At 67.1% G+C, this 57,346-nt stretch carries 49 protein-coding genes (2 of these 49 running past the window's edge); 23 read left to right on the top strand and 26 right to left on the bottom strand.

From position 1 onward, the window contains the following. Nucleotides 1-912, bottom strand: the 5' portion of a protein-coding gene (locus AB6A69_RS10210) for a glycosyltransferase family 4 protein (RefSeq protein ID WP_371060672.1). The gene continues 357 nt to the left of window position 1, outside the view; only the first 912 of its 1,269 coding nucleotides appear in the window; its start codon is at nt 910-912; the stop codon falls past the left edge of the window. Nucleotides 913-1,479: 567 nt separating this feature from the next. Here AB6A69_RS10210 and xrtD point away from each other — a divergent pair. From xrtD to AB6A69_RS10185, 5 genes are all read left to right on the top strand, one after another. Beyond that, nucleotides 1,480-3,084 (top strand): VPLPA-CTERM-specific exosortase XrtD, encoded by a 1,605-nt coding sequence (xrtD, locus tag AB6A69_RS10205; RefSeq protein ID WP_371060671.1) that lies wholly within the window; start codon nt 1,480-1,482, stop codon nt 3,082-3,084. A gap of 87 nt (nt 3,085-3,171) precedes the next feature. After that, entirely contained in the window at nt 3,172-4,320 is a 1,149-nt protein-coding gene (gene rffA, locus AB6A69_RS10200; RefSeq protein WP_371060670.1) for a dTDP-4-amino-4,6-dideoxygalactose transaminase, read from the top strand. Further along, the gene (locus AB6A69_RS10195; protein WP_371060669.1) at nt 4,320-4,886 is read left to right on the top strand and encodes a hypothetical protein; all 567 of its coding nucleotides are present in this window, start codon (nt 4,320-4,322) and stop codon (nt 4,884-4,886) included. Before rffA ends, AB6A69_RS10195 begins: the two co-directional genes overlap by 1 nt. A gap of 9 nt (nt 4,887-4,895) precedes the next feature. Beyond that, nucleotides 4,896-5,795 carry a hypothetical protein gene (locus AB6A69_RS10190; protein ID WP_371060668.1) on the top strand — a complete coding sequence of 300 codons (900 nt, stop codon included), beginning with the start codon at nt 4,896-4,898 and terminating at the stop codon, nt 5,793-5,795. Between the two features lie 80 nt (nt 5,796-5,875). After that, nucleotides 5,876-7,249 carry an oligosaccharide flippase family protein gene (locus tag AB6A69_RS10185; RefSeq protein ID WP_371060667.1) on the top strand — a complete coding sequence of 458 codons (1,374 nt, stop codon included), beginning with the start codon at nt 5,876-5,878 and terminating at the stop codon, nt 7,247-7,249. A gap of 34 nt (nt 7,250-7,283) precedes the next feature. On the opposite strand, the gene AB6A69_RS10180 is transcribed toward AB6A69_RS10185, so the two are convergent. Continuing rightward, nucleotides 7,284-8,066 (bottom strand): WecB/TagA/CpsF family glycosyltransferase, encoded by a 783-nt coding sequence (locus AB6A69_RS10180; RefSeq protein WP_371060666.1) that lies wholly within the window; start codon nt 8,064-8,066, stop codon nt 7,284-7,286. Nucleotides 8,067-8,770: 704 nt separating this feature from the next. Between AB6A69_RS10180 and AB6A69_RS10175 the strand changes: the two genes are divergently transcribed. The 3 genes from AB6A69_RS10175 to AB6A69_RS10165 all read left to right on the top strand — a co-directional run bounded on the left by AB6A69_RS10175 (nt 8,771) and on the right by AB6A69_RS10165 (nt 16,480). Then, the gene (locus AB6A69_RS10175; protein WP_371060665.1) at nt 8,771-12,232 is read left to right on the top strand and encodes a hypothetical protein; all 3,462 of its coding nucleotides are present in this window, start codon (nt 8,771-8,773) and stop codon (nt 12,230-12,232) included. 980 nt (nt 12,233-13,212) lie between these two features. Continuing rightward, a complete protein-coding gene (locus AB6A69_RS10170) occupies nt 13,213-14,838 on the top strand; it encodes an Ig-like domain-containing protein (RefSeq protein ID WP_371060664.1) in 1,626 nt (541 codons plus the stop codon). 397 nt (nt 14,839-15,235) lie between these two features. Then, nucleotides 15,236-16,480, top strand: coding sequence for an MFS transporter (locus AB6A69_RS10165; RefSeq protein WP_371060663.1), 1,245 nt, complete (start codon nt 15,236-15,238; stop codon nt 16,478-16,480). 105 nt (nt 16,481-16,585) lie between these two features. On the opposite strand, the gene AB6A69_RS10160 is transcribed toward AB6A69_RS10165, so the two are convergent. Next, on the bottom strand, nt 16,586-17,875 hold the full coding sequence (locus tag AB6A69_RS10160) for an MFS transporter (protein ID WP_371056212.1): 1,290 nt from the start codon (nt 17,873-17,875) through the stop codon (nt 16,586-16,588). Nucleotides 17,876-18,153: 278 nt separating this feature from the next. Between AB6A69_RS10160 and AB6A69_RS10155 the strand changes: the two genes are divergently transcribed. From AB6A69_RS10155 to AB6A69_RS10140, 4 genes are all read left to right on the top strand, one after another. Next, the gene (locus AB6A69_RS10155) at nt 18,154-18,498 is read left to right on the top strand and encodes a hypothetical protein (RefSeq protein ID WP_371060662.1); all 345 of its coding nucleotides are present in this window, start codon (nt 18,154-18,156) and stop codon (nt 18,496-18,498) included. Further along, nucleotides 18,495-19,181 (top strand): class I SAM-dependent methyltransferase, encoded by a 687-nt coding sequence (locus AB6A69_RS10150; protein WP_371060661.1) that lies wholly within the window; start codon nt 18,495-18,497, stop codon nt 19,179-19,181. The genes AB6A69_RS10155 and AB6A69_RS10150 overlap by 4 nt, the downstream gene beginning before the upstream one ends. Further along, nucleotides 19,178-19,810: a methyltransferase domain-containing protein gene (locus AB6A69_RS10145; RefSeq protein WP_371060660.1), complete on the top strand. Its 633-nt coding sequence runs from the start codon at nt 19,178-19,180 to the stop codon at nt 19,808-19,810. Before AB6A69_RS10150 ends, AB6A69_RS10145 begins: the two co-directional genes overlap by 4 nt. 100 nt (nt 19,811-19,910) lie before the next feature. After that, nucleotides 19,911-21,173 (top strand): MgtC/SapB family protein, encoded by a 1,263-nt coding sequence (locus tag AB6A69_RS10140; protein WP_371060659.1) that lies wholly within the window; start codon nt 19,911-19,913, stop codon nt 21,171-21,173. A 108-nt stretch (nt 21,174-21,281) separates the two neighbouring features. Here AB6A69_RS10140 and AB6A69_RS10135 read toward each other — a convergent pair whose 3' ends face one another. From AB6A69_RS10135 to AB6A69_RS10120, 4 genes are all read right to left on the bottom strand, one after another. Then, nucleotides 21,282-21,737 carry a DUF411 domain-containing protein gene (locus tag AB6A69_RS10135; protein WP_371060658.1) on the bottom strand — a complete coding sequence of 152 codons (456 nt, stop codon included), beginning with the start codon at nt 21,735-21,737 and terminating at the stop codon, nt 21,282-21,284. Nucleotides 21,738-22,083: 346 nt separating this feature from the next. Next, nucleotides 22,084-22,980 (bottom strand): succinate--CoA ligase subunit alpha, encoded by an 897-nt coding sequence (gene sucD / locus AB6A69_RS10130; protein ID WP_371060657.1) that lies wholly within the window; start codon nt 22,978-22,980, stop codon nt 22,084-22,086. Nucleotides 22,981-22,991: 11 nt separating this feature from the next. Next, nucleotides 22,992-24,164: a malate--CoA ligase subunit beta gene (locus AB6A69_RS10125; RefSeq protein WP_371060656.1), complete on the bottom strand. Its 1,173-nt coding sequence runs from the start codon at nt 24,162-24,164 to the stop codon at nt 22,992-22,994. Nucleotides 24,165-24,269: 105 nt separating this feature from the next. Then, entirely contained in the window at nt 24,270-25,466 is a 1,197-nt protein-coding gene (locus AB6A69_RS10120; RefSeq protein ID WP_371060655.1) for an aminotransferase class V-fold PLP-dependent enzyme, read from the bottom strand. 158 nt (nt 25,467-25,624) lie between these two features. On the opposite strand from AB6A69_RS10120, the gene AB6A69_RS10115 reads away from it, so the two are divergent. Further along, nucleotides 25,625-27,034 carry a short-chain fatty acyl-CoA regulator family protein gene (locus tag AB6A69_RS10115; protein WP_371056205.1) on the top strand — a complete coding sequence of 470 codons (1,410 nt, stop codon included), beginning with the start codon at nt 25,625-25,627 and terminating at the stop codon, nt 27,032-27,034. Nucleotides 27,035-27,047: 13 nt separating this feature from the next. On the opposite strand, the gene AB6A69_RS10110 is transcribed toward AB6A69_RS10115, so the two are convergent. From AB6A69_RS10110 to AB6A69_RS10100, 3 genes are read right to left on the bottom strand one after another with little or no spacing between them, the layout of a single operon-like run. Further along, nucleotides 27,048-27,962, bottom strand: a complete 915-nt coding sequence (locus tag AB6A69_RS10110) for a fumarylacetoacetate hydrolase family protein (protein WP_371039114.1) — start codon at nt 27,960-27,962, stop codon at nt 27,048-27,050. A 14-nt stretch (nt 27,963-27,976) separates the two neighbouring features. After that, nucleotides 27,977-29,101, bottom strand: a complete 1,125-nt coding sequence (locus AB6A69_RS10105; RefSeq protein WP_371060654.1) for a cupin domain-containing protein — start codon at nt 29,099-29,101, stop codon at nt 27,977-27,979. Beyond that, a complete protein-coding gene (locus tag AB6A69_RS10100) occupies nt 29,098-30,138 on the bottom strand; it encodes a carbon-nitrogen hydrolase family protein (protein WP_371060653.1) in 1,041 nt (346 codons plus the stop codon). Before AB6A69_RS10100 ends, AB6A69_RS10105 begins: the two co-directional genes overlap by 4 nt. Nucleotides 30,139-30,258: 120 nt before the next feature. On the opposite strand from AB6A69_RS10100, the gene ade reads away from it, so the two are divergent. Next, nucleotides 30,259-31,965 carry an adenine deaminase gene (gene ade / locus AB6A69_RS10095; RefSeq protein WP_371060652.1) on the top strand — a complete coding sequence of 569 codons (1,707 nt, stop codon included), beginning with the start codon at nt 30,259-30,261 and terminating at the stop codon, nt 31,963-31,965. On the opposite strand, the gene AB6A69_RS10090 is transcribed toward ade, so the two are convergent. From AB6A69_RS10090 to gloB, 3 genes are all read right to left on the bottom strand, one after another. Continuing rightward, complete coding sequence (locus tag AB6A69_RS10090) at nt 31,952-32,920, bottom strand: M23 family metallopeptidase (RefSeq protein WP_371060651.1); 969 nt, start codon at nt 32,918-32,920, stop codon at nt 31,952-31,954. The genes ade and AB6A69_RS10090 overlap by 14 nt on opposite strands. Continuing rightward, a complete protein-coding gene (gene clpA / locus AB6A69_RS10085; RefSeq protein WP_371056198.1) occupies nt 32,917-35,241 on the bottom strand; it encodes an ATP-dependent Clp protease ATP-binding subunit ClpA in 2,325 nt (774 codons plus the stop codon). Before clpA ends, AB6A69_RS10090 begins: the two co-directional genes overlap by 4 nt. 154 nt (nt 35,242-35,395) lie before the next feature. After that, the gene (gene gloB, locus AB6A69_RS10080; RefSeq protein WP_371060650.1) at nt 35,396-36,163 is read right to left on the bottom strand and encodes a hydroxyacylglutathione hydrolase; all 768 of its coding nucleotides are present in this window, start codon (nt 36,161-36,163) and stop codon (nt 35,396-35,398) included. 62 nt (nt 36,164-36,225) lie between these two features. Here gloB and AB6A69_RS10075 point away from each other — a divergent pair, with 62 nt between their 5' ends. The 6 genes from AB6A69_RS10075 to atpC all read left to right on the top strand — a co-directional run bounded on the left by AB6A69_RS10075 (nt 36,226) and on the right by atpC (nt 42,154). After that, nucleotides 36,226-36,966 carry a class I SAM-dependent methyltransferase gene (locus AB6A69_RS10075; protein WP_371060649.1) on the top strand — a complete coding sequence of 247 codons (741 nt, stop codon included), beginning with the start codon at nt 36,226-36,228 and terminating at the stop codon, nt 36,964-36,966. 297 nt (nt 36,967-37,263) lie between these two features. After that, complete coding sequence (locus AB6A69_RS10070) at nt 37,264-37,830, top strand: F0F1 ATP synthase subunit delta (protein ID WP_371060648.1); 567 nt, start codon at nt 37,264-37,266, stop codon at nt 37,828-37,830. Next, on the top strand, nt 37,831-39,369 hold the full coding sequence (atpA, locus tag AB6A69_RS10065) for a F0F1 ATP synthase subunit alpha (RefSeq protein WP_371060647.1): 1,539 nt from the start codon (nt 37,831-37,833) through the stop codon (nt 39,367-39,369). A 29-nt stretch (nt 39,370-39,398) separates the two neighbouring features. Beyond that, entirely contained in the window at nt 39,399-40,277 is an 879-nt protein-coding gene (locus AB6A69_RS10060; protein ID WP_371039104.1) for a F0F1 ATP synthase subunit gamma, read from the top strand. A 19-nt stretch (nt 40,278-40,296) separates the two neighbouring features. Next, the gene (atpD, locus tag AB6A69_RS10055; RefSeq protein ID WP_371060646.1) at nt 40,297-41,721 is read left to right on the top strand and encodes a F0F1 ATP synthase subunit beta; all 1,425 of its coding nucleotides are present in this window, start codon (nt 40,297-40,299) and stop codon (nt 41,719-41,721) included. Between the two features lie 34 nt (nt 41,722-41,755). Beyond that, nucleotides 41,756-42,154 carry an ATP synthase F1 subunit epsilon gene (gene atpC / locus AB6A69_RS10050; RefSeq protein ID WP_371039102.1) on the top strand — a complete coding sequence of 133 codons (399 nt, stop codon included), beginning with the start codon at nt 41,756-41,758 and terminating at the stop codon, nt 42,152-42,154. Between the two features lie 81 nt (nt 42,155-42,235). On the opposite strand, the gene AB6A69_RS10045 is transcribed toward atpC, so the two are convergent. Beyond that, nucleotides 42,236-43,255: a ribose-phosphate pyrophosphokinase gene (locus AB6A69_RS10045; RefSeq protein ID WP_371039101.1), complete on the bottom strand. Its 1,020-nt coding sequence runs from the start codon at nt 43,253-43,255 to the stop codon at nt 42,236-42,238. A 99-nt stretch (nt 43,256-43,354) separates the two neighbouring features. Between AB6A69_RS10045 and AB6A69_RS10040 the strand changes: the two genes are divergently transcribed. After that, nucleotides 43,355-43,951, top strand: a complete 597-nt coding sequence (locus AB6A69_RS10040) for a 2-hydroxychromene-2-carboxylate isomerase (RefSeq protein WP_371060645.1) — start codon at nt 43,355-43,357, stop codon at nt 43,949-43,951. Then, a complete protein-coding gene (locus AB6A69_RS10035; protein WP_371060644.1) occupies nt 43,948-44,760 on the top strand; it encodes an alpha/beta fold hydrolase in 813 nt (270 codons plus the stop codon). The genes AB6A69_RS10040 and AB6A69_RS10035 overlap by 4 nt, the downstream gene beginning before the upstream one ends. On the opposite strand, the gene plsY is transcribed toward AB6A69_RS10035, so the two are convergent. From plsY to AB6A69_RS10005, 6 genes are all read right to left on the bottom strand, one after another. After that, nucleotides 44,757-45,365: a glycerol-3-phosphate 1-O-acyltransferase PlsY gene (gene plsY, locus AB6A69_RS10030; protein ID WP_371060643.1), complete on the bottom strand. Its 609-nt coding sequence runs from the start codon at nt 45,363-45,365 to the stop codon at nt 44,757-44,759. The genes AB6A69_RS10035 and plsY overlap by 4 nt on opposite strands. After that, on the bottom strand, nt 45,365-46,654 hold the full coding sequence (pyrC, locus tag AB6A69_RS10025) for a dihydroorotase (RefSeq protein ID WP_371060642.1): 1,290 nt from the start codon (nt 46,652-46,654) through the stop codon (nt 45,365-45,367). Before pyrC ends, plsY begins: the two co-directional genes overlap by 1 nt. Then, nucleotides 46,651-47,043, bottom strand: coding sequence for a hypothetical protein (locus AB6A69_RS10020; protein ID WP_371060641.1), 393 nt, complete (start codon nt 47,041-47,043; stop codon nt 46,651-46,653). The genes pyrC and AB6A69_RS10020 overlap by 4 nt, the downstream gene beginning before the upstream one ends. 148 nt (nt 47,044-47,191) lie before the next feature. Then, nucleotides 47,192-47,758, bottom strand: coding sequence for a hypothetical protein (locus AB6A69_RS10015; protein WP_371060640.1), 567 nt, complete (start codon nt 47,756-47,758; stop codon nt 47,192-47,194). After that, complete coding sequence (locus AB6A69_RS10010; protein ID WP_371056190.1) at nt 47,755-48,711, bottom strand: aspartate carbamoyltransferase catalytic subunit; 957 nt, start codon at nt 48,709-48,711, stop codon at nt 47,755-47,757. The genes AB6A69_RS10015 and AB6A69_RS10010 overlap by 4 nt, the downstream gene beginning before the upstream one ends. 62 nt (nt 48,712-48,773) lie before the next feature. Then, the gene (locus AB6A69_RS10005) at nt 48,774-49,340 is read right to left on the bottom strand and encodes a YqgE/AlgH family protein (protein WP_371060639.1); all 567 of its coding nucleotides are present in this window, start codon (nt 49,338-49,340) and stop codon (nt 48,774-48,776) included. A gap of 140 nt (nt 49,341-49,480) precedes the next feature. Here AB6A69_RS10005 and AB6A69_RS10000 point away from each other — a divergent pair, with 140 nt between their 5' ends. After that, nucleotides 49,481-50,302, top strand: coding sequence for a protein-disulfide reductase DsbD domain-containing protein (locus tag AB6A69_RS10000; RefSeq protein ID WP_371060638.1), 822 nt, complete (start codon nt 49,481-49,483; stop codon nt 50,300-50,302). Nucleotides 50,303-50,305: 3 nt separating this feature from the next. Here the strand turns inward: AB6A69_RS10000 and AB6A69_RS09995 are convergent, their stop codons facing one another. From AB6A69_RS09995 to AB6A69_RS09970, 6 genes are all read right to left on the bottom strand, one after another. Continuing rightward, entirely contained in the window at nt 50,306-53,701 is a 3,396-nt protein-coding gene (locus tag AB6A69_RS09995) for an efflux RND transporter permease subunit (protein WP_371060637.1), read from the bottom strand. A 6-nt stretch (nt 53,702-53,707) separates the two neighbouring features. Continuing rightward, a complete protein-coding gene (locus tag AB6A69_RS09990; protein ID WP_371060636.1) occupies nt 53,708-55,165 on the bottom strand; it encodes an efflux RND transporter periplasmic adaptor subunit in 1,458 nt (485 codons plus the stop codon). Between the two features lie 107 nt (nt 55,166-55,272). After that, nucleotides 55,273-55,722, bottom strand: a complete 450-nt coding sequence (locus tag AB6A69_RS09985) for an NUDIX domain-containing protein (protein WP_371060635.1) — start codon at nt 55,720-55,722, stop codon at nt 55,273-55,275. Next, entirely contained in the window at nt 55,719-56,261 is a 543-nt protein-coding gene (gene moaB / locus AB6A69_RS09980; RefSeq protein ID WP_371060634.1) for a molybdenum cofactor biosynthesis protein B, read from the bottom strand. The genes AB6A69_RS09985 and moaB overlap by 4 nt, the downstream gene beginning before the upstream one ends. Continuing rightward, nucleotides 56,258-56,878 carry a LysE family translocator gene (locus tag AB6A69_RS09975; RefSeq protein ID WP_371060633.1) on the bottom strand — a complete coding sequence of 207 codons (621 nt, stop codon included), beginning with the start codon at nt 56,876-56,878 and terminating at the stop codon, nt 56,258-56,260. The genes moaB and AB6A69_RS09975 overlap by 4 nt, the downstream gene beginning before the upstream one ends. Continuing rightward, nucleotides 56,878-57,346 carry the 3' portion of a uracil-DNA glycosylase gene (locus AB6A69_RS09970; protein WP_371060632.1) on the bottom strand. 311 nt of this gene lie beyond the right edge of the window, so 469 of the gene's 780 nt are visible here — the last part of the coding sequence; its start codon lies beyond the right edge, outside the window; its stop codon occupies nt 56,878-56,880. The genes AB6A69_RS09975 and AB6A69_RS09970 overlap by 1 nt, the downstream gene beginning before the upstream one ends.

Genomic DNA, 57,346 nt, shown 5'->3' with positions numbered 1-57,346 from the left:
GTGGTCGACCCAACCGTGGAAGGTCACCGCATGGTCGAGGCCGAGGGCCGATGCCTGGGCGCGCAGCTCTGGTATCATCGGCCCATCGCCCACGATGTCGAGCAGGAGCCGGCCATCGGATAGCAGCGGCGCCGCCGCCTCCAGCAGCATGTCCGGACCCTTGTAGGGCACCAGCCTGCCCACGAAACAGGCGCGCAGCGGCGGCGGCGTCGGACGCTCATGCGGCGTGCCGAACCTGTCGGGGTGGATCGCGTTCTCCGGCATCCAAGTCACCTTTGGCTGGAACTCATCCGGGATTTCGCTCGCCGTGTGGCGCGAACCGGCGAGAATCGCGGAACAGGCCTGCAGCATCCTTCGCCGTCCCGGCGCAACCTTGTAGGCGCCACGGACGTAGGAGAGCCATTCCTTCTCCTTCCGCCGAGCGTTGTCGAAAGCCCTTGGCCAGGGTACGCCGCCATTGAGCGGACCCAGCACGAAGGGCACGCCGGCAGCGGCGCAGGGCGCGGCGATGGGGCTCACCACGGTCGGCGAGAGCGGCGTGATCCGATGGACGGCGTCGAAGCCGCCCGCGCGTATCTCCGCCCCGAAGCGGCGCCAGACCAGCCGCTCGAAATAGGGATAGGACAGCGCGTTAAGCGCCATCTTAGCGGTCCAGCCGAGCCGGAGCGCTTTGCTCATACGCCAGAGCGGCCGTTCCACCGCCTCGCTGTCGATGGCGGTGAAGTCCTCTCCCTCAACGAGACCCGCCCGCAGGATCGCATCGCGGTTGCGAACCTGCGTGACGAGATGCACGTCCGCCACCTCTCGCAGAGCTTGCGCCAGCGACCAGCCCACGAGAGGCACACTTACCCATTCGGGGTTGGCCGCCTCAGCGAGTACCAGAACACGAGGCTTGGATTGCAATCGAGTCATTCCAAAATGCGGTATTTTCCCACGCGTAATCAAAACCCAGCATGTTGTCGACCCTTGGGTGATGGGGGCCAACGCGATCTCGCTTGCGTTTCCCAGACCCCAGAAAGAACACCGATCGAGCGAAACTGGCGCCCTCGCGCACTTTCCTTGCGTCTGAACGCTGATTTCGCGGGCGAGAGTGCCGTGGCAACCGGATCAAACCCCGACCGTCCTCGACGGTTGGCGCTGCTGCATTGCGGATCAAGCCCAATCCTGTCGCCGCGTGCGCTGCATCTCGGCCGAACCATCGGCTCACCTCAGCGAGGGCATCCGGCAACCTCCGGTCGAGGGCGGGGTGAGGAGACTCATCGGTTCAGTCGGCGGATCGCCCGCACAGGGACAGACCGCTCCAAACCCGGGCACTTGTGCCGCCCCGTGAACAGCTGCTTTCGCAGCGTCGCGCCACAGGTTCAATTTCTTGCCAACCGCGAATAAAGCTCTCACTTTCGCGGCGCGATGTTGCTAGGGTTCACGCGGTGCAGAGGTTCCCTCTCCGCTATGTCTGTTGGTGAACGCAGGGCCGGGTTGATGGTGTCCGAAAGCAGTTTCTCCTCTTCGATCCGGCCGCTTGGAGCGGTCAATGGCTGGGGGCTCTTCTGGCTCCTCGTCGCCACGGTTTCGGCCGGGTTCTACTTTTCGAACGGGCTTCGCGCCTTGCTCGAGGCCTGGCAGCTGCCGGAGTACAGCCACGGCCCCCTGATTCCGGTGCTCTCGGCGTTGCTTTTCCTGCGTCACATGAGGGAGGTGCCCGTCGATCCGGGCCCCAAGAACGACCGCTGGCCGGGTGTCGCACTCGTCGTCGTCTCGTTGCTCTTCGGCGGCCTGGGCATCCTCTCCGGCATCGACGACATCGTGGCCTATGCGCTGATCCTCTGGATCGGCGGCATGCTGCTGATCAGCTGGGGCTGGCGCATCGGTTGGCGCTTCTGGCCCGGCGTCGTCCACCTTGCGCTGATGCTGCCCTTGCCCGGCGTGATCTACTACAAGACCACGACCTATCTGCAGTTCGTGTCATCGGAACTTGGCGTGTGGTTCCTGCGGCTGCTCTCGGTGCCGGTGTTTCTGGATGGAAACATCATCGATCTCGGCGTGACCCGCTTGCATGTGGCCGAAGCCTGCTCGGGGCTGCGCTATATGTTCCCGATCCTCAGCTTTTCCTACATTTTCGCGGTGCTTTACCAGGGCCCGGCGTGGCACAAGATGGTGTTGCTGCTGTCGGCTGCACCGATCGCGATCGTGATGAATTCCATTCGCATCGCCGCGGCCGGCATCATCGTGCAGCAATTCGGCAACGAATGGCTCGACGGTTTCACCCATTTCTTCGAAGGCTGGGTGATCTTCGTCAGCTGCGTCGTTATCCTTTTCCTCCTGGCGTGGTTGCTGCTGTTCCTGCATCCTGAACGGCCCTCGCTGACAGAGGCCTTGGACCTCGACATTTCCGGCGTCATGCCGCAATTCGCACGGCTTCAATATGTGCGCGCCTCGGGCGCAATGGTCAGCGCAGCGGTCGCAGGCCTGATCGCCCTCGGTGCGCTTGCGTCGCTGCCCGACCGTGGCGGCGTTGCACCGGAACGCGATCCCTTCTCGCTGTTCCCGCGTGACTTCGGAGAGTGGCGACAGGCCGGGCCGAGGGAATTGTTGACCGAGGGCGTGGCCCAAAGTCTTGGCGCGGACGACTACCACCAGGTGACCCTCACCAGCCTTGCCGCAGCCGCCCCCGTGGGACTGTTCATGGCATGGTACGAAGACCAGAGCCAAGGCGGCGTCCATTCCCCGGAGATCTGCCTGCCGGGCGGCGGCTGGGAAATCGCCTGGCTGGAACGCACCGACGTGACCGCGCAACTGGGCAGTGACACACCCTTCCACCTGAACCGCGCGATCATCCAGCAAGGCGAGGCGAGGATGATGGTCTATTACTGGTTCCAGCAGAAGGACCGCCGGATCGCGTGGGATTTCGCGGCGAAATATTGGCTGATGGTGGATGGAATCATCACTGGGCGCACCGACGGTGCCCTTGTCCGCCTTATCACCGCCATCCGTCCGGGCGAGAGCGACGCCGAGGCCGAAGCCCGCCTTCAGGACGTGCTCGAGGAAATCAACCCAGCGCTGCCCCGCTTCATTCCGGAGGGGTAGGGTTTATCATCGGTCATGCCATGAACTGTTTCATGCGATGACTGAAAATATCATCGCGCGATGACCCAATAATCTAGCAGGAAGTATATGTCGCCCGTATCAATCCCTTTCAATAGGCCTTCCCTCATCGGGGATGAGCTCAAACACGTACAGGAGGCCATTGAACGCGGCCAGCTTTCAGGTGATGGATACTTTACCAAAGCTTGCAACGCACAGCTCGTCCAAATGACAGAAGCAAAGGCAGCACTTCTCACGCACTCCTGCACCGCAGCTCTCGAAATGGCGGCCATCCTGTGTGATCTGCAACCCGATGATGAAGTAATAATGCCGTCATTCACTTTTGTGTCGACGGCAAACGCTGTCGCATTGCGCGGTGCCGTTCCGGTTTTCGTGGACATCCGGCCAGAAACGCTCAACATCGACCCCGATCAGGTGAAACAAGCTGTTACGGACAAGACAAAAGCCATATTTGCCGTGCATTACGCCGGCTTCCCGGCAGACATGGACGCCTTGGCCCAGATTGCCCGAAGCCACGATCTGTTGCTCGTTGAGGATGCCGCGCAGGCGCTTGGCTCAACATACAAGGGCCGCCCTGCAGGAAGCCTCGGCGATATGGCCGCCTTCAGCTTTCACGAGACCAAAAACATTATCAGCGGGGAGGGCGGTGCTCTGACGATTATGCGCCCGGACCTGATCGAACGGGCCGAGATCATCCGCGAAAAAGGCACCAACAGATCTCTATTCCTGCGGGGACAGGTTGATAAATACACTTGGGTCGACATCGGCTCATCTTTTCTGCCCGGTGAACTTGTCGCGGCTTTCTTGAATGGCCAGTTGGAACAAGCAGACGCCATCAAGACGCAACGCTTGGCACTGTATGACCGTTATCGAGCAGCCTTTTCCGACCTTGCCGCTACAGGTCGCGTTCAATTGCCACTGGAGCCGGAAGGCACCACCGGCAATGGGCATATGTTTTATTTTCTGATGCGCGACCTCGAAGACCGGCAGGCGTTTATCACGCATATGCGTGATGCGGGCATTATTGCGCCGTTCCACTACGTCCCGTTGCACTCGGCGCCGGCTGGGCTGAAGCATGCGCGTTTCCACGGCAACAGGCTGCCCGTGACCGATGATATTACAGCGCGGTTGGTTCGACTGCCGTTGTTCTATGAACTGAACAGCGCCATAGATGCAGTGATATCGGAAGTGCAGCGTTATTTCACGGAACAGAGGTAATGGGATATCTGACGCAGGATGCCCTGAAGGCGATGGGGTTCGCCCATCTGGGCAAAAACGTGAAGATCAGCGATAAGGCGTCCATCTACGAGCCCGAAAAGATGGAAATCGGTGATAATTCCCGGATTGATGATTTTTGCGTTGTATCTGGCAAGGTTGAGATGGGGCGGAACACTCATTTATCCCCCTTCTGCCTCGTAAATGGAGGAAAAGTTGGAATCTTTATTGGTGATTTTACCGGGCTTTCTTTTGGAACGAAGGTATTTGCACACACCGACGATTGTAGCGGTGAGGCAATGATCGGCCCGACAGTGCCGCGCGAATTCACGAACGTCCGCGCGCAGGCCGTTCATCTAGGACGCCATGTCGTGACAGGAGCCGGCACCATCATAGCTGCTGGTGTCACATTGGGCGACGGTGTTGCAACTGGCGCTGCGACGCTCGTTTTGAAATCACTTGATGGATGGGGAATTTATGCTGGCATGCCCGCCAGAAGACTGCGCGACCGTTCTCGCCATCTCTTACAGATCGAAAATGAGTATCTTCAGAAAAAAACTCAGGATTGATTTGCGAAAATGGCTCGTAATTACATTATTGTCGCCCCTCCCTATTCTGAAACAAGCGGCGGCAGACTCTTTCTGCATTACCTGGCACATGAACTGAATTGCATGGGTGAATGCGCCTTGCTCTGGCGTATGGGGCCTATGTTCAAGATGAATCCATATTCATACATACGCTGGATAATGAAGCGAGCCGGGATGAGAACTAATCCGGACCTTGATACACCCTTGGCGCGGTGGTCTGATCTGACACACGACAGTATCGTCGTGTATCCTGAAATCGTGCCAGGAAATCCTCTTGGCGCGCGTAATGTGGTACGCTGGCTGCTTTACAGACCCGGACTGCGCCACCCCTATAAATTCGGCTCAGATGAGATGTTTTTTACCGCAGGTCCAATGTCAGACATTCCACAGATCACCGGTGGAGCGCCCGAACTTTTCCTTTGGATTCTTAACCAAACCTACCGCAACGAAAACCGCCCTGATCGCAAAGGGGTTTGTTATATCGTGCGAAAGGGGAACCAAAAGCCACGGATTGCGGAAACCGAATCTGCCGATGCAATTTGCATTGACGGCATGACCCACGCCGAGGTCAACGATGTCTTCAACCGTTGCCACACCTTCTATTCTTATGACGAAGCCACGATGTATTCTCAATACGCGGCGGTCGCCGGTTGCATCAGCGTGGTGATCCCGGGGCTCTACGAAAGCCGTGAAGCGTGGGCAAAGAACCACAAATTGGGTCGTTATGGTATCGCCTACGGGTTGGACGACATCGCCCATGCTCAGGCGACGCGCCACAAGGTTCTGGATCTTTTGCAGTCAGAGGAAATGAAGGGCAAAGAAACTGTGAAGAACTTCACTCGCCTGACAAAAGAGCGTTTCTGGCAAAAAAGCTTATTGAGGAAGAGCTGAAATCGTGAAGGCATCACGATTGAAACAATCGAACGTCAGCCGCTTTTGGTCTTCTCCTTCTTGATTGGGATCCGGATCTTGTGAGGGCCACGCTTTTAAATCGGTATCTGCGCGGCGACACCCTCAGCGCCCGGGCTGGGAGGGGTGCTGTCTGGACGATCGGCGGCGTCGTGGCGAGTAATTTTTTGCGCCTTGCTTCGAACCTTGTCCTGACGCGACTTTTGTTTCCCGAGGCTTTTGGGCTGATGTCCTTGGTACAGGTCTTCATCACCGGTCTGGCGATGTTCTCCGATCTAGGGATACGCGCGTCGATCATCCAGAACGACCGCAGTAACGAACCTGCCTTTCTGGATACCGCATGGACGCTGCAAGTAATCCGCGGGTTTTTCTTATGGCTGTTCGCCGGTGTGATTGCGCTGCCTCTGTCGGCATTTTACGCCGAACCGATGCTGGCACAGCTTTTGCCAGTGGTAGGCCTGACTGCGTTGATTGCAGGCTTTACGCCCACGCGGGTGCATACGGCCAATCGCGATCTGGTTCTGGGCCGCATGACCCTGATCGATATCGGCACACAGGTCGTTGGGCTTGTGATTACGGTCATTTTAGCCTGGCTGTTACAATCGGTCTGGGCGCTAGCCCTTGGCACAGTCCTGTCGGCTGTCCTCAAGCAACTGCTTTTTATGATGCTTATGGAGGGGCACAGAAACCGTCTCTGGATTGATCGTTCCTGCCTGGGTGAACTGGTTCGTTTCGGAAAATGGATTTTTCTCAGTACTGCCGCTGGTTTTCTTGTCAATCATGCCGACCGCGCCATTCTTGGCAAGTTCATCACTTTGGAAATGCTTGGGATATATTCCATCGGATTTTTTCTGGCTAGCGTACCCAAGCTGGTTGGAAGCCCCCTAGGTGGCAAGATCGTCTTCCCACTTTATAAGCAGCGGCCTCCGTGGGAAAGCTTCGAAAACAAGCGCAAAATTTTTCACGTGCGGCGATTGCTGACCGGGGGCTTGCTGTGTCTCTCGGCAATGCTGGCATGGAGCGGAAACTGGCTGGTTGGGTTTCTCTACGATGAGCGGTACGCGGCAGCCGGTCCCATTCTTGTGCTGGTGGTGATATCCCAACTACCTGCGATCGTCTTCGGTAGATACGACTCGCTGTTACTTGCCGCCGGAGATTCCAAACGGTTCATGACCCGCGTGACCATGAACGCGATTGCGCAAACCACCTTAACACTCATTGGGGTCATGCAATTTGGCTTGATCGGCGCCATCTTGGCGCAGGGCCTGGCAGCGATCCTGGTTTATCCGGTGCTGATCGCCGCCGTGCGCCGATACCATGGCTGGGACCCATTGCACGACCTTGTGTTCGGTGCCGCCGCATTGGGCATCGCTGCGGTTGGGTTTGCGGTGAACCATGAAACAATTGTCCAACTCATCAATCAAACGATGCCATAACTGATCGGCCGCGCATTTTATTCAAGACTTGTACTCACTCCCTCTTCACGGCGTTGTCCACCCTCATCGAAAGAGCGCTCCAAGTGAGCGCGGGCAGGATGGCCGCACAACTCGCGTAGCGGCGGAACAGACGTCGAGGATTTCCTGACAACCGCCACATCCATTCCAGCGCGAATCTCCGGACCAGACGGGGGGCCCGTTTCTGCGTTCCGGCCACGAAATCCAGCCCCGCGCCGACGGAAACGAACCCAATGCACGGCAGCGCCTGGAGCGCTCTCGCGGCGAACATCTCCTGCTTCGGCGCGCCAAGCGCCAGAAGGCACACCCGGGCTTCGGACTGTTGCAGATCCTCGATCAGGCCCTCGGCGGCTGCGCCACTAGGATCAAAACCCATGGCCGGTGACAGGAGCGCAGCAATCTGCAGCCCGGGGTGATGCGCCCGAAGCCTCTCGGCGGCTTCGCGGAGCGCCTCCGGCGTGGAGCCCAGCAACGCGACCGGCGCGCCGAGTTTCGCGCATAATTCAATGAGAGGACCGACGAGATCCGAGCCGGTGACGAGGCTGACGGGCCGCCCCGCCAGCCGCGAAAGCCAGACGATTGGCCGCCCGTCCGCCGTCACATGGGTCTGTGCGGCGTAGGCTTGCCGAAAGGAGGAGTCCTGGCGCAGCTTGACGGCGTGGTCGAGGTTCATGGTGGCGACGGCAAAGCCTTCTTCCCGGGCGATACGGTCGCGCAGATCCTCCAGCAACGCGGCCTGGGACGGAACGGTGACCGCTTCCAGAAGCGCCGTGTCGCGACGCAGGCTGTGCTTCATCATCGTCGCAGAACCCTTTTGCCATCACCGTTTTTCGCTTGTCTCCCATACGACAGCAAGCGGGCGCGTTGCCGGGACACGTTCGTCTGGTACGGTAAGCGACCGTGGCTGCGTAAAGTAACACCGCGAACCTGGAAATGGAACGTGACCCGCTGCAGGGTTTAAGGTCATTCGTGACGAGAGCGCGGTCTTCGTTTCTTCTTTCATTCGGCGACGTCGCGAATGCTCGCAACCGCGCAACGACCCCCGGCCACCTCAGGCACCAGAGCACGTACGCACGATGATGCTTTGCATCGCTGGAATGTAAACAATCCCCCGTCAAATCAGAGCATTAGTCACGGCAAGGCCCGGTTCAGGCCATAATCAGGGCACAATTTCCGCAATGATCAGGGTTGCTTGTCGGCATGCTGCCGTCGCGTTGCTGGCCTTGGACTTCGTTGGCGGGCCCGGCGGGTTCTTGCCGAATATCTGGCCGTAAGCCACAGGGCGTGGTGGGAAGCTGGCCTGACCGCACACGGTCTTGTAGAGTTCGGAGAATAATAATGAGCATCGAGCAGCTCCCATGAACCTGAAGCTGGTCTTCGCCTTTGCGTGGAGCGTTTCGTGCGTCCGTAAACCGTTTGCGGGCGGGGGGATTTTTCGATCGCGTCCCGCTCTGTCCGTCCTGATCCCAACGGCACCATTCCCCTGACCCAGGAGATGACTTCATGGCCCCGAAGTTCGAGAATAATTCCCGCAAGTTCTGGAAGAAGGATACCGAGGGAGACCTCGAAGAGGAGAGCCTGCTCCAGGATGGGGCGGACACGGGTCTCGACGCGGATACGACATTGTCCGAGACGACGGACGCGAGCGAGCCATGGGGCCCTTCCGGTATGATGGCAGCCCGTGGGCGCATCAAGAAGATGCTCAGGGACGCCGAAGCCGACTCCGAGGAAACGGCGACGGATCCTGTGGCGGAACAGGACGAGCTAGCCCCGCAGCCCGAAGAAACCGAGGATGTCGCGGAAGAGGAGGATCCGGTCCTCGTCGCCCCGCCGCCCGACACGGAGACGGAAGAGCCGACCTCTGATTTCGTTGCCGATGACACAACGACAGAGCCGGTTGCAGAGGAGACAACGGAAGAGCTCGTAGAAGAGGACACAACGACAGAGAGTGACGCGGGAGACGCGACACCGGAGCCCGTCGCAGAGGAGACGAGGGAAGAGCCCGCAGACGAGGAAACAACGACAGCGATCGACGCCGGAGACACGACCACAGAGCCCGTCGCAGAGGAAACGACTGATGAGGCCGTCGAAGAAGATACCGAGACGGGGACCGGCGCGGGAGACACGATAACAGACACCGAGGCGGGAGACACGACTTCCGAAACCGATGCGGAGAACACGACGGAAGACGCAGGCGGAGATGACACGGCGTCGCAAACCGAAGGGGAAGCTGCCCTCGGAGAGCCCGTTTCCGTGTCTCGCCAGGTTGCCCCTACTGCCCTGGACGGCTCGGGAGCCTTGACCGTCGCCGGCGGCCGGGTCACGACGCTCTCCCTGCCAGAAGCGGCGGCGGATATCGCGGGGGTCAAGATCACCTCGCTGCCCACGCATGGCAACGTGACGGTGAACCCGGATTACACCCTTGCCCTTGTGCTGTCGGGATCCGACTACAGTGGCCCGCTGTCGTTCGACTACTCCGTTACCCATTCGGACGGATCGATCACCAGCCACACGGTCGAACTGAGCGTGTCGCAGCCGACGCTGGAGGCGGGCTGGGGCCTTGGCAATCACTACATGCTCGCCACGGACGCAAACGACGACCTTGTAATCGAGCACGGCGACAACCACCGCAAGCTCTACATCAGCAATGGAGAGAATGGCCTCACCAAAGCCGACATTGCGGCGATGGAGGGGCTGTCAGAGGGTGACATCACGAATGACTGGCTGATCGCGAATCCCGAATATGGCGGCTCGGAGGATTTGCCTCTGCAAGAGGACACTGTTGACCCGTGGCCCGAAACTAGCATCCTCGGCGGCTCGTCGTGGGTTCTGCTGGAACGCGGCCATGAATACAGCAAACATTGGTGGGGGATTGGCACAAAGGGTGAAAGTGAATTACACCCGCGCCTGATAACATCCTGGGGTTCCGGCGAAAGGCCGGTCATCACAACACAAAATAAAATTATCAAAGAGCCGGCTGAAAAGATTGTCGTGCAGAACATTCAACTCGAAGGCGGCTTATCTGTGTTGACTTCGAGCAACGTTATTCTTGACGGCGTGAAGCTCACTAAGGAAGGACTTGGGGTACAGGGCTTTGATTTCACGACCGTTGGCTGGACGATCCGAAATTCGGAAATTGTCAATGTAATTAAGGAGGCGCCGGTCGACCCGGACAATGGCTGGGAGGGAAATGCCAATAGGGAGGCTGGCTCTTACATAAAGAATGTCGAGGGTCTTCTCCTAGAAGGCAATATTTATCTTCATAACGGGTGGGGTGAAGGATACACAGGTTCACCCGATAACCCGATGCCGCCGAGCATGTATAGTCACAACCTCTACCTGCAAAGCGACACGCGCGATGTGACTGCTCGCGACAACATTTTCGCACAGGCCGCATCTGTCGGGGCGCAGTTTCGCGGCGGCGCGTTTGCCGAGAACAACCTTTATCTGGATAACCAGGCGGCCTTCAACGTTGGCGATGGCAACTTCTCGCTTCTGCTCGACAACATCGTGACTTCGGCAGGCTTTAAGGATGCTGAACAGATCGGCGCCAAGGATTGGGGCATTCGAAACGAGTCATATGACACATCACTATTGGGCAATATCGTCGCACACAAGGCCGATCCGAACAATCCAGAAGAGATTGCCTTCAAGACGCTGACAAAATCCAACCCCGCTTTCAACCAGTATGCGCCCTTCTTCAACGATACTATCGTCTACAACTGGAATGGCTTTGAGGCCAATATCGAGGGCCTCGATCCAGCAGCGCTGGACCAGGTCACGATCCAGAATTTCGCGCTCGAGTTTCTTGGGCTCGACCCGGCAGATGCCACGGCCAACGAGGACATGGGGCTCTATTACAAGAGCGGGTTGATTTACGATCTCATGGAGTATGCGCGGGCAAACTGGCAGGATGGCAGCCTGAGTTCCCGCGACATCATTGACTGGTTTCAGGCTGGGTTCGGCTTCGAGCCGCGCGCCGAAGGCGAGACCCACCACCGCTTCATTCCGAATGACCTGGGTGACGGTGTGCGTTGGGACAATCGCCTCAACTGGAGTTCGGACGCACGGCCCGATGACGGCGACACGGTCGATCTGGGCGGGAACTGGGTCAACTACGCGGGCACGACCGCCCTTTCCGCGCTTTCTCTCGGCCCGGGCGGCAAGCTGCAGGTGGGCCAGGGCAAGTTGACTGTGGAAGCCCTGGAGGTTGGCGAAAGCGGAGGCATGCTCTTCGTCGAGCGCGCCGGTCAGTTCTGGACCAACGGCTTCGCGGGCGAGGCCATGCTGTCGGTCGACGTCAGCGGCGGGCGGTTTGCCAATACCGGCGAGATTACAGGCAGTTTCACCATGAACGTGGATGGCGGTCAGGCGATCCTCGGCGTGGACAACGCGAGCTTCGGCATCGGCAACGACAGCGAATTGCGGATCTCGGGCTCCTCGGCAAAGGTCGGTTTCGACGGCGCGGAGAACGGTATCGCAACCCTGATGCTGGAAGATGGTGGCAGCCTGTCCTTCCTGTCCGACGGGAACGGCTTTGCCACCTTGAAGGAGTTCCGCAGCGGCGCCTGGGATCAGGACGGCAGCAATGTCCATTCCGGCATCACGCTGAACGGGACGCTAACCCTCGATCTCGGCGGGTTTGCCGGCAATGGCAGGTTGGAACTGATCGAGGTCGATGCGATCGCAGGTCACTTCGACGCCGTGTCCATTCATGGGCTGGGCGGCAATCGGGATGCAGAGCTTGTGATCGATTATGCCGCCGACCTTGTCATGTTGGAGTTGAGCAACGGTAGCGGGCAGGCCAGCATATCGACCATCGGAGATGCTCTGGACGGATCCGACGAAGATGCCGCCCTCTGGGACGAGTTGGCCGCCGGCCTCTCGCCTGACCCCTCCAGCGAAACAACTGTTGTCGTTTTCGATGACCCGATCGACCCTTTAAACGAGATGAGCTTCCTGTGATCCCGGGATGGCCAGTACTCCGAAACAATAACGCCACGGGCGACCCAACTCCTGGAGCTCGCCCGAGGGGAGGCCGCGTTCGGGCAGATCCGCCCGGTGGCAGAAGCGGCCCTCTCTGGCCGCTTCGCGGCGTTGTTGCACAGGTGTGACGGCGGAGGGCTCACTTAGTGAAGCCATGCCGGTACACGCACTCCATGAGAAAACACCCTCCCGCCCTCTATGGCCTGGCGAACTGCTTCAGCTAGAACGCGGCTCTGCGGAAACGGGGGCTCTGCTGACTTGGGGGCACCTCGGAACATGACCTGGTGCGCGCCCTTCCTCGCCGCCATGAACCAACTTCGAGCGCCACCGTTGCGCGCGCGACGGCAATCCGGGCAAAGACGCCACGAAACCGGCTCGACGGGTTTGTCCGACGCGCTGAAAAACGCCTCAGAAGGCCGAGGACGACCCCGCCGCTCGGCCTCAGCAGTCCGAAATCGCGCGATTGTGCGCGGCCAGGCACGATCCGAAGCGAAGAAACGCTCGACCGCACGGCCTCGTCCGGCAACCTTGATCCCAATCGGCAGGCCACTTGGGGAATTTCGGTCTAGACCGGGCCCTGGTCATTCGCGTTCAACCGTCCCGCTCCAACCTCCTGGTTTCGCCTGTCCGAGTAGCTCATGAGTTGCACGCTTTCGCACGCTGACGGGGCCATCACGCCCCCCCCCCCCCCGTGGCAAGCCACACCGGGCCGCCGGCTCGCCCGGTGTCCGCCGGCAAAGCACATGTTGCAAGATAACATCTGGCAGCGGCCGTTGGTTACGCCATGCCCCTTCCGACTTGACCGGCCGGCGATAACTGTCGACCGTCGGCCGACGATAACTTCCGATAGTTGAAGGCTTAACTAACGCGCTCGGAAGGGCGAAACCGGGGTGTTCTGAGGGGACAAATGCATGGGTGTTCATGATTTACAGGCGCGGGTGCGGTCGGGTCTTATCCGCGTGGCCCTGATCATCCTGGCGGGACTCCTGGCGGTCATGATCGCGGCACCCGATGCCCGGGCTCAGGCAAACGTGCTTGACCTGTCGAATGTCGATGTGGACGGGGGCTCGTCGACGGTGCGGACGATCACGCTTCCGGCGGGTACGAGTGTCGACAGCATTGCGTTCGACTTCTCGGTTCGCCATTTCGGAATTTCATATGGCTCGGAGACCAGGATCAGGATCACCGCACCCAACGGGACCACCGTGCTCTACCGGGGAGACAGTGATTTCGGATTTGCGTCTTCGCCCGGGACCTATTCCTTTTCCGGCACGCTTCCGTTTTCTTCGGGCGCGCCGGCAGGCGGGACATGGACCATAACGCTGGACGACAGTTTCAACGACAGCGTCAACCCCGATCATACCTACCAGGCCGGCTCCGAGATCAGTTTCCTGGGTGGCGCGACGGACACTACCCCCCCATCTGTCATTCTCTCCGGTGGCCCTGCGTCACTGACCGGTACCGATCCATTCACCGTCACGGCCACTTTCGACGAAGACGTGACAGGCTTTGATGATCTGGCAAACGACGTGATCGTCACCAACGGGTCTGTCACGGGCATCACAGGTGGCCCTGCGGTCTACACGCTGGAGATCACCCCAAGTGGAAACGGCAATGTCTCGATAACCGTGCCAGCTGGCGCAGCACAGGACGCCGCGAACAACGACAACACCGCATCCAACGCACTGCGCATTGACAACCGGATTGTCGAGATCACCCGAGAACAGATCGCGGGCTTCATGCTGGGCCGGGCCAACAACCTGGCCTCGAACCAGCCCGGCCTGACCCGCTTCTTGCAGGACGATGGCTGTGGCAACTTCAACGCGAATACCAGGGAAGGATCAGCGTCGCTCAACGGCTGCGTTTCCCAGGGCAACACTTGGGCCGAGATCACCGGTGCCTGGTCCAAAGATGACTCCTACGTTGTGGGCAGCTTCGGGATGCATGGTTTTGTAAATCCCAACCTGCTGGCAGGGGGCATGCTTCAGGTCGACCACGCGGAAGACAGCGCCGGCAACTCCTCCGGTACCGGCTGGATGGTTGGTCCCTACTTCGTGGCCAAGACCCCGGATCAGCCTCTCTACTTCGAAGGACGGCTGCTCTATGGCCAGACGGATGGCGATATTTCACCAATCGGCACATACACCGACAGCTTCGAGACCGAGCGCTGGCTGGCACAGCTGCGCGCTACCGGGGAGTACGAATATCAGAACTCCACCCTGATGCCGCTGTTGGACTTCACCTATACGGACGACACCCAGCGGGCCTATACTGACAGCCTGGGCAATACGATCCCCGGCCAGACCGTGAGCCTGATGCAAGTCAAAGCCGGTCTGGACTTCAGCACCCCACTTCCGGTACGAGCAAACGCCGTGGAGCTAACCGGCGGCGTGTCGGGGATCTACAGTTCCACAGACGGCGGGGCAGCAGCGCCTGAGTTCGAAAACTGGCGCGGGCGCACCCATCTGGGCCTGAATTGGGACTCAGGACAGGGAGCCACAGTCCGGGCGGGCATGTTCTATGACGGCATCGGCTCAAACTTCCGCAGCGTCGGCGGAAATCTGGGCGTCGATATCCGCTTCTGAGAAGCCGCACCTCCTCTCTAGAAGCGACAAAACTCGCCCCCGCGTTGTTCACTTGGGGGCGGGCCCTTAGAGCCAGTGCGCGCACTGACGTAGGTAACGGTTGGCATGGCGATCGGCCGCTTTTGCACGTTGCTGCGGACGCAATGCCGAATTGTCACAGTCCGCGTCACCGCCCTACACGTCGGAGATGCTCAACTGCGAACGGTTTTTGCACAATGAGCCGGCCACCTCTGATCAAGCGGCGCCGAACTTCGTTGCCAGTGCATACATGTTGACAGGCCACGGCCCGTCGATCGAATAATAAGCGCCCACGCGCAACCTGTCCGACCACTGGGTCTCGCCGACAGAGCATGCTCGTCGGACAGCCCCGGAAGCGCGACGCGCGGTACGAGACGCCATGGACGAGACGTCAACTCTGCGGGGAGCGCGGCAGTCGCGGGAGGGTGGCATCACCTATTTCCAGAGCCTTTCCGTCGCCGGCTTTGCCGCGACCGCGATCAGTTACGGCCCCGGGCGCATGGGCTTCGGGCTCTTCGTGCCCGAGTTCAGGTCGGCCTTCTCGATGTCGACATCCCAGATCGGATTCGTGTCGAGCCTCGGTTTCTTCGGCTTCTTCCTCGGGTTGCTCGTCGCGCAGGGCCTGCTCATGCGGCGGGGGCCGCAGGTGCCCGTTCTATCGGGGCTGATCGCCGCGACGCTCGGCATGTCGGTCGTCGCCGTGGCGCAGAACGTCTTCGTCCTGGCGGTGGGCGTCTTTTTTGCCGCGTCAAGCGCCGGGTTCGCCTGGACGCCCTTCAACGACGCGGTGCATCGCAAGGTCCGGGACGTCGACCGGCCGAGGGCCCTTTCGGAGATCAGCACCGGCACCAGCGTCGGGATCGCGGCGGCCGGTCTCGCGGCGCTGGCCATGGTGATGATGGGGCTGTCCTGGCGGTTGTGCTGGACGGGCTTCGCGGTCGCGAGCGCGCTTGCCCTGCTGGCCAATCATGCCGCCTTGCGCGATGTCGAGAGGGACCCCAACGGCATACCCGAAAAAGGGTGGCGCGAGCTTCTGCGCAGCGGGGCGCTTCCGCTCTTCGTGATCGCCTTCGTCTACGGGATTACCTCGGCGGTCTACATATCCTTCGCGGCCGACCACATGCTGGACCGCGGCGGCGTGCCGGGCCTGCCCGCCGCGGCGACGCCGGGTCTCGTCTTCGTCGTCTACGGCCTTTTCGGGCTGGCCGGGCTTTTCACGGGCCGTGTGAAGACGGCCATAGGCCTGCCCTGGCTGTTGCGGTTCGTGATGCTGGCCGGGGCGCTGTCGCTGGCGCTGGCCGCGATCCTGCCGGACAGCTGGGCCGGGCTGGTTCCGTCGGCCGGGTTGCAGGGCGTGCACGTCATGATGACGAGCGCCGTGCTTGCCGTCTGGTCCGAGCGCCTGTTTCCCGCCCTGCCGTCGCTCAGTTTCACCGCGGCCCTTCTGGCCACGGCCGCGGGCAGCGTCCTGGGACCGGCGATCGCGGGTGTCGCGGCGGATGCCATCGGGACCGGCGCGACGTTCCTGGGTGTCGCGCTTTTGCCCGCGGCGACGGCGGTTCTGCTGCGCGACCGCCACGCCAGCGACCGTCCGTTGAGGGTTCCGGCCGCCATGCATGGCTGATGCGCGATCCTTGTCGCCGCGCCGCATCGCGGTCGCCTGGCGCGTTCCCGGAAACCGCCCGGCGACGCGACCGGCGAGGATGCAGGGCGGGGGGCGCGGGCGCGGTCAGGACGCGGCGTCGCCGTCGCGTTCGGCCTCGGCCTGGTCGGCGGCCCAGGCGCCGGCCGCTTCCACCGCCACGGGCGAGGCGGTGGGCAACACGCCGAGATAGCTCTCGGTCTCCTCCGCCGGAAGGTTGGCGCGCTGCGTCATCCGGTAGAGCGCATAGATCGCGGTGATGGCGAAGGTCGCGCCCAGCACCAGCCAGAACGCGAACGGGCCCAGCTCCTGCATCGCCCAGCCGGTCGCCAGCGGCCCGAAGATCGCGCCCAGCCCGAAGGTGAAGACAAGCCCCCCGGAGGCCGCCGGCATGTCCTCGATGGACAGGAAGTCGTTGGTGTAGGCGAGAAACAGCGCGTAAAGCGGTGTCGTCACGCCGCCCGCGAAGAAGGCGGCGGCCATGAGGGGCCAGAGCCCGGCGTCCTTCAGCCATGGCGCGTCGCTGCCGGCGAGCCATCCCATCGCGCAGGCTGCCGCGCCGAGGAGGGCCGCCCCGAAGATCAGCTTGCGCCGGTCCATCTGGTCGGAAAGCCAGCCGATCGGGTATTGCAGCACCAGCGCCCCGGCGAAGAGCATGGCGACGAAAAGCGCGACCTGCGACGCGGACAGCCCGATCTGCGATCCGAAGACCGCGCCCATCCCCGATTGCGTCGCGTAGACGCTGCCCAGAAGGAAGATCCCGATGGTGCCCAGCGGCGAACTCGAAAACAGCTTGCGCAGGGACATCGGCCGCGCCACCTCGACCGCGGGGACGGGCGTGACGGACAAAAGCACCGGCGCGAAGGAGACCGACACCAGTATCGATGCCCCGATGAAAAGCGCAGAGGTTGCCGCATCGCCCAGCGTCAGCAGCCCCTGCGCGCCGATGATGCCCAACGTTTGCGCGATCATGTAGGTTGACAGGATCTTGCCGCGCGTCTCGTTGGTAGACGCGTTGTTCAGCCAGCTCTCGGCCGCAACGTAGATGCCGGACATGCAGAACCCCACGAGGATGCGCAACAGCGTCCAGGCCCAGGGCTCGGCCAGGAGGGTGAACGCGATCAGCCCCGCCGACATGAAGCTGCCGAGCGCCGCGAAGACACGCACATGCCCGACGCGCCGGATCAGCAACGGGGTGAACCGCGCGCCCGACAGGAAGCCCATGAAATAGCCCGAGGTGACCACGGCGAGCTCTGCGGCGGAAAATCCCTCGATCTCGCCACGCAGACCGATCAGCGTGAAATGCATGCCGTTGCCCAGCATGATGAGCACGATGCCGATCAGAAGGGCCCAAACCCCGGACAACATCTGAAACATGAGCCGCCCTGTCCTGTCGCCGGGAACCGCAATGCCCGTCCAACGTTGCACCCAGTGATCGCCGCCGCCTTCGCTGCAGCGCCGCATGTCCGATCATTTGCGACAAAGCGTCAGCATTGCGACCGGACCGGTGCGCGTCTTTCTGACGCGGTCCAACCCGCCGACGCGATGACCGAAGGCCATCGCCGATGCCGCGGACGCGCCTGCGGTTGATGCGCGGGTGGATTCGGCGGACAAGGCTGCATCCGGAACTCGGGAGTCAGGGCAGGGTGAACGACATGAGCCGTCTCTTCGAGGACCTGGACGACTGCCCGTCGTCCATCGGCGCGCCGGGCTTGCGGCGCCGGCAGGATCTGCGCCGCGCGCTGGAGGTCGACGAGATCGTTCCGGGGCAGGCGTTCCTGATGACCGGCCTCGTCACCGCGCCGGAGCGTGCGCCGCGGCGGCTTGAAAGCGCGGCTTGCGGGACCGCGCGGCCCGACCGCCTGCCGGACCCGCGCTTTCCCGATCGGCCGGGCCGAGCATGGGGCGCGGCCTCGGCGGAGCCCGTGATCTTCGGCACCCCCCATACCGGCACGCCGTTCACGCAGGCCGGCGCCCTTGCGCGGGCAGAGGGTCGATGACCGGGCGGGTCCACGTGCCGGTGCCGCATCGATGCGCCTGCGCCTGCCTGCTCTGCGGTGCGAAAGCGGCGCATTTCATCCATGCGGAAGCGCGGGATTACTTTCGCTGCCCCGGTTGCGGTCTGCGGTTCCTGCACCCGGCGCAGCATCCGGCACGGGACGAGGAACGCGCCTTCTATCTCACCCACGAGAACGACCCTGACGACCCCGGCTATCGCCGTTTCCTGTCGCGGCTGGCCAAACCCCTCCTCGACCGGTTGCCGCCGGGGGCGTCGGGGCTCGACTACGGCTGCGGACCCGGCCCGGCGCTCGCCGCCATGCTGCGCGAGGCGGGCCATGCGGTGGCGCTCTACGATCCCTTTTTCGCCCCCGATCCCGCGCCGCTTTCCGAAAGCCACGATTTCGTCGCCTGCACCGAGACGGCCGAGCATTTCCATCGCCCGGGCGAGGCGTTCGCGCGCCTGCGCCGGATGGTGCGGCCCGGCGGATGGCTCGCCGTGATGACCTGCTTCCAGACCGATGACGCGCGTTTCGGGACCTGGCACTACCGCAAGGATCCGACCCACGTCGCCTTCTACCGCGAAGCGACGTTCCGCCATCTCGCCACGGAATGGGGCTGGACCTGCGAGGTGCCCGTGAAGGACGTGGCGTTGCTGCGGCGTCCGGGCGGGCGCTCGGCATGACCAGCTGGCTGCACGAAGAACGCCTTGCGGCGGTTCTGGCGGCGGTGCGCGCGACCGGGGCCGCGCGAATACTGGACCTCGGCTGCGGCGACGGCGATCTTCTGCTGCGCCTGGCGCGGGAGCCGGGCATCGAGGAGATCGTGGGCCTCGACATCTGCACGGCCTCGCTCGACCGGCTGCGCCGCCGCCTGTGCGACCTCGGGTCCTGCGGGCCCCGGATAGAGCTGCGTGCCGCCTCCATGACGGACCCGGCGCCGGAGCTTGCCGGCATGGATTGCGCCGTTCTGGTGGAGACGATGGAGCATCTCGACCCGGACCGGCTGTCGCGGCTCGAACGGGCGCTCTTTCACACGTTGCGGCCCGGCGCGGTCGTGGTGACCACGCCCAACGCGGAGTTCAATCCGCTGCTGGGGGTGCCGCCGCACCGCTTCCGTCATCCCGACCACCGGTTCGAGTGGTCGCGGAGCAGGTTCCGGCAGTGGTGCAGCCGCGCGGCGCGGTCGGCGGGCTATGCCGTCACCTTCCAGGACATCGCGGGCCGTCATCCCGACCTGGGAGGCGCGAGCCAGATGGCGGTGTTCCGCGCGCCGTGCCCGGACCGGGCGGACCCGGTCCCGGCCGCGCCCTGACAGGCCGCGGAAAGCCCGCCCGCGCCCTGCGGCCCGCGACGGTCCCGCCCGCATGATGCCGCTTGTGGCGCGGGGGGTATTCTGATGCATGATGGCGCGCATGGATGACCTCGAGATCTTTCAGCGACTTGGACTCGCACTGGCCATCGGGCTGCTTTTCGGGCTGGAACGCGGCTGGCACGGGCGCGAGGAGTCCGAGGGCGCGCGTGTCGCGGGCATTCGCACCTTCGCGCTGGCCGGATTGCTGGGCGGCGTGTGCGGCTGGCTGGTGCAGGCGACCTCGCCCGCCCTTCTGGCCTTCGCGTTCCTGGCGTTGGGCGCGCTTCTGGCCGTCAGCTACTGGGTGCGGCTTGAGGAGGGCGACGACCTGGGCCTGACGACCGAGGTCGCCCTTCTGCTCGTCTTCGCGCTCGGCGCGGCGGCGGTTCTCGGCCGGATGGCGCCCGCCGCGGCGGTCGCCGTGGTCGCGGCCCTGCTGCTGGCGATGAAGCCGCTTCTTCATGGCTGGGTCGCGAGGATCAGGCGCTTCGAGCTCGTGGCGCTCCTGCAACTCGCGGTGCTGTCCGTCGTGGTGCTGCCGGTTCTGCCCAACCGCGGGTACGGGCCGGGCGAGGTGCTCAACCCGTTCGAGATCTGGTGGGCGGTGGTCATCGTGGCGGGCCTGTCGTTCTTCGGGTACATTGCGATGCGCCTGGTCGGCACGCGTCTCGGCATCCTCGCGACGGGCGCCTTCGGCGGTCTCGCCTCGTCGACCTCGACGACGCTGGCGCTGGCCCGGCTGGTGCGCGACCGCCCGCCTCTCGCGCGCACGGCCGCGGCGGGCGTGGTGCTGGCCGGGTCGGTCACGTTCCTGCGTATCCTCGTGCTCGTCGCGGTGTTCGAGCCCACGCTCGTCGCGCCCCTCGCCATGCCGATGGGCGTCATGGCCGCAACGGGCCTCGCCGGCGGTACGGTCGTCCAGCTTCTGTCACGTCGGGATGACGGGGTGATGGAGGGCGTGGAGGGGCTCTCCAACCCGCTCGAACTGAAGGCCGCGTTCTCCTTCGGGGCGCTTCTGGCGGGGGTGATGCTGGGAATGCACTACCTTCGGTCGTGGCTGGGCGAGCGCGGGGTCTTCGCCGCCGCCGCCCTCTCCGGCGTCACCGACGTGGACGCGCTGACGATCTCCGTCTCGCGGCTGGTCGGCGGCGATCTCGCAGTGCAAAGCGGGGCGATCGCCATTTTCATCGCCGCGGCCGTCAACACCGCCGTGAAGGGCGGGATCGCCCTTGTCGCGGGCAACCGGCAACTGGGCATGCGCGTGGCCGGGATCTACACGGCGGTGATCGCGGCGGGGGGCGCGAGCCTCTGGTTCCTGAACTAGGCGCCCTGTCCTGCACGGCCCACCGGCCCCGCAGGGGCTGGCCGACAAGGATCGCGCCGCTTGGTGTCCCGAAGGCCCGCGCGCTGAGGCCGACCAGCTTCCCGGCGCTCAATCGCCCGGGTGCGAGGAAAAGACCTCGGTCGTGCCGTCGCGCCGGATGAGATGGACGTCATAGGGTTCCGTCCGGCTGCCGAAATCCATCCCCGGTGAGCCGAGAGGCATGTCCGGCACCGCGAGGCCGACCGCATCGGGCCGCTCTTCGAGAAGCCGGCGCACGTCCGCGGCGGGCACGTGGCCCTCGATGACGTAGCCATCGACCGTGGCGGTATGGCATGACGCCATACCGGCGGGCACGCCCCTGTCCAGTTTCATCCGCACGAGCGCGCCACCGAACACGTCCTCCCCGGTCGCCCGGAAGCCGTGCTCTTCCATGTGATCCATCCATGCGACGCAACAGCCGCAGCCCGACGTCTTGGCCACGTGCACGGTCTGGGCCGTGGCGAGCGTCGGCAGAAGCGCGAGGAGCGCGGCGGCCATGGAAAACGGCGCGACTTGACGTTGCATGTACAGGATCCTCCCATCGTTTCGCTGAACAAGGAGGATGAAGCCTCCAGTGACGGGAAGATCAAGTGCGAAAGATGTCGGGCCGTGGCGGTCAGGTCAGGGTCCCGGAGCACCAAGCCGCAGTGTGTCGGCCACGGACGATCGAGGGTCGCGCCGCTCGCCTCCTGCCGGTGGCCGGCTCGATCGAGGTTCGCGCCCCCGAAGGATCCGGTGCCGCCGGCGAGGAGGCACATGGCGTTGTCCGGCATGGTGCCGTCGGTTGCGGCGCAGGGGCGTGGGCCTTCTGCGTGGTTATCCGCGAAAGATGCCCGCCGCGCCGGGAAGCAGCGGGCAGGGCGCGCGCGGTTCAGGACGCAGCGCGCGCCTCGAGCACCCGGGCCATCGTCTCGCCCATCGCGGAGGGGTTGGGCGCGACGGTGATGCCCGCCTCGGAAAGGATCTCCACCTTTTCCTGGGCGCTTTCGCCGAAGGCCGAGATGATCGCGCCGGCGTGGCCCATCTTGCGGCCCTTCGGCGCGGAGAGGCCGGCGATATAGGCCACGACGGGCTTCTTCATCCGCTCCTGGACGTAGGCCGCGGCCTCCGCCTCCTGCGGGCCGCCGATCTCGCCGATCAGCATCACCGCGTCGGTCTCGGCGTCCGCTTCGAAAAGCTCGAGGATGTCGCGGAAGGACGAGCCGTTGATCGGGTCGCCCCCGATGCCCACGGAGGTGGAAACGCCGATGCCGAGCATCTGCATCTGGCTCGCCGCCTCGTAGCCGAGCGTGCCCGAACGGCCGACGATGCCGACCCGCCCCGGCGTGTAGATGTGGGGCGGCATGATCCCCATGAAGCCTTTTCCGGGCGAGATGACGCCCGCGCAATTTGGCCCGATGAGGCGCATCTTGCGCTCGCGCGGGTAGCGGCGGAGGAAGCGCTTCACTTCCATCATGTCCTGCGCGGGGATCCCGTCGGTTACGCAGACCGCCGTGCGGATGCCGGCGTCGGCGGCCTCCATGATCGCGTCGGCGGCGAAGGGGGGTGGCACGAAGACGAGGCTCGCCTCGGCGCCCGTGGCCGCCACCGCGGCGCGCACCGTGTCGAAGACCGGGCGGCCCAGCACCTCGTCGCCGCCCTTGCCGGGCGTGACGCCGGCCACGACGTTGGTGCCGTGGGCGATCATCTCCTCTGCGTGGAAGCGGCCGATGCGGCCGGACATCCCCTGCACCAGGACTTTCGTGGTGTCGTCGATCAGAATGGCCATGGCGTCCTCCCTCAGGCGGCTAGCTTGGTGCGGGCGGCGACGGCCTTCTCGGCGGCGTCGGCCAGCGTGTCCGCGGTGACGAGTGGCAGGCCGGACTCGGCGAGGATGCGCCGGCCCTCCTCGACGTTGGTGCCCGAAAGCCGCACGACGACGGGCAGCGTGAGCCCCTCGGAGCGGTAGGCCTGCACCACGCCCTCGGCCACCCAGTCGCAGCGGTTGATGCCCGCGAAGATGTTGACGAGGATCACGCTCACGTTGCGGTCGGCGAGCACGGTGCGGAAGGCACGGCACACGCGCTCGGGGCTCGCGCCGCCGCCGATGTCGAGGAAGTTGGCGGGCTCGCCCCCGGCGAGCTTGATCATGTCCATCGTCGCCATGGCGAGGCCGGCGCCGTTGATGATGCAGCCGATGTCGCCATCGAGACCCACATAGGCCAGCCCGTTGTCGGCGGCCATGCATTCCCGCGCGTCCTCCTGCGAGGGATCGCGCAGTTCGGCGATCTGGGGGCGGCGGAAAAGCGCGTTGGTGTCGAAGCTCATCTTGCCGTCGAGCGCGACGAGCTCGCCCGTGCCGGTGATGACGAGGGGGTTGATCTCGACCATCGTGGCGTCGAGCTCGCGGTAGGCGCGATAACAGGCCTTGAGCGTGGTGACCATCTGCGCGACGAGCCCGCCCTCGAGCCCGAGCGCGAAAGCCAGCTCGCGTGCCTGGAACTCGCACAGCCCGGTGGCGGGGTCGATCGCCATGCGGCGGAGCGAGTCCGGATCCGTCTCGGCCAGATCCTCGATCTCCATCCCGCCATGTCCCGACGCCACGATCATGATCCGCTCAGACTTCCGGTCGAGCACGAAGCCGAGATAGAGTTCCTGCGCGATGTCCGAGGCGCTTTCGACCCAGACGCGGTAGACGCCCTTGCCCGACGCGCCGGTCTGCTTGGTGACGAGCTGCTTGCCGAAGAGCGTGGCGGCGAAGTCGCGCACCTCCTCCTCCGAGCGGCAGAGCTTCACGCCGCCCGCCTCTCCGCGCCCGCCGGAATGGATCTGCGCCTTCACCACCCATGCGTCGCCGCCAAGCTCGCGGGCGCGATACCCGGCCTGCTCGGGGCTGTAGGCCAGCCCGCCGCGGGGCACCGGCACGCCGAAGCGGTTCAGGATCTCCTTGGCCTGATATTCGTGAATGTCCATGGGTCTCCTCCGGGTGATGCTTGGACAGGCGGTGTGGGTCCGGCGGATACCGCCGGTTCGGGCCCGATCGTTTCGGATGACGGCGCCGCGGTCGCGGCGCCGGGCTTACTCGGCGGCCACGCGCAGTTCCTCGCCGGCCTGGCCGGCGAACCACGCCTGCGCCGCGCCGACGCCGCGGCCGAACTCGACCTTCATCCCCGCCTCGGCGAGCGAGAGTTCGGTGACGCCGAGGGCGGTGAGGATCATGCCCTCGTTCAGGTCGCCCAGGTGGCCGATGCGGAACACCTTTCCGGCGAGCCGGGCGAGGCCCGAGGCAAGCGAGGCGTTGTATTTCGCGTAGGCCGCGGCGATCACGTCGCGCGCGTCGATCTCTTGCGGGACGCGGATCGCGCTGACAGTGTCGGAATAGAGCGAGGGATGCTCTGCCACGAGCTCGAGGCCCATCGCATGCACGCCGCGGCGCACCCCCTCGGCAAGACGGTGATGGCGCGCCACGACGTTGTCGAGGCCCTCGGCGAAGATCCGGTCGAGCGAGCGGCGCATGCCGTGGAAAAGCTGCGTCGGCGGCGTGTAGGGGAAATATCCGCCCTCATTCATGTTCACCATGTCCGCGAACTCGAAATAGGCGCGGCGCATCGTGGAGGTTTTCGAGGCTTCCATCGCCTTTTCCGAGACCCCCAGGATGCCGAGCCCTGCGGGCAGCATCAGGCCCTTCTGCGAGCCGGTCACGGCAAGGTCCACGCCCCAGTCGTCCATGCGGAAATCGATCGAGCCGATGGACGAGACGCCGTCCACGAAGAGAAGCGCATCGTGGAAACACTCGTCGAGGGCGCGGCGCACCGCGGCCACGTCCGAGGTGACCCCGGTCGCGGTCTCGTTATGGGTGACGAACACGGCCTTGATCCGGCCTTCGCGGTCGCGGCCGAGGCGGCGGGCGTATTCCTTGACCGGGCATCCGGCGCCCCAGGGCACGTCGATCACCTCGACGTCGAGGCCGAGGCGCTGGGCCATCTCCACCCAGAGGGTCGAGAACTGCCCGTAGCGCGACATCAGCACCTTGTCGCCGGGGTTGAGCGTGTTGGTGATCGCCGCCTCCCAGGCACCGGTGCCCGAGCCCGGGAACATCATCACGCGCCCCGCCTCCGTTCGCAGGACCTTTTTCAGCCCGGTGAAGAGATCGAGCGTCAGCTCGCCGAAATCGGGCGCGCGCATGTCCTGCATGGGCACGTTCATCGCCTGCCGGACGTCCTCGGGAACGTTCGTCGGGCCGGGAATGAAGAGATGGGTCTGTCCAGTGCGCATCGGGTCGCCTCCAGCGGGAATCTGTCTTTCGAGCCGGACACTGCCACTGCCCATCAATTGTGCAAAAGCAAAACGGGTTCTGCTGTAAACGCGAGATTTTACATTAATCAAAATATGTGTAATTGTGAAATACACAAACGTCAAAGGTGTGCAAAGGCATGCAGAAGACCTTCATCGGCCCGCATCTGCGGCGCCTCAGGCTCGAGCGGGGGGAGACGCAGGCGCAGATGGCCCGCGCGCTCGGTATCTCGACCTCCTACGTCAACCTGCTGGAAAACAACGAGCGTTCCGTCTCGGTGCCGGTGATGCTCCGCCTCTTCGAGGTCTACGGCGTGGATTGGCGCGCCATCGCCGAGGACGACGACAGCACTCAGCTCGCCGATCTGCGCGCCGTCCTGCAGGATCCGCTCTTCGAGGATGTGCGCCCCGATCTGCCCCAGCTTCGCGCCGCACTCGTTCACAGCCCCGAATTGGCGCGCGGCTTCCTGAAGCTCTACCGCTCCTACCAGGCGGCGACGGACCAGCTGATCAGCGTCGCGTCGGCCGGCCAGTCCCAGGCCGAGCCGCTTATCGCGGCCTCGCCCGAATCCGCGGTCCACGACTTCTTCCGGCGCAACCGCAACCATTTCCCCGAACTCGAGGCGGCGGCCGAGACGTTCTGGGCAGGGTCCCCGCCGCCCCTCGATGACGTCTATTCGCACCTGAAGGCGCGGCTTGCGAAGCGGCTCGGGCTCAGCACCCGTCTCGTGCCGGTCCAGGACCTGCCCGACGCGCTGCGCCTGTTCGACGAAGAGCGCCGCGAGGTGCTGCTGAGCCAGGCGATGGACCACCCCAACCGGGTGTTCCAGCTTTGCCACGTTGCCGCGCTCGTCGAGCAGGAGGCGCTGCTCGACGGGATTCTCGACCGTTCGGGGATCCAGGACACGAATGGCCGCGCGCGCTGCCGGGTGGAACTCGCCAACTATTTCGCGGCAGCGGTGCTCATGCCCTACGACGCCTTTCTGGCCGAGGCGCGCGCCTCGAAATACGACATGGACCATATCGCCACGCGCTTCGGCGTGAGCTTCGAGCAGGCCTGTCACCGGGCCACCACGCTTCAGCGCGACGGGGCGCAGGGCGTGCCGCTGTTCTTCCTGCGGATCGACAAGGCGGGCAACGTCACCAAGCGCTTCAATTCCACGAGCTTCCACCTCGCCGAGCGCGGGGGCGCCTGCCCGCGGCTCGACGTGCACACCTCCTTTCGCACGCCGGGGCGCATCGTGCCGCAATTCGTGGAGATGCCCGACCAGAGCCAGTTCTTCGTCTTCTCCCGCACGGTGGACCGGCCCACCTTCGCGCGCCACGCGCAGGACATCCGGCTTGCCGTCGCGATGGGCTGCTCGGTCGAGCACGCGCCCGAAATCGGCTACGCCGAGGGCTTCGCGGTCAAGGCCACGCAGATGACGCCTATCGGGATCAACTGCCGCATCTGCCCGCGCGCCAACTGCGACCAGCGCGCCCATCACGCCGCCATCCTCGCGCGGCCAGTGGACACGCGGCGGCGGGGCGCCACGCGCTACCAGGTCTGACCGCGAGGGGCCGTCAGCCCGCCCGGACCACCGGGTTGCGCATGACGCCGATGCCGTCCACGCCGTATTCGATCACGTCGCCCGGCCACATCCATTCCTGTGGATCGCGCCCCGCGCCCACGCCCTCGGGCGTGCCCGTGGCGATCACGTCGCCCGGCTCCAGCGTGATGCCCGCCGACAGGTCGGCGATCAGATGCGGGATCTTGAAATACATGTCGCGGGTGTTGGAGCGCTGCTTCTCCTCGCCGTTCTTGGCAAGCCAGAGGTCGAGGTCGTGCGGATCCGGGATCTCGTCGGCGGTGACGATGCAGGGCCCCATCGGCGCGTAGCTGTCCATGCCCTTGGAGACGATCCACTGTCCGGCGCGGCGGTTGTCGCGGGCCGAGACGTCGCACATCACCGTGTAGCCGAAGACGCGGCTCATGGCGTCGGCCTCCGCGACCCGCTGCGCCCGCGTGCCGATGACGACCGCGAGTTCCACCTCCCAGTCGAGCTGCTGCGTGAGCGACGCGTCGTGCAGGATCGGATCGCCCGGGCCGACGATGGCGGTGGGCGGCTTCGAGAAGATGACCGGTTTCTCGGGCATGTCGGCTGCGGTGTCGAGGCCGCGCGCGCTTTCGGCGATGTGCTCGGCGTAGTTGAGGCCGATGCCGAAGATGTTCTTCCGCGTGCGCGGGATCGGCGCCATCACCGTGACGTTGGCCAGGGGCTGCGCGGCGCCCAGCGGCATGTCGTCCCCGATGTCGTCCAGCAGCGCGGCGGTCTGCGCCACGGCCTGCGGCCCGAGATCGATGAAGTCGAGCATCGCGTCGGGCAGCGGTTCGCCCGTGGCGTCGCCCAGCAGCGCCAGGTCGACCACCTGATCGCCCAGCAGGGCGCCGAGCCGGCCGGCATCCGCGGGATGCCGGCGGAAGGTGATGAGTTTCATGGTATGTCCCCCGTTCAGGCCGTCGCGGTCACGTCCTGGTGGCCGCCGTTCTCGGGATAGGCCTGTTCGCGGTAGAACTTCAACGCCTCCATGACCGGGAAGTCGTTGAAGGAGAAGAGGCAGGCGTCGTCGGCCTCGTCGAGGTTGCAGTGCTCGTGCCAGGTCCAGGGCGGGACGCAGAAGATGTCGCGCTCTTCCCAGTCGTAGCGCACGCCGCCGATCACCGAGTAGCCGCGCCCCTTGGCGACCTGGTAGATCACGTTGCCGGTGTGCCGGTGCGCCCTGGTGTGCTCGGCCGGGCGCAGCATCTGCATCGAGGCGCCCATCGTGGCCATCGGGTGCCCGCCGGTCTGCGGATTCACGAAGCGCATGTAGATGCCGTCGAACGGGTCGCCGTCGGTCACCTTCGCGTAGGCCTGAAGCCCCTCGTAGGTCTGGTCCCAGCCGTATTTCATCAGCGGAGAGTAGAAGGCGCCCCATTTCTCCTTCGCGGGCAGAAGACCCGGCGCGCCCCAGGTCGCGGGGCTCGCGTCGAAGGGCAGGTTGGAGTTCTGCCAGTCCTCGGGGTGCACCGCGTAGAAATTGGCCTCGAGCGCGTTGGTGAGCGGGATGTCGAGCCCGTCCTGCCACATCGAGGTCTCGCCATCCTCCAGCACGCCGTGCTCGTGCCAGGTACCGTTGGGCGTGATGACGAAATCCCGCGCGTTCAGCGTGAGGCGGTGCCCGTCCACCACCGTGTAGGCGCCCGCGCCCTCCATGATGAAGCGCAGCGCCGAGGCCGCGTGGTTGTGCGCCGGCGCGGCCTCTCCGGGGCGCATCACCTGGATGCCGGAGAAGAGCCAGCCGCAGCAGGCCGAGACGTCCTTGCGCTTCGGGTTGCGCAGGAACACCACGCGGCGTCCCGCATCCTCGGGCTTCACGAGATCGAGGGCGGCCAGCACCTTCTCGCGCAGATCGCGGCTCCGCCAGATCGTCGGCGCCGATTTGGGCGTGGGCTCCCAGGGCTCGATGTCGTTGGCCACGGTCCAGAGCGCGCCGGTCTCGCAGGCGGCGAGCTCGTCGTAATAGGCGCGGAGCGCCTCGTCGTCCTTCACACGCGCGCGGCCCAGAATGTCGTCGCGCTGATCCTTGGCGTTCATGGGGCGTCTCCTTCGGTGACGATCGGCCCGGCGGGCGCGGTTCCGGCGGCCTGCCCCTCGCCCGGCGTGGACGGGTCGCGCGGCGAGACGGCGGCATGGGGCGTGCGGTTCACCTCGAGCCGGAAGATGTCGAAGCGGTTGTAGTGCCCGGTGATGTCGTGCATTTGCCGCGGCTGGATGCAGCGGGCGAGATCGATTTCGGCGGTGACGATCCCCTCCTCGTCCACGAGCCCGGGCACCACCTCGCGCCCGTCGGGCCCGATGATGCCCGACCAGGCCGAGGACTTGCGCTCGAGGAGCGCGCGGGCATCGGGGCGCACCCCTTCCATCGCCGCGATGATCTCCTCGGAGATGGTGGAGGTGGCGACGACGGTGAAGACCTTCCCCTCGAAGCTGTGGGACTGGCCGCGCAGCCGGATCGCCTCGGCCATGTCGTAGTCGGGCGGCGCGACGGGCAGCGAGATGTAGGAGGCCGCGTGCACCAGCTCTCCCTGCGCGAGCAGCGTGAACCGGGCAAGCGTGTTGGTGTTCTCGCCGCAGGCGAGCCCGCCCAGGGGGCCGATTTCCGTGTCGTAGACCCGGAGCGACGCGCCGTCCCCGCCCGTCCAGGTGAGCTTCTCGGCCCAGGTGGGCACGAGCTTGCGGTGCCGGCCCAGCATCGTCCCGTCCGGCCCGAGGAAGACGAGCGTGTTATAGAGCGCGCCGAGCGAGACCGGGCTCCGCTCGTTCACCCCGATCACCACGTAGACGCCGTGCTCGGCCGCCGCGGCGGCCACGGTCTCGATCTCGGGGCCGGGCAGGAAGACCGAGGCGCGCACCAGCTTCTCGAACCAGGCGCTGCCGGTCACCGGGTCGGTGATCCAGTTCCAGTAGGGATAGCCGGGCACGAAGACCTCGGGGAAGACCACGAGCCTCGCGCCTTTCGCCGCCGCCTCTCCGATCAGCCGCGCCGCCTTCTCGGCGGTGGCCGCGGCGTCGAGATAGACCGGCGCAGCCTGCACGGCGGCGGCGGTGAACACCGGAAACTCCCTCAGCATGGCGCGCGATCCTCCCCACTCAACGCTATCAGCCTGCCGCACCCTGTCAATCGAGCCGCGTGGCGGTTGCCTTCCGCCCGCGTGCTGGCATCATCGGGTCAGCCGCGAAGGAGCCCGCCCATGTCCCGCCCCGATCTCGCCTCTCTCGTCGCCCAGGGCGCGGGCCGCGCGCCCGCCGATCTCGTGCTGAAGGGGGGCCGTGTGCTCGACCTCGTGACGGGGGAGCTGCTCGACGGCGACGTGGCGATCGCGGGCGACACCGTCGTCGGCACCTGCGAAAGCTACGACGGCCGGGAGGAGGTGGACGTCTCGGGCCTCGTCCTCGTGCCGGGCTTCATCGACACGCACCTTCATGTCGAAAGCTCGATGGTCACGCCCTTCGAGTTCGAGCGCTGCGTGGCGCCGCGGGGGATCACCACGGCGATCTGCGACCCGCACGAGATCGCCAACGTCGCGGGGCTCGCGGGGCTGCGCTATTTCCTCGACGCGGCCGAGCGGATGGTCATGGACCTGCGCGTGAACCTGTCGTCCTGCGTGCCCTCGACCGCGATGGAGACGGCGGGCGCGCGGCTGGAAGCGGCGGACCTCGCGCCGCTCATGGACCATCCGAAGGTGATCGGGCTGGCGGAGATGATGAACTATCCCGGCGTCGTGCATGGCGAGCCGGACGTGCTAGCCAAGCTGGAGCTCTTCCGGGGCCGGCACATCGACGGGCATGCGCCGCTTCTCTCCGGGCGCGAGCTCAACGCCTATCTGGCGGCCGGCATCCGCACCGAGCACGAGGCGACGAGCGCAGAGGAGGCGCGGGAGAAGCTGCAGAAGGGCATGCGCGTCCTGATCCGGGAGGGTTCCGTCTCGAAGGATCTCGCGGCGCTGATGCCGCTTCTGACCGAGCGCACCGCGCCCTACCTCGCCTTCTGCACCGATGACCGGAACCCGCTCGACATCGCCGAGGAGGGCCATCTCGACCACATGATCCGCACGGCGATCGCGGCGGGCTGCCCGCCTCTCGCGGTCTATCGCGCCGCCTCGTTCTCGGCGGCGGAGGCGTTCGGGCTGAAGGACCGGGGCCAGATCGCGCCGGGCAAGCGGGCGGATATCGTGGCGCTGGAGTCGCTCGAGGACTGCCGCGCCGTCCGTGTCTGGTGCGGGGGCGTCGAGGCGACGGAAGCCGCCTTCGCCACGCGGGAGACGGTGCCGCCCGTGGCGACCCGCAGCGTGAACGCGCCGCGCGTCGGCCCCGAAAGCTTCCGCTGCGCGGGCAACCGGGCCGAGACGCCCGTGATCGGAATCCTGCCGGGCAAGATCATCACCGCGCATCTGACCGAGGAGATCGCGCCCGAGGACGGCGACAAGCGCCCCGATCCCGCGCGCGATCTCGCCCGCGTGGCGGTGGTGGAGCGGCACGGGCGGAACGGCAACATCGCCACCGGCTTCGTGCGGGGCTTCGGCATCCGGGAGGGCGCCATCGCCGCCACCGTGGCGCATGACCATCACAACATCGTCGCCGTCGGCGCGGATTATGCCGACATGGCCGTGGCGGTGAACCGTCTGTCCGGGATCGGCGGCGGCTTCGTCGTGGCCCGGGCGGGCGCGGTGACGGCAGAGCTGCCGCTGGCGATGGCCGGGCTGATGAGCCTCGCGCCCTTCGAGGAGGTGCATGCGCGGCTCAGGGAGCTGCGCGCGGCCGCGAAGGCGCTGGGCGTGACGCTGGCCGAACCCTTCCTGCAACTCGCCTTCGTGGCGCTTCCGGTGATCCCGCATCTGAAGATCACCGATCACGGCATGGTGGACGTGGACCGCTTCGAGGTGATCAGCGCAGGGTGACCGGCACGTCGCGCGTGCCGATGACCTCTCCCGCGCGGCGGAACTCCACGACCCCGCGATAATCGCCGGGTGCCCAGCCGCCCGGGGGGCTGCGCCGGCCCGCGGCGCGGAAGAATTGCGCCTGCGGCTTGTCGAGGCGGCTCACGTCCTCGACGACGATGCCGTCCGGCCCCTCGATGCGGAGCGCGAGCTCGTCGCCCGTCCGGCCGCCGAAGGCATAGCCGAACAGCACCATCGGAGCGTCGGGCAAAAGTGCCTCGCGCGCCGCGCCCGCCTTGACCGCCGCATAGTCCGGCACGCCGGTGGCGAAGCCCGCGTCGAGCAGCGCGCCCGGCACGTAGGCGGGCGGATCCGTCCAGAGCATCGCGTCGGACGCAGGCGGGGCGCCGCAGGAGAGTTCGCCATCCGGGTCGAACGGGTCCACGACCTGTCCCTCCGCATCGCGGACCGAGATATGCACATGCGGGAACTGGGTCCGGCCGCTGAGGCCGACCTGGCCCAGCACGTCGCCGCGCGCCACCTTGTCGCCGGTGCGCACGCTGATCGACCCGCGGCGCAGATGGCAGTACTGCGTTTCCCAGCCGTTCTCGTGGCGGATCGCGACGCCGTTGCCGCAATCCCGCCCGTCGAGCGTGGTCTCCATCCGCGCCTCGAAGACGATGTCGGCCATCCCGTCGCGCGTGCCGCGCACCACACCCGGTGCGGCGGCGATCACGTCCACGCCCTCTGCCATCTGGGCATGCGTGGCCAGCGCGAAATCCGTTCCCTTGTGACCGTCATAGCTGAGACCCTGACAGGTGTAATCCTGCGCGCCGGGGCCCGGGTCGCGGTCCACGTATTGCTGGATGAAGCAGGTTCGACCTTCCGGGCAGACGAGGGGCGGCCCGAGATCGAGCGCCCCCGCCGCGGTTGCGGCGGGGGCGAGAAGGCAGGCGAGCGCGAGCGCCCGTGTCACTCCGCGGTCAGGAGGGGCGGCTTGTTGCCGGAAAGCCGCGGCTTGCCCGACCCCTGGATCTGCAGGTCGATCTTGCCGTCCTTGATGGCGACGCGGACGACACCGCCCTTGGCGAGCTTGCCGAAGAGCAACTCCTCCGCGAGCGGCTTCTTGATGTGCTCCTGGATCACGCGGCCAAGCGGGCGCGCGCCCATCTTGTCGTCGTAACCCCTCTCGGCGAGCCATTCCGCGGCCGGTTTCGTCAGCTCTATGGCGACGTTGCGATCCATGAGCTGCGCCTCGAGTTGCAGCACGAACTTCTCGACCACTTGGAGGATGACTTCCTTGGGCAGCGGCTGGAAGCTGATGACCGCGTCGAGCCGGTTGCGGAACTCGGGCGTGAACGTGCGCTCGATGGCGGCGGTATCCTCGCCCTCGCGGCGTTCCCGGCCGAAGCCGACGGCCGCCTTGGCCTGTTCCGTGGCGCCCGCGTTCGAGGTCATGATCAGGATCACGTTGCGGAAATCCACCGAGCGGCCGTTATGGTCGGTCAGCGTGCCGTGGTCCATCACCTGCAGCAGGATGTTGAACACGTCCGGGTGCGCCTTCTCGATCTCGTCGAGCAGGAGCACGCAGTGCGGGTGCTGGTCCACCCCGTCGGTGAGCAGCCCGCCCTGGTCGAAGCCGACATAGCCCGGAGGTGCGCCGATCAGGCGGCTGACGGCGTGCTTTTCCATGTATTCCGACATGTCGAAGCGCAGAAGCTCCACGCCGAGCGTGTCGGCGAGCTGCTTGGCGACCTCCGTCTTGCCGACGCCGGTCGGGCCGGCGAAGAGGTAGTTGCCGATGGGCTTGTCGGGCTCGCGCAGACCGGCACGGGCAAGCTTGATCGCCGACGACAGCGCCACGATCGCCTGGTCCTGGCCGAACACGACGCGCTGCAGCGTGCCCTCGAGATCCTTGAGCACCTCGGCGTCGTCCTTCGACACGCTCTTGGGCGGGATGCGGGCGATCTTGGCGACCACCGCCTCGATCTCCTTGGCGCCGATGGTCTTGCGACGCTTCGACTCCGCCACGAGGTGCTGCGCCGCGCCGGCCTCGTCGATCACGTCGATCGCCTTGTCGGGCAGCTTGCGGTCGGTGATGTAGCGCGCGCTGAGTTCGACCGCCGACTTGATAGCGTCGGCCGTGTACTTCACCGCGTGGTGATCCTCGAAATAGGGCTTGAGGCCCTTGAGGATCTTCACGGTGTCATCGACCGTGGGCTCGGTCACGTCGATCTTCTGGAACCGGCGGCTGAGCGCGCGATCCTTCTCGAAGTGCTGGCGGAACTCCTTGTAGGTGGTGGAGCCCATGGTGCGCAGCCGCCCGCCCTGAAGTGCGGGCTTCAGGAGGTTGGAGGCGTCCATCGCCCCGCCGGAGGTCGCGCCGGCGCCGATCACGGTGTGGATCTCGTCGATGAAGAGCACCGCATCGGGGTGGTCCTCCAGCTCCTGCACGACGGCTTTCAGCCGCTCCTCGAAATCGCCGCGGTAGCGGGTACCGGCCAGAAGTGCGCCCATGTCCAGCGCGTAGATCGTGGTGTTGCGCAGCACCTCGGGCGTCTCGCCGCGGATGATCTTGAGCGCGAGGCCCTCGGCGATGGCGGTTTTGCCGACGCCCGGATCGCCCACGAGAAGCGGGTTGTTCTTGCGGCGGCGGCACAGCACCTGGATGCAGCGCTCCACCTCGGTGTCGCGGCCGATCAGGGGATCGACGTCGCCGCGCCGCGATTTCTCGTTGAGGTCGACGCAATACTTTCCGAGCGCGGATTCCTTCTGGTCGGCCTGCTCGGACGCCTGCGCCTGCTCTTCCTCGGCCTCGGTCGCGCCGGTCACCGGGCGGCTTTCACCGTAGGCCGGGTTCTTGGCCACGCCATGGGCGATGAAATTCACCGCGTCGTAGCGGGTCATGTCCTGCTCCTGCAGGAAGTAGGCGGCGTTCGACTCGCGCTCAGCGAAGATCGCGACGAGCACGTTGGCGCCCGTCACCTCGGTGCGGCCCGAGCTCTGGACGTGGATGGCCGCGCGCTGGATCACGCGCTGGAAGGCGGCGGTCGGCACCGCTTCAGACCCTTCCACGTCGGTGACGAGGTTCGAAAGGTCGTCGTCGATGAAGTCCACGAGCGTTCCGCGGAGGTCTTCGGTATCGACGTTGCAGGCTTTCAGCACCTTGGCGGCGTCGGGCTCGTCGATGAGCGCGAGCAGCAGGTGCTCGAGCGTGGCGAACTCGTGCGAGCGCGAGTTGGCCAGCGCCAGCGCGGAGTGGATTGCCTGTTCCAGCGTGGTCGAGAATGACGGCACGGGCGTGCTCCTCTGGTCTTGGCCGACGGAGGTGTGTCTCCGACGATGGGCTCTGCTGGTTAAAGTTTGGTCGATCACCGACCGGCTTCAAGCATTTTCTTGGAAGCGCGCTTCACAATCGGCTTCACTGCGTCGTGTTGTCCCGCCGCGAGGCTCAGAATTCGTCCTTCCGGCGCCGCAGTTCCGCGAACACGTCCGCGTCGGAGGCATCGGGCATGCCGATGGTTTCGCGGATGTCCGGGCTTGCGGCACGCAGAAAGGGATTCGTTGCGAGTTCCAGCCCCAGTCTGGAAGGGACGGTCGGTCGGCCGTCTGCGCGGGCCTTTTCCGTCTCTTCCATCCGGGAAATAAGGTCGGCGTTGCCCGGTTCAACGGACAGCGCGAATTTTCCGTTGGCGAGGGTGTATTCGTGGCCGGAGCAGATCATTGTTTCCGGCGGCAGCGCGGCGAGCTTGGACAGGCTGGCCCACATCTGGTCCATCGTGCCCTCGAAGACGCGCCCGCAGCCGAGCGCCATGAGGCTGTCGGCGGTGAAGGCGATGCCGCTTTCGGGAAAGTGCACCGCTATGTGGCCGGTGGTGTGGCCCGGCACCTCGATGACCCTTCCGCGCTCGGCGCCGATCTCGATCTCGTCCCCCTCGGCGAGCTGCATGTCGAGCGCGGGAAGCCGGTGCACGTCGTCCGCTGGGCCGGCCACCTTTGCATGATGGGCGTCCATGATGTCGGCGAGGCCCTGCACGTGATCCCCGTGGTGGTGCGTCAGGATCACCAGGTCGGCGCGCCAGCCACGCTCTTCCAGTGCCGACAGGATCGGCCCGGCCTCGGGCGCATCCACGACGGCGGTCGCGCCGGTCTCGGGGTCGTGAGCGAGAAAGGCGTAGTTGTCGGTCAGGCAGGGAACGGTGACGATCTCGAGGGGCATGGTGTTTCGTCTCTCGGTTGCTATGCTCGTCCCAGCCTTGCCGATTTGCCCCATAGGTCGCAATGCATCTGGACGTGCAGGACCTGCGAAACTTCTATTACCGCAGCGCCCTCGGGCGCGCGGCGCAACGGGCGATCCGTGACCACCTGCGGACGCTGTGGCCGGAGGCGAAGGGGCGCACCGTGGCGGGCTTCGGCTTCGCGGTTCCCCTGCTCCGCCCCTACCTGAGCGAGGCGCGGCGCGTGGTCGCTCTCATGCCGGCGCCGCAGGGGGTCATGGCCTGGCCGTCAGGGCTGCCGAACGTCGCCGTCCTGAGCGAAGAGACGCTCTGGCCGATCGAGACGGGGCACGTGGACCGGCTCGTGGTGCTTCACGGGCTGGAGACGTCGGAGCGGCCCTCGGAGCTTCTGCGCGAATGTCACCGCGTGCTGGGGCCGGGCGGGCGCGCCATGTTCATCGTGCCGAACCGCGCCGGTCTGTGGTCGCGCAGCGACGACACGCCGTTCGGATACGGCCGACCCTACACGATGTCCCAGCTGGAGACGCAGTTGCGGGCGCACGACTTCGTGACCGAACGGCATGCCGCGGCGCTCTTCCAGCCGCCGAGCAGCCGCCGCTTCTGGATGAAGACCGGCGCCATGTGGGAACGGATGGGCCGGAGCCTGTCGTCCGGCCTCGCCGGCGGGGTCCTGATGGTCGAGGTGTCCAAGCGCGTCTCGGCGCCGGCGGGGCCGGGCGCGAAGGAGCAGGCGCGAAAGCCGCTCGGGGTGCTCGCCCCGTCGCCGGAGGCAAAGCCCGCCTGACGGGCGCGTGCGGGGACGTGGCGCGAGACCGGCCGCGATTGCCGCGGTGCGGGAATCATCGCTTCGCAGGCGCAGCGAGCCCGGGCCGCGGCGGCCCCGGGGCGCGGCCGGCCGGGCCCGATCGGGCCCGCTTGCACAGGGACTTCGCGGCGCCATGCAAAAGGCGGCTTAGGTTGTTGCCCAGTCACAAAGCCTCTGCTACACCCACGCCGATTTTGCTGCCAGCGCCCGCCGGGCGCCTCAACGTCCCCGGGCGCGGTTTCGTGCGACCATGGGCCGGGGCTTGACATCGGAAGGGTGGACGTGTCCGAAACAGCATCGATTTCCTCTGGCATCGCCGCGCGCTACGCCACCGCCATCTTCGAGATCGCCCTCGAGGCCGACTCTCTCGACGCGCTCGAGGCGGGGGCGGATGCGCTGGGCGAGGCGCTGGCGGACAGCCCCGAGCTTCGGGATCTCATTTCCTCGCCGATCTATGGCCGGGAAGCGCAGGAGCGTGCGATTGCCGCGGTCGCGGCGAAGATGGAGCTGATGCCCGCGCTCGCCAACGCGCTGGGCCTGATGGCGCAGAAGCGTCGCCTCTTCGTGCTGCCGCAGCTCGTCACGCAACTGCGCGAGCGCATCGCCCGCCACAAGGGCGAGGTGACGGCCGACGTGATCAGCGCGAAGGCGCTGACGAAGGCGCAGTCGCAGAAACTCGGCGAGACGCTCAAGGCGCGCTTCGGCAAGGACGTTAAGATCAATGCGACCGTCGATGAGGATCTCATCGGCGGTCTTGTCGTCAAGGTTGGCTCGAAGATGATCGACACCTCGATCCGCTCGCGCCTCAACTCTCTCCAGAATGCAATGAAAGAGGTCGGATAGATGGGTATCCAAGCAGCCGAGATTTCTGCGATCCTGAAGGAGCAGATCAAGAACTTCGGCGAAGAGGCCGAGGTTGCCGAGGTCGGCCGCGTCCTTTCCGTCGGTGACGGGATCGCCCGGGTCCACGGCCTCGACAACATCCAAGCCGGCGAGATGGTGGAGTTCGACGGCGGCATCCGCGGCATGGCGCTCAACCTCGAGGTCGACAATGTCGGCATCGTGATCTTCGGCTCGGACCGCGAGATCGGCGAGGGCGACACGGTCAAACGCACGAAGTCCATCGTGGACGTGCCGGTGGGCGACGCGCTTCTGGGCCGGGTCGTCGACGGCCTCGGCAACCCGCTCGACGGCAAGGGCCCGATCGAGGCGACCGAGCGCCGCGTCGCGGACGTGAAGGCGCCGGGCATCATCCCGCGCAAGTCGGTGCACGAGCCGATGGCGACCGGCCTCAAGGCGATCGACGCGATGATCCCGATCGGCCGCGGCCAGCGCGAGCTCATCATCGGCGACCGGCAGACCGGCAAGACCGCCGTGGCGCTCGACACCATGCTCAACCAGAAAAGCTACAACGACGCGGCGGGCGACGACGAGTCGAAGAAGCTCTACTGCGTCTACGTCGCGATCGGCCAGAAGCGCTCGACCGTCGCGCAGCTCGTGAAGAAGCTCGAGGAGAGCGGCGCGATGGAATATTCCATCGTGGTCGCCGCCACCGCCTCCGACCCGGCGCCGATGCAGTATCTCGCGCCCTACTCGGCCACCGCAATGGCGGAATACTACCGCGACAACGGCCGCCACGCGCTCTGCGTCTACGACGACCTGTCGAAGCAGGCCGTGGCCTACCGCCAGATGTCGCTTCTGCTTCGCCGCCCGCCGGGCCGTGAGGCCTATCCGGGCGACGTGTTCTACCTGCACTCCCGCCTGCTGGAGCGGTCGGCGAAGATGAACGAGGACAACGGCGCGGGCTCTCTCACCGCGCTGCCCATCATCGAGACGCAGGCGGGCGACGTGTCGGCCTTCATCCCGACCAACGTGATCTCGATCACCGATGGCCAGATCTTCCTCGAGACGGAGCTCTTCTACCAGGGTGTCCGCCCGGCCGTTAACACCGGCCTGTCGGTCAGCCGCGTGGGCTCTGCGGCGCAGACCGCGGCGATGAAGTCGGTCGCGGGTTCGCTGAAGCTGGAACTCGCGCAGTATCGCGAGATGGCGGCCTTCGCGCAGTTCGGCTCGGACCTCGACGCCTCGACGCAGCGGCTGCTGAACCGCGGCGCGCGCCTGACCGAGCTTCTCAAGCAGCCGGAATTCTCGCCGCTGACCAACGCCGAGATCGTCTGTGTCGTTTTCGCCGGCACCAAGGGCTACCTCGACGACCTCAAGGTGGCGGACGTTCGCCGCTTCGAGGAGGGACTGCTCAAGCACCTGCGCGGCAAGCACAAGGACACGCTCGACTGGATCACGAACGAGGACCCGAAGATCAAGGGCGACGCGGAGGACCGGCTGAAGTCGGTGATCGACGAGTACGCCAAGGACTTCAGCTGACCTGATCCACGGGACGAAGGACAAGGCGCATGCCAAGCCTAAAGGACCTCAAGAACCGGATCGAGTCGGTCAAGTCGACCCGGAAGATCACCAACGCCATGCAGATGGTCGCGGCGGCGAAGCTTCGCCGCGCCCAGGATGCGGCCGAACAGTCGCGCCCCTACGCCGAGCGGTTCGCCGCCGTGATGGGGCAGCTCGCCGCCTCGGTGGGCGACACCGCGAACGCCCCCAAGCTGCTGGCCGGGACCGGGTCGGACCAGACGCATCTGCTGGTCGTGATGACGGCGGAGCGCGGCCTTTGCGGCGCGTTCAACGCCAACATCGCCAAGCTGGCCCGGCGACACGCGGAAAAGCTTGCGGCGGACGGCAAGACGGTGAAGATCCTCACCGTGGGCAAGAAGGGCCGCGACGTGCTGAGGCGCGAATGGGCGGACCAGTTCATCGATCACGTCGATCTGTCGGAGGTGAAGCGCGTGGGCTACGGCGACGCGCAGGCGATCGCCCGGAACGTTCTCGAGCGTTTCGACGCCGGCGAATTCGACGTGGCCACGATCTACTACGCCCGCTTCATCAACGTGGTCAGCCAGGAACCCACCGCGGAGCAGGTCATCCCGGCCGATTTCGACGCCCCCGAGGAGGACGCCGCGGCGAGTACGCTTTACGATTACGAGCCGGGCGAGGAAGAACTCCTGGCGGATCTGCTGCCCAAGGGCGTGGCGACGCAGATTTTCGCCGCGCTGCTGGAGAACGGCGCCTCGGAGCAGGGCGCCCGGATGACGGCGATGGACAACGCGACGCGCAACGCGGGCGAGATGATCGACAAGCTGACCATCCAGTACAACCGCACCCGACAGGCCGTTATCACCAACGAGCTGATCGAGATCATTTCGGGCGCCGAGGCGCTCTAACGGAACCGGAGACACCGACATGGCAAATGAAAAAGGTAAAGTGACGCAGGTCATCGGCGCCGTGGTGGACGTTCAGTTCGACGAACACCTGCCCGAGATCCTGAACGCGCTCGAGACCGACAACAACGGCAAGCGCCTCGTTCTCGAGGTCGCGCAGCACCTTGGCGAGAACACGGTGCGCACCATCGCGATGGACGCGACCGAGGGGCTCGTGCGCGGACAGGAGGTTGCCGACAGCGGCGGGCCGATCACCATGCCCGTCGGCGACGGGACGCTCGGGCGCATCATGAACGTCGTGGGCGAGCCGATCGACGAGAAGGGCGAGGTCAAGACGGAGGAGCGGCGCCCGATCCACGCCAGCGCGCCGGAATTCGTCGAGCAGTCGACGGAGTCCGAGATCCTCGTCACCGGCATCAAGGTCATCGACCTGCTCGCGCCCTATTCGAAGGGCGGCAAGATCGGCCTCTTCGGCGGTGCCGGGGTGGGCAAGACGGTTCTCATCCAGGAACTCATCAACAACATCGCCAAGGTGCACTCGGGCTATTCGGTGTTCGCCGGGGTCGGCGAGCGCACCCGCGAGGGCAACGACCTCTACTACGAGTTCATCGAGTCGGGCGTGATCAACGCCGAAGACCTGACCAAGTCCAAGGTGGCGCTGGTCTACGGCCAGATGAACGAGCCGCCGGGCGCGCGGATGCGCGTGGCGCTGTCGGGCCTCACGCTTGCCGAGCAGTTCCGCGACCAGTCGGGCACCGACGTGCTGTTCTTCGTGGACAACATCTTCCGCTTCACCCAGGCGGGCTCCGAGGTGTCGGCCCTTCTCGGCCGGATCCCCTCGGCCGTGGGCTACCAGCCGACGCTCGCGACCGACATGGGCGCACTGCAGGAGCGGATCACCTCCACGCGCGCGGGCTCCATCACCTCGGTGCAGGCGATCTACGTGCCGGCGGACGACCTGACGGACCCGGCGCCCGCGACCTCCTTCGCCCACCTCGACGCGACCACCGTTCTGTCGCGCGCGATCTCCGAGCTGGGCATCTACCCCGCCGTGGACCCGCTCGACTCGACCAGCCGGATTCTCGATCCCTCGGTGGTCGGCGAAGAGCACTACCAGGTGGCGCGCGACGTGCAGGGCATCCTTCAGCGCTACAAGTCGCTGCAGGACATCATCGCGATCCTCGGCATGGACGAGCTCAGCGAAGAGGACAAGCTGACCGTGGCGCGGGCGCGCAAGATCCAGCGCTTCCTCAGCCAGCCCTTCGACGTGGCGGAGGTGTTCACCGGCTCGCCCGGCGTGCAGGTGCCGATCGAGGAGACCATCGCCTCCTTCAAGGCCGTGGTCGCCGGCGAATACGACCACCTGCCCGAGGGCGCCTTCTACATGGTGGGCGGCATCGAGGACGTGAAGGCGAAGGCCGAGAAGATGGCGGCGGACGCCGCCTGAGCCGGGCCCGACGCAACCGAGAAAGGAAGGCCCAATGGCCGACACGATGCAGTTCGATCTCGTCTCGCCCGAGCGGCGCCTCGCCTCGCTCGAGGCACAACAGGTGCAGCTGCCCGGGGCGGATGGCCAGATGACCGCGATGCCGAACCACGCGCCGGTCATCACCAGCCTGCGGCCGGGCATCGTCACCGTGACGGGTGCGGACGGTCAGACCGCGCGCTACGCGGTGACCGGCGGGTTCGCCGAACTCTCGCCCGAGGGCGCCATCGTCCTCGCGGAACGCGCCTACAAGTCCGGCGCGGAGAACCGCGACGAGATCGAGGCCGCGCTCGAGGAGGCGCGCACCGCCGCGCAGAAGGCCCCGGCCGAACAGAAGGATGCCGCGGAACTCTTCGTCGCGGACCTCGCGCAGCTGATGGACGACATGGTCTGAACGGCCCGCGGGTCGTTTTCAGGGATCCGGGAACGGCCCCCTCGTGGGGCCGTTTTCCGTTTCCGGGTGGGCGCGCGCCGGTCAGGCGACCTTGAACTGGCCTTCGTAGATCGGCTCCAGCGTCTCGGTCTCGAACAGCGACGACACCGACGTTCCGTTCCAGATGTTCAGGATCGCCTGCGCGAAGATCGGCGCGGTGGGCAGGATGCGGATGTTGGGCGCCGCCATGGCCGCCTGCGTCGGCTGGATGGTGTCGGTGATGACGAGGCTCTTCATCACCGAGTTGGTGATCCGCTCGACCGCGGGGCCCGACAGCACGCCGTGGGTGATATAGGCGTGCACTTCCTTGGCGCCACGTTCCTGGAGGACCTGCGCCGCCTTGCAAAGCGTTCCCGCCGTGTCGCAAAGGTCGTCCACGATGATGCAGCGCTTGTCGCTCACATCGCCGATGATCGTCATCTCGGCCACCTCGCCCGGCTTCTCGCGGCGCTTGTCCACGATCGCGAGAGGGCAGCCGATACGCTGGGCGAGTTCGCGCGCGCGCGCCACGCCGCCCACGTCGGGCGAGACGACCATCACCTCGTCGACATGCCCTTGGAATTGCGCCTGGATGTCGAGGGCGAAGACCGGCGCGGCGTAAAGGTTGTCCACCGGGATGTCGAAGAAGCCCTGGATCTGGGCGGCGTGAAGATCCATCGTCAGCACCCGCTCGATTCCGGACCCCACCAGCATGTTCGCCACCAGCTTGGCGGAGATCGGCGTGCGCGCCTTGGTGCGCCGGTCCTGGCGCGCGTAGCCGAAATAGGGGATCACCGCCGTGATCCGCGCAGCCGAGGAGCGGCGCAGCGCATCGGCCATGATCAGCAGCTCCATGAGGTTGTCGTTGGCCGGGTTCGAGGTCGGCTGGACGATGAACATGTCCTCGCCCCGGACGTTCTCGAACACCTCGACGAAGACTTCCTGGTCGTTGAAACGCTCCACCCGGGCGTCCACCAGCCCGACATTCATGCCGCGATGCATGGACATGCGGCGCGCGATCGCGCGCGCAAGCGGCATGTTCGCGTTTCCGGAGATCAGTTTTGGCTCGATGATGTTTGGCATGCTGGGGCTCCGGCGATGGCGCACATGACGGATTCGTGACGTTGACACCGCTTAGCACGCGCTTAGGGTCGCGCAAACCTTGCCCGAGCGGAGCGCGCCATGCCGAGGATCGACTATTTCTTCTCCACGATCTCGCCCTTCGCCTATCTCGCCGGCGACCGTCTCGAACGCATCGCCGGGGCGCATGGCGCCGACATCGTCTACAAGCCCGTCGATATCGTGGCGCTTTTCGCCCGCACCGGGGGCGTGGCGCCGGCCGAGCGCCATCCGGCGCGGCAGGCCTACCGGATGCAGGAACTGCGCCGCCAGGCCGCGAAGCGCGGGATGCCAATCAACCTCCGGCCCGCGCATTTCCCGACCAATCCCGCCCCGTCCTCCTACGCCGTTATCGCCGCGCAGGGCGATCGTGGGGGCGACGTGGGCGCGCTTGTGCGGAACCTGCTGACCGCCTGCTGGGCCGAGGAGCGCGACATCGCCGAGGACGAGGTGATCCGCGACTGCCTCTCCCGGGCGGGTTTCGACCCGGCGCTCGCCGACAAGGGCCTCCTGGCGGGGGCCGAGACCTATGGCGCCAACCTCGAGGAAGCGGTCGCGGCGGAGGTGTTCGGCGCCCCCTTCTACATCGTCGGCGACGAGAGGTTCTGGGGCCAGGACCGGCTGGAGGATCTCGACCTGCATCTTGCCGGAAAGCTTTGACGCAGCATGAAGCGGCCGGGGGCGCCGCCGTCTTCCTCCGCCGCTGGGGCGAGGGGGCGCGCCGCGCCGTCCTGATCCATTGCGCGCTCGGGAACGGGGGTATGTTCGAGGCGCTGGCCGGGCATCTCGGGGACCGGCTGCGCATGGCGGCCTTCGACCTGCCCGGCCACGGGCGAAGCCCGGCCTGGGACGGTGGAGACGTGCAGGCGCAGGCCGTGGCGATCGCCGCCGATCTGGCGGGCGCGGGGCCGGTGGACCTGATCGGCCATTCCTTCGGCGGCACGGTCGCGCTGCGCCTGGCCAGCGAACGGCCCTGCCTCGTCCGCTCCCTCACCATGATCGAGCCCGTGTTCTTCGCCGTGCTCGCCGCGGACCGGCCGGACCTGATGGCCCGGCACGACGCCATGATGGCGCCCTACGACGCCGCCGTGGCGCGGGGCGACTGGGCGGAGGCCGGGCGGCTTTTCACGGCGGTGTGGGGGGCGGGACGCCCCTGGGCCGCGCTCTCCGGCACGGCTCGGGCGCAGATCGCCGCGCGGATGCCGGTCGTCGAGGGTGGAAGCCGCGCGGTGATGGAGGATCCCGCCGGCCTCGTCGCCTCGGGCGCGCTGGAACGACTTGCCGTGCCGGCCCTGCTCGTCGAGGGGGCGGAGACCAACGCCTACATCCGCGCGATCTGCGCCGGCCTCGCCGCGCGTCTGCCGGATGCGGGGCGCGCGGTCATCCCCGGCGCGGGGCACATGGCGCCGCTGACCCATCCCGCCGCGACCGCCCGCGCGATCCGCGGGTTGCTGGACCGGACGGGCTAGCCCTTCCGCCCGATGCGCGGCTCCGTGCCTGCCCGCATCCGGGCGATGTTGGTGCGGTGGCGCCAGGCGACGACAAGCGCGAGGGCGACCGCCAGCGCGGCCATCTCGCCACGGCCGAGCACGATCGCCCAGGGCGCGGCGCTCGCCGCCGCGACGAGCGCGGCGAGCGACGAGATTCGTGCGAGCGCGGCGGTGGCGAGCCAGGTCAGGCAGCAGGCCACGCCCACGGGCCAGGCGAGCGCGAGCACCAGACCGAGGAAGGTGGCCACGCCCTTGCCGCCCCGGAAGCCGAGCCAGACCGGATAGCAATGTCCCAGAAACGCCGCGAGCCCGGCGATCTGCGCCGCGTCCTCGCCGGCCACCGCGCGGGCCAGAAGCACCGCCGCGGCCCCCTTTCCGCCGTCGAGCAGCAGCGTGCCCGCGGCGGCGGCCTTGTTGCCGGTGCGCAGCACGTTCGTGGCGCCGATATTGCCCGACCCGATCTTCCGCGGGTCGGCAAGACCCAGCGCGCGCGTCAGCAGCACGCCGAACGGCACCGAGCCGAGCAGGTAGCCCAGCCCGGCCCAGAGCGCGAGAAGCGCGGCGCCGCTTTCCGCCGCGGGCATCACGCGTCCGTCCCGTGCACGCGGCGCCCGCCGACCCAGGTTCCGATCACGCGGCCCTGCAGGCGCGCGCCGTCGAAGGGCGTGTTCTTTGATTTCGAGCGCAGTTTCCACCGGTCCAGCACGAAAGGCGCGTCCGGGTCGAAAAGCACGAGGTCCGCAGGCGCGCCGGGGGCGAGGCGGCCCGCCTCGAGCCCGAGCCGCCGCGCCGGGTTCAGCGCCATGGCGCGGAAAAGCTCGGGCAGGGTGAGCGCGCCCGCGTGGTGAAGCCGCAGCGCGGCGGGCAGGAGCGTCTCGAGCCCCACCGCGCCCGCCGCCGCCTCCTCGAACGGAAGCCGCTTGCTCTCTTCGTCCTGCGGCGTGTGCCAGGAGCAGAGCACGTCGATGAGCCCGGTGCGCAGCGCCTCCACGGCGGCCACACGGTCGTCCTCCGAGCGCAGGGGGGGCGTCAGCTTGAAGAAGGTGCGGTAGTCGGCCACGTCGAGGTCGTTCAGCGTCAGGTGATGCACGCTCACCCCCGCAGTGATGTCGAGACCGTTGTTCCTGGCCCGCTCCAGAGCGGGCAGCGCCCGCGCCGTGGTGATCTGGTCGGCGTGATAGCGCGCGCCGGTCATCTCCAGCAGCGCGATGTCCCGGTCGAGGCCCATGCGCTCGGCCATGGGCGAGACCGCCGGAAGCCCCTTGAGCGAGGCGAACTTGCCCGAGGTCGCCGCAGCCCCGCGCGAGAGCCCGGGCTCCTGCGGGTGCCCGATGACGAGCGCGCCGAGCCCGCGGGCGTAGGTGAGCGCGCGCGAGAGCACCTTGGTATCCGCGACGACCCGGTCCGCGTCGGTGAAGGCGATCGCGCCGGTATCCATCAGGAAACCGATCTCGGTCATCTCCCGCCCCTCGCGCCCCTTGGTGAGCGCGGCCATGGGGCGGACATGCACCGGCGCGGCCTCGGCCGCGCGCCGGACGACGAATTCCAGGCTTTCGGGATTGTCGAGGGGCGGCTGCGTGTCGGGTCGCGTCACGATGGTGGTCACGCCCCCCGCCGCGGCGGCAAGACCGGCGGAACGGAAGCTTTCCTTGTGACGCTCGCCCGGCTCGCCGATCTTCACCCCCAGATCGACGATGCCGGGGGCGAGGCACTTGCCGCGGCAGTCGATGCGCGCCTCCGCCGCGACGGGAACCGGCCCCTTCGCCGCGCCAGTGCCGGTCACCGCGCCGTTCTCGACGAGAAGCCAGCCGGCGGTGTCGGTGCCGGCCTCCGGATCGATCAGCCGGGCGTTCTCGAAAAGGATCGTGCTCACAGATATCCTCCCGCGGCGTTCCGGATCGCGTCGCGCACCGCCTCCCGGTCGGCCTGGTATTTCAGCAGGTGCTTGTCGCCGCCCTTCGTCACGATCTGCACCGCGCTGCCGAGGGTGCGAAGCGCCGCGATCTCCGACAGCGCCACCCGGCGCTCCTGCGGTCCGCTCAGCATCCCGTCTTCCAGGCGCCATTCGATGGCAAGCTCTTCCGAGGCGAGGAACCAGGCGCGGAAGGCCACGGCGGCAAGGCCCGCGACGGCGCCGGTCCAGACATGGGGGCTGTCGATGATCCACAGCACGACCATGGCGCCCGCCATGGCCGCGGCGGCAAGCCAGGCGTGGTCGCGGATATAGGTCGCCCGGTCGGCGCGGAACACGGTCGCGCTCATTGGGCGGGCCCCGGGCGCTGGCGGCCAGCGAGGATCGGCTCTTGGCGGCTCTTCCGTCCCTTCCGCGCGGCGAAGGCCGGCGCCAGGCCGTCCGCGCGCGGTCCCGGGCGGCCGATGACCGGCCCCGGGATCTGCCCCGGCCGGCACGTCATCGCGGCGCGCCCGCCAGCGCCGCCACGGCGAGCAGCACGAGCACCGCAAGCGCGATCAGCGTCAGCACAACGCCCCGACGTCCGCCCGCAGCGGCATCGTCGGGCGGGCCGGGCGTGCCGTCCGCCGGGGCCTGACCGCGAGCGGACTCCGCGGACACGCCCGACAGGGGCGTCTCTGCCCCGGCCTCCTGGAACGTCGCGACAAGCCGCAGCGGCGCGCGCACCGTCACCTCTTGCGCCGCGTCGGCGAAAGCGCTCGACATCACGACCGCGACATGGCTCGAGAGCCCGCGAAGCCGTTCGGCGAAGGGGTCGAGTTCTTCCCGTGGCACGTCGTAACCTTCCGCGAGATAGTCGGGCAGCCCCATCTCCGCGATGTCGGAAAGCCGCACGATCTCGGCGAAGCGCGGATCGAAAGGCTCCGCTCCCAGCGCTTCGGCCAGCGGATGCGGCCCGTCCCCATCGGCCTCCGACCAGCGGGCCGCCTCCTCGGGCGACAGGTCCAGCGCGAAGACGCGGATCACCGCGTGTTCGTGGGCGGGGATGTCGAGAACCGTGGTCATGCCTCAACCTCCTGCGCGGCGGCCGCCTCGCGCCAGTTGCGCGCCAGCAGATGCATCGCCGCCATGCGCACCGCCACGCCCATCTCCACCTGCGCCTGGATCAGCGAGCGGTTGATGTCGTCGGCCAGCGTGCCGTCGATCTCCACCCCCCGGTTCATGGGCCCGGGATGCATCACGATGGCGTCGGGCCGCGCATGCGCGAGCTTTTCGGCGTCGAGCCCGTAGCGATGGTAGTATTCGCGCTCGGACGGGATGAAGCCGCCATCCATCCGCTCTTTCTGAAGGCGCAGCATCATCACGACGTCGACGTCGCGCAGCCCCGCCTCCATGTCCTCGAAGACTTCCACGCCGAACTCCCCTATCCGCGAGGGCAGGAGCGTGGGCGGCGCGATGAGCCGCACGCGGTTCTCCATCTTGCCCAGAAGCAGGATGTTGGAGCGTGCCACCCGCGAATGGGCGATGTCGCCGCAGATCGCGATCGACAGCCGGTGAAGCCGTCCCTTCGCGCGGCGGATCGTCAGCGCGTCCAGCAGGGCCTGCGTCGGGTGTTCGTGGCGCCCGTCGCCCGCATTCAGCACGGCGCAGGCGACCTTTTCGGCCAGCAGGTTCACCGCGCCCGAGTGGGGATGGCGCACCACCAGCAGATCGGGATGCATCGCGTTCAGCGTCATCGCCGTGTCGATGAGCGTCTCGCCCTTCTTTATGGAGGAGGCCTGCATCGCCATGTTCATCACGTCCGCGCCCAGCCGCTTGCCGGCCAGCTCGAAGCTCGCCTGGGTACGCGTGGAGCTTTCGAAGAACATGTTGATCTGCGTGCTTCCGGCCAGCACCTCGGTGTGGCGCGCGGGCTGCCGGTTGAAGTCCACGTAGCCGTCGGAAAGGTCGAGTATCTCCGTGATCGCCGCGGGCGAGAGCGGCTCGATGCCGAGGAGGTGACGGTCTCTGAAACCCATGCGCGCGATCCTTGCCTCGCCGACCGCTTATATGGGCCGGGCCGGCGCGCGGCAAGCCGTGCTCAGGCCCGGCCGCCCGTGCCCGAGAGCATCAGCGCGTCGATGCCGAGCGTCCTGAGCGCGGCCTGCCATTTCCCGCCGTCATCGGGCGAGAAGACGAGCTCGGGCGTCGCATCGCAGGCCAGCCAGCCGTTTGCCGCCAGCTCGGCCTCGAGCTGCCCGGGGCCCCAGCCCGCGTAGCCCAGCGCCATGATCGCGTTCTCGGGGCCGCCGCCTTCGCCGAGTTCCTCCAGGATGTCGAGCGTGGCGGTCATGGCGAAGCGCGCGTCGACCACCAGCGTGGAGATGGAGGAGGCGTAGTCGGGCCCGTGCAGCACGAAGCCGCGCCCCGTCTCGACGGGACCGCCGAAATGCACCTTGATGTCCCTGAGGCCCGCCGTGACGGGAATCGACAGCTGCTCCAGAAGGTCCTTCAGCGTCACGTCGTCGGTGGGCTTGTTGACGATGAGGCCCATCGCGCCCTCTTCGGAATGGGCGCAGACGAAAACGACGCTGTGGGAAAAGCGCGGGTCGCCCATGTCGGGCATGGCGATGAGAAGCTTGCCGATGAGTGGGGTGGCGTCCGCCATCTTGCCTCGTGTCGAAGGAAGGTTTTCACGAACATGGTCAAGGGTCGGGCGGGGTGCAAGCCTCTGCCGCGGGCACCGCGTGCCGCGTCTCGCCGGAACGTGACTTGGATTCTCGCGCGAATTGGCGCATCCGATGTCTCATGTTGTCTCGCACCCTTGCCCTTTTCGCCGCGCTGGCCGCCCTCGCCACCCCTCCTGCCGTTCCGGCCGCGCAGGCCGGAACGGGTCTCGATGTCGTGTCCGCGCGCCTTCTGCCCGGATGGCGCCAGCCGGACGGCACGCATCTGGCCGGGCTGGAGCTCGTCCTCGCCCAGGGCTGGAAGACGTACTGGCGCGCGCCGGGCGACGCCGGCATCCCGCCGCGCTTCGACTGGTCCGGGTCCGACAACCTGTCGGGCGTCGCGATTTCCTGGCCGGTGCCGCGGGTCTTCGACCAGAACGGCATGCGATCCATCGTCTACGCCGACCGCGTCGTCCTGCCGTTGCACGTCCGCCCCGCGCGCAGCGGCGCGGATGTGCGGATTTCCGCGCGGATCGACCTCGGCGTCTGCGAGGACATCTGCATCCCCGCCCAGGTGTCCGTGGCGGGCGTGCTGCCCGCCGACGCGCGTCGCCCCGATCCCGCCATCGCCGCCGCGCTGGCCGCCCGCCCTCTCAGCGCCGAGGAGGCGGACGTCTCCGCCGTGACATGCGTCCTCGCGCCCGCGCAGGATGGCCTCGGCCTGCGGGTGGAGGTCGAGATGCCTGGCGCCCGCGGCGTGAAGGCCGCGGTGATCGAGACTGCGGACCCGCATGTCTGGGTTTCCGAACCGGCGCTTTCGGCGGCGGCCGGCCGCCTGGCCGCGGAAAGCCGTCTGGTCCACGTCGATGGAAACGCCTTCGCGCTGGACCGTGACGGTGTGCGCGTCACGCTGCTGGACGGCGCCTCGGCCGTGGATATCCGCGGCTGCGGGTCCCGCTGATCGTCAGGCCGCGCGGCGCCGCAGCAGCAGAATGGCAAGGGCGGTGACGGCATAGGTCGTCACGGCGAGGGCCGCGGCCCCCGCGATGAAAAGCACCAGCGCCGCGGTCATCGGCGCGAGCGCGGCGAGCGCGGGCAGGGCGCCCGTGATCGCCGGGGGCAGGGCGCCCGTGACCGCCGTCCAGCCGAGCGTCGCGCCGAGCCAGGCGAGCGTGCCGGCCAGCGCCAGCGACAGCACGCGCCCCAGCCCGCCTCTCCGGCTGCGCAGACCGCGGCGCAGCGCGGTGAACTGGCGCCCGATGTCGGATTGCATGGCCATGAAGGCCGGCACGATCAGAAGCACCATCGCCACCCCGAAGCCCAGGCCGTAGACCAGCGTGATCACCGTGGGCTTGAGGAATTCCGCCTGGCTCGAGCCCTCGTAGAGAAGCGGCGTGAGCCCCAGGACCGTGGTGGCGGTCGTCAGCAGCACCGGGCGCAGCCGGTCCGCCGCGCCGTCCACGATGGCCGGAACGAGCCCCCGTGTCCTGGCCTTCTCGTCGATGGTGGTCACCAGCACGATGGAATCGTTGATGATGATCCCGCTCATGCCCAGAAGTCCCACCACCGTGAACATCGACAGCGGCACCTCCCAGATGTAGTGGCCCCAGATCGTGCCCACGAGGCCGAAGGGGATCACCGACATCACGACCAGCGGCCGCGTCCAGCTTGCGAAGATCCACGCGAGCACGATGTAGATGCCGGTCAGGCACAGGATCAGCCCCGTAAGGGCGTCGGACAGGAACTCGTTCTCCTGCTCGGAAAGGCCGGAAATCCGGTAGTCCACCTGCTTCTCGGCGGCGATGGCGGGCAGGATCTCCTCTTCCAGCGCGGTCATGATCTCGGCGGCGCGCGCGGCGTCGTCCTGCTCGAGGTCGCCCGTGACCGAGACGAGCCGGATGCCGTTCTCGCGCCGGACGGTCGAGAAGCCGGTGCGCTGCTCCACCGTCACGATGTCCGCGAGCGGGACATTGGCGCCCGAGGGCGCGCGCAGCAGCGTGCCCTCGAGGAAGTCCGCGGTCAATTCGGTCTCGGGAAGTTCCACCCGGATCTCGGCGCTGCGGGGGCCGAGCGGGTAGGTCGCCGCCTCGATGCCCCCCAGCCGGGCGCGCAGCACGCGGCCGAGCCCGTCGATGTCGAAGCCCAGCGCCCGGCCCTGCGGCGTGAGTTCCAGGATCAGCTCTTCCTTGTCGTAGGCGAGGCTGTCCTCGAGCGCCGACACCTCGGGGAAGCGCGCCAGCGCGGTCTTGAGCGCCTCGGCGGCGCCCTTCAGCGTCTGCGCGTCGGCGCCGTAGAACTGCACGTCGAGCGCCTCGCCGCCGGGACCGGACCGCCAGCCGCGAAAGCTGATCGTCTCGGTGAGGGGGTGGCGTTCCACGCGCTCCTGCAACTCCGCCACCAGCGCGAAGCTGGAATAGGGCCTGAGATCGGCCTCGATCAGTTCGATCGAGATGCCGCCCAGCAGGTCGTCGTCCTTGCTGTCGCTGCCCGGCAGCGGGCGGCCGGCGTTCCCGCCCACCTCGGCGATGACGTAGAGGATGGGGTCGCGCCCGTATTCGGCCTCGTAGTCGCGGCTGAGCGCGGCGACCGCCTCCTGCATGGCCCGCATCTGCGCCAGCGTATCCTCGCGCGTCGCCCCCGGCGTCATCGCGAAATTGCCGGTGACCGAGGATTGCTCCGGCGCGTTGAAGAAGCGCCACTGCACCTCACCCGAGACGAGAAGCGCGAGTTGCGACGCCAGAAGGACGACCGCCCCGGCGACGACCGCGTAGCGTGCGCGGACCACCAGCGCCATGGCCGGCCGGAACAGGCGGTCGCGGACCTGGACGAAGCCGCGGTTCACCTGCCGCGAGGGCCAGTCGTACCAGTGGTTGCGCCGGGAGGATCCGAGCGCGTGGGACATGTGGTTGGGCAGGATCAGGAAGCACTCCACCAGGCTCGCCACCAGCACGGCGATCACCGTGAAGGGGATGTCCGCGATCAGGCTGCCGAACTGCCCGCCCACCGCGACGAGGCCGAAGAAGGCGATGACCGTGGTCAGCGTGGCCGCGAAGACGGGCAGCGCCATGCGCCGTGCCGCGGTCTCGGCGGCGACGACGGGGCTTTCGCCATGATGCCTGTGGCGGAAATCGGCGTGTTCGCCCACCACGATGGCGTCGTCCACCACGATGCCCAGCGTGATGATCAGCGCGAAGAGCGAGATCATGTTGATGGTCAGCCCGGCGGCATACATGATCGCGATCGCGGCCAGAAGCGCGGTCGGGATGCCCGCCGCCACCCAGAAGGCGGTGCGCGCGTTCAGGAACAGAAAGAGCAGCGCGACGACGAGCAGAAGACCCGTCACCGCGTTGTCGAGCAGGATGTCGAGGCGGCCCGAGATGTAATCCGCGCGCGTCCGGATGAGGTCGATGCTCACGCCCTCGGGCAGCGTCGCCTCGAGCTCGGCCGCCACCTCCTCGACCTGGCGCTGGATGGCGATGGCGTCGCCCTGCAGCGAACGGTCCACCCGGATCGAGATCGCCGGATTCTCGCCCACGAAATAGCTCCGCTCGCGGTCCACGCCCTCGACCCGGACCCGCGCGACTTCGCCGATGGTGAGGCGCGTGCCACCCACCTCCGAGCGCAGGACGATCGCCTCGATCTGCTCGGCGGTGCGCTTTTCCGTCCCGGTGCGGACCCGCGCGGCCGCGCCGGTCACGTCGCCCGCCGGGTCGGTGTCCACCTCCGCGGCGATCGCGTCGGCGATCTCCTGCATGGAGAGGTCGTGGGCGATGAGCCTGGCCGACGGCACCTCCACCACCGTGCGCGGCGCGGCGAGGCCGCGGATGGTGGTCTGAGTCACGCCTTCGGTGAAAAGCCGCAGGTTGAACTCGTCGGCGAACCGGGCGAGCTGATCCGGCCCGACCGGCCCGGTGATCACCACGTCGGTCACCCGGTCGCCCCAGCGGTCGCTGCGCACCTCCGGATCCTCGGCGTCCTCGGGCAGGGTGGTCACCGTGTCCACCGCGGTCTGCACGTCGTCGCGGGCGCGGGTCATGTTCCAGCCCGGCTCGAATTCCAGGCGGATGCTGGCGAAGCCCTCGCTCGACCGCGCCGAGCTCGATTCCACCCCGTCCACGGCCAGCAGCGCGGGTTCGAGCACCTGCACGATGGCACCGTCCACGTCCTCCGCCCCGGCGCCCTGCCAGGCGACGGAGACGGTTATGTCGTCCACGACCACGTCGGGGAAGAACTGCGCGCGCATGTTCGGCACGGCGAACAGCCCCGCGACGAGCAGCAGCACGAGCAGAAGGTTCGCCACCGTGGGATGGCGCGTGAAATAGGACAGGATGCCGCCCGCGCCCTCGGGGATGCTGCGCATCGTGCCCTAGCCCCCCATCCGCGCTTCGATGCGCTCGACCGTGCGGGCGGGTACTCGCGGCTCCGCGAGCTGCGCGAGCAGCCGCGCCCTGGCCGCCTCGGGCATCGCGGCGCTGCCTTCCACGAAGGCCACGAGCTTCGCGCGCCGCTCGGTCGAGAGTTCCAGCATCGCTTCGGGTTCCCGCTCTGCGGCGGCCTGCGGGGCGAGGGGGCGCACCTTGATGCCTTCGCCGAGGAGCGGCGTGCGCTCGGCCACCACCTGTCGCCCGGCAAGCGCCTCCGCGCGCACCAGCACGTCGTCGCCCTGCCGGCGCAGCAGCGTCACGGGCATGGTTTCCAGCCGGTCCTCGGGGCCGAGGACAAGAACCTCCGACGCAGCGTCCAGCGCCGTCGCCGGCAGGCGGATCGCGTTTTCGAGCGGCGGCTCGGTGATCGCGACCGTCACGAAATCGCCCGGCTTGAAGCCGCGCACACCGTCCAGCCGCGCGAAGACCCGCCGCCCGGTCTGCCCCTCGCCGACGGTGCCGCTGTCGCGGCTGAGCGTGCCCTGCGCCGCAAGACCCGGTCCGGAGTTGTCGAGCCGCACCGTGACCGGGGCCGGGCGCAGGCGGCCATCCTCGTCCAGAAGCCGCGTGAACTGAGAGGTGGAGACGCGAAAGGCGACCTCGAGCGCCGCGGGATCGATCACCTGCGCGAGCCGCTCGTTGGCGGAAACCAGCCCGCCCTGGACGATCGAGACATCGCTCAGCGTCCCTGCGAACCCGGCCCGCAGCACCGTGTCGTCGAGGCGTCTTCGCGCCTCGTCGCGGGCGATCTCGCTGCGCAGAATGCGGGTTCTGGCCTGGTCCACGCGGGCTTCGGCCTGCGCGAGCGCCTGGCGGCGCACGAGAACCGCCTGTTCGGCCGCCGAGGCGGCGAGTTCCGCCTCCTCGACCGTGGCCGCGGTGCCGACGCCGCGGGCCTCGAGGTCGCGCTGGCGGGCGAGGGCACGCTGGCGCAGATCGGCCTGCGCGCGCGCGGCTTCCAGCTCGTCGCGCGCCAGCGCGAGGGCGCGTTCGGCCTCCCGCGCCTCGGCGCGGGCATCGAGCAGGTCGCTTTCGGCGCGGGCGAGCGCGGCCTCGGCGTCGGCGGGATCGATCCGGGCGAGCACCTCGCCTGCCCTCACCTCGCCGCCCTCGACGAAGGTCTCGGCAAGCTCCACCACGCGCCCCGACGTCGCCGCGCGCAATTCGAGCGTGCGGCGGCTCCGCACTTCTCCGAAGGCCGTGAGGACGGGCGTGACGGTCTCCGGCCGGGCATCGACCACGTTCACCGCGAAGACGCGCTCGCGCGCCTCGGGAACGCGCGGCTCCTGCGCGAGCCGCTCGGTGACCGCCCCCTGGATCAGGCTGCCCGCGTAGACCAGCAGCCCGAGCGTCAGCGCCAGCAGGAACAGGCCGACCACGCTCTGCCTGAGAAAGACCATTCGTTCGCGTCCTTTCGACGTCTGCCCTCGCGGGAGCACCCCACTAGATTAGGAACGCGCGGTGAAATGCCAAGGTGCCGCGCCCTTCCCGCCGCCCCGCGCGGCGCTCACGGCGCGCGGTCCCGCTGGTTTTGCAGCAGCGACCGGATCTGCGGCAGAAGCGGCCAGGCGTCCACCTGCGCGGGCGTCAGGAAGCCGAAGCCGGCGCCTTCGCCCAGGCGCACCGCGCCGGGCGCGAGCGCCCGGGTGCAGTCGAAGACGTAGAGCACGCCGCCCGGTTTCGCCGTGGCCCCGGCGCGGGCGAGCGGGACCAGATCGCCCGGGGCCAGCGCGATCCCGGTCTCTTCCGCGAATTCACGCCGCGCGGCACCCTCGAGCGTTTCGCCGGCCTCCACGCCGCCGCCGAAGAGGCTCCAGCAGCCGGCGCCCGCCACGTGCGGCAGGTCGTCGCGGAGCTGCAGAAGCTCGCGGCCGAGCGTGTCGCGCGCCCGCACGAGCGCGCCCCGCCAGAGCTCGGCCTCGGGCAGCGGGCCCATGGGGCGGAAGGCGAGCGTCACTTGCGCCTTCGGTGCTCGTCGAGGCGCGGCAGGATCTCGACGAAGTTGCAGGGCCTGTGGCGGTAGTCGAGCTGCGGCCCGAGGATCTCGTCCCACGCGTCCCGGCAGGCCGAGGGGCTGCCCGGCAGCGCGAAGAGATAGGTGCCGCCCGCCACGCCCGCGGTCGCGCGGCTTTGCACCGCCGAGGTGCCGATCTTCTGAAGCGAGACGAGGGTGAAGACGGTGCCGAAGGCGTCGATCTCCTTCTCGTAGACGTCGCGGTGCGCCTCGACCGAGATGTCGCGCCCGGTCAGCCCCGTGCCCCCGGTGGAGATCGCCACATCCACGCCGGAATCCGACACCCACTCGCGCAGCTTCGCGGAGATGAGCGCGCGATCGTCGGGCAGGATGGCACGGGCGGCGAGGGTGTGGCCCGCCGCCTCAAGCCGTTCCACCAGCGTGTCGCCCGAGCGGTCGTCCTCGGGCCCGCGCGTGTCCGACACGGTCAGCACCGCGATGCGGACGGGCATGAACTCCCGGGTGTGGTCGATCCTGCTCATCCGCGCGCGGCCTCCCATCCCATGCGCAGGGCCAGTGCGCCGAAAAGCGTTGCGGTCACGCCGCGCAGCCCGTTTTCCAGCCGCGGGCTGGAGGCGAGGCGCCGCCCGAGCCGCCCCGCGAAGATCCCCACGATCCCGTTCACGACGAAACCGCCCGCCGCCAGCACCGCGCCGAAGGCTAGGAACTGCCGCAGCACCGCGTCGGACGGATCCACGAATTGCGGCACGAAGGCCAGGATGAAGAGAATCATCTTGGGGTTCGAGAGGTTCACCACCAGCCCGTCGCGGAAGGCGCGTGCAGGGCGCGCCGGCGGCGCGTGCCCGTGGCCGAGCGGCTCTGTCAGCGCCCGCCACGCGAGCCACAGCAGATAGCCCGCGCCGAGCCACCGGATCGCGCCGAAGAGCCAGGGAAAGGCCGCGACGAGCGCGCCCAGCCCGAGCCCCGCCAGCGCGACATGCACCATCGTGCCGGTCGAGATGCCCGCCGAGGCGGCCAGCGCCGGGCGCGGTCCGGCCTTCATGCCCTGGGCGAGGCAGAACAGCATGTCGACCCCCGGGGTGAGATTGAGCGCCAGCGCCGCCGGAAGAAACACGAGCAGGACGAGCGGATCGGGCATCAGCCGGCACCCCGCAGCCTGGCCTGAAGCTCCAGCAGGTCGGCCCAGGCCTCCCGTTTCGCCGGCGGATTGCGCAGCAGGTAGGCGGGATGGAACATCGGCAGCGCGGGCAGGCCGAGCGCCTCGTCCCAGTGGCCGCGCAGCCGGGTGATGCCGGACCGCCCGAGCAGGGCCTGGCAGCTCGCGTTCCCCATCAGGACGAGGATGCGCGGCCGCGCGAGGTCCACGTGCCGGCGCAGGAATGGCAGAAGCATCGCGATTTCCTGGGCCGTCGGCGTACGGTTCTGCGGCGGACGCCATGGCAGCACATTGGTGATGTAGACCGCGTGTCCCGCGCTTTCGGCATCCCGCTTGCGCCCGATCGCGTCCAGCATCCGGTCTAGGAGCTGGCCCGCGCGCCCCACGAAGGGGCGGCCTTCCCGGTCCTCGTCCCGGCCCGGCGCCTCGCCCACGATCATCACCGGCGCG

Origin of the sequence: Rhodosalinus sp. 5P4, from assembly GCF_041365695.1 — a bacterium.
GTDB lineage: Bacteria > Pseudomonadota > Alphaproteobacteria > Rhodobacterales > Rhodobacteraceae > Rhodosalinus.
Note: the sequence above shows the minus strand (reverse complement) of the source record. Positions and strands in the feature narration are given on the sequence as shown.

Bases quoted from the DNA above. Each gene is read 5' to 3' on its own strand.
- AB6A69_RS10110 (WP_371039114.1), bottom strand. From the start codon at position 27,962: ATGAAACTCATCACCTTCCGCCGGCATCCCGCGGATGCCGGCCGGCTC.
- atpA (WP_371060647.1), top strand. From the start codon at position 37,831: ATGGGTATCCAAGCAGCCGAGATTTCTGCGATCCTGAAGGAGCAGATC.
- AB6A69_RS10145 (WP_371060660.1), top strand. From the start codon at position 19,178: ATGACCAGCTGGCTGCACGAAGAACGCCTTGCGGCGGTTCTGGCGGCG.
- AB6A69_RS10165 (WP_371060663.1), top strand. From the start codon at position 15,236: ATGGACGAGACGTCAACTCTGCGGGGAGCGCGGCAGTCGCGGGAGGGT.
- rffA (WP_371060670.1), top strand. From the start codon at position 3,172: ATGTCGCCCGTATCAATCCCTTTCAATAGGCCTTCCCTCATCGGGGAT.
- AB6A69_RS10175 (WP_371060665.1), top strand. From the start codon at position 8,771: ATGGCCCCGAAGTTCGAGAATAATTCCCGCAAGTTCTGGAAGAAGGAT.
- AB6A69_RS10075 (WP_371060649.1), top strand. From the start codon at position 36,226: ATGCATCTGGACGTGCAGGACCTGCGAAACTTCTATTACCGCAGCGCC.
- AB6A69_RS10060 (WP_371039104.1), top strand. From the start codon at position 39,399: ATGCCAAGCCTAAAGGACCTCAAGAACCGGATCGAGTCGGTCAAGTCG.
- AB6A69_RS09995 (WP_371060637.1), bottom strand. From the start codon at position 53,701: ATGCGCAGCATCCCCGAGGGCGCGGGCGGCATCCTGTCCTATTTCACG.
- AB6A69_RS10180 (WP_371060666.1), bottom strand. From the start codon at position 8,066: ATGATGAAGCACAGCCTGCGTCGCGACACGGCGCTTCTGGAAGCGGTC.
- gloB (WP_371060650.1), bottom strand. From the start codon at position 36,163: ATGCCCCTCGAGATCGTCACCGTTCCCTGCCTGACCGACAACTACGCC.
- AB6A69_RS10120 (WP_371060655.1), bottom strand. From the start codon at position 25,466: ATGCGCACTGGACAGACCCATCTCTTCATTCCCGGCCCGACGAACGTT.
- moaB (WP_371060634.1), bottom strand. From the start codon at position 56,261: ATGAGCAGGATCGACCACACCCGGGAGTTCATGCCCGTCCGCATCGCG.
- atpD (WP_371060646.1), top strand. From the start codon at position 40,297: ATGGCAAATGAAAAAGGTAAAGTGACGCAGGTCATCGGCGCCGTGGTG.
- AB6A69_RS10100 (WP_371060653.1), bottom strand. From the start codon at position 30,138: ATGCTGAGGGAGTTTCCGGTGTTCACCGCCGCCGCCGTGCAGGCTGCG.
- AB6A69_RS10010 (WP_371056190.1), bottom strand. From the start codon at position 48,711: ATGGGTTTCAGAGACCGTCACCTCCTCGGCATCGAGCCGCTCTCGCCC.
- AB6A69_RS09975 (WP_371060633.1), bottom strand. From the start codon at position 56,878: ATGCCCGATCCGCTCGTCCTGCTCGTGTTTCTTCCGGCGGCGCTGGCG.
- sucD (WP_371060657.1), bottom strand. From the start codon at position 22,980: ATGGCCATTCTGATCGACGACACCACGAAAGTCCTGGTGCAGGGGATG.
- AB6A69_RS10000 (WP_371060638.1), top strand. From the start codon at position 49,481: ATGTTGTCTCGCACCCTTGCCCTTTTCGCCGCGCTGGCCGCCCTCGCC.
- plsY (WP_371060643.1), bottom strand. From the start codon at position 45,365: ATGCCCGCGGCGGAAAGCGGCGCCGCGCTTCTCGCGCTCTGGGCCGGG.
- AB6A69_RS10135 (WP_371060658.1), bottom strand. From the start codon at position 21,737: ATGCAACGTCAAGTCGCGCCGTTTTCCATGGCCGCCGCGCTCCTCGCG.
- AB6A69_RS10195 (WP_371060669.1), top strand. From the start codon at position 4,320: ATGGGATATCTGACGCAGGATGCCCTGAAGGCGATGGGGTTCGCCCAT.
- AB6A69_RS10160 (WP_371056212.1), bottom strand. From the start codon at position 17,875: ATGTTTCAGATGTTGTCCGGGGTTTGGGCCCTTCTGATCGGCATCGTG.
- atpC (WP_371039102.1), top strand. From the start codon at position 41,756: ATGGCCGACACGATGCAGTTCGATCTCGTCTCGCCCGAGCGGCGCCTC.
- AB6A69_RS10105 (WP_371060654.1), bottom strand. From the start codon at position 29,101: ATGAACGCCAAGGATCAGCGCGACGACATTCTGGGCCGCGCGCGTGTG.
- AB6A69_RS10115 (WP_371056205.1), top strand. From the start codon at position 25,625: ATGCAGAAGACCTTCATCGGCCCGCATCTGCGGCGCCTCAGGCTCGAG.
- ade (WP_371060652.1), top strand. From the start codon at position 30,259: ATGTCCCGCCCCGATCTCGCCTCTCTCGTCGCCCAGGGCGCGGGCCGC.
- AB6A69_RS10015 (WP_371060640.1), bottom strand. From the start codon at position 47,758: ATGACCACGGTTCTCGACATCCCCGCCCACGAACACGCGGTGATCCGC.
- xrtD (WP_371060671.1), top strand. From the start codon at position 1,480: ATGGTGTCCGAAAGCAGTTTCTCCTCTTCGATCCGGCCGCTTGGAGCG.
- AB6A69_RS10140 (WP_371060659.1), top strand. From the start codon at position 19,911: ATGGATGACCTCGAGATCTTTCAGCGACTTGGACTCGCACTGGCCATC.
- AB6A69_RS10045 (WP_371039101.1), bottom strand. From the start codon at position 43,255: ATGCCAAACATCATCGAGCCAAAACTGATCTCCGGAAACGCGAACATG.
- AB6A69_RS10150 (WP_371060661.1), top strand. From the start codon at position 18,495: ATGACCGGGCGGGTCCACGTGCCGGTGCCGCATCGATGCGCCTGCGCC.
- AB6A69_RS10190 (WP_371060668.1), top strand. From the start codon at position 4,896: ATGGCTCGTAATTACATTATTGTCGCCCCTCCCTATTCTGAAACAAGC.
- AB6A69_RS10020 (WP_371060641.1), bottom strand. From the start codon at position 47,043: ATGAGCGCGACCGTGTTCCGCGCCGACCGGGCGACCTATATCCGCGAC.
- AB6A69_RS10005 (WP_371060639.1), bottom strand. From the start codon at position 49,340: ATGGCGGACGCCACCCCACTCATCGGCAAGCTTCTCATCGCCATGCCC.
- AB6A69_RS10155 (WP_371060662.1), top strand. From the start codon at position 18,154: ATGAGCCGTCTCTTCGAGGACCTGGACGACTGCCCGTCGTCCATCGGC.
- AB6A69_RS10125 (WP_371060656.1), bottom strand. From the start codon at position 24,164: ATGGACATTCACGAATATCAGGCCAAGGAGATCCTGAACCGCTTCGGC.
- AB6A69_RS09990 (WP_371060636.1), bottom strand. From the start codon at position 55,165: ATGGTCTTTCTCAGGCAGAGCGTGGTCGGCCTGTTCCTGCTGGCGCTG.
- AB6A69_RS10040 (WP_371060645.1), top strand. From the start codon at position 43,355: ATGCCGAGGATCGACTATTTCTTCTCCACGATCTCGCCCTTCGCCTAT.